The organism is Rhodococcus sp. H-CA8f, from assembly GCF_002501585.1.
In the GTDB taxonomy this organism is placed as follows: Bacteria; Actinomycetota; Actinomycetes; order Mycobacteriales; family Mycobacteriaceae; genus Rhodococcus_F; species Rhodococcus_F erythropolis.
Genome location: NZ_CP023720.1, coordinates 6,124,996 through 6,182,666 on the forward strand (window position 1 = coordinate 6,124,996; position 57,671 = coordinate 6,182,666).

General features: G+C 61.4%; 44 protein-coding genes (1 of these 44 running past the window's edge). 20 read left to right on the plus strand and 24 right to left on the minus strand.

What is annotated here, in order from left to right:
• Window positions 1–522 carry the 3' portion of an oxygenase MpaB family protein gene (locus CPI83_RS28485; protein WP_029537326.1) on the plus strand. Its footprint begins 375 nt before the window's first position, so only the last 522 of its 897 coding nucleotides appear in the window; its start codon lies off the left edge, out of view; it ends in the stop codon at window positions 520–522.
• A gap of 182 nt (window positions 523–704) precedes the next feature.
• Here the strand turns inward: CPI83_RS28485 and CPI83_RS28490 are convergent, their stop codons facing one another.
• Window positions 705–1,169, minus strand: a complete 465-nt coding sequence (locus tag CPI83_RS28490; protein ID WP_097388083.1) for a GNAT family N-acetyltransferase — start codon at window positions 1,167–1,169, stop codon at window positions 705–707.
• Between the two features lie 150 nt (window positions 1,170–1,319).
• Between CPI83_RS28490 and CPI83_RS28495 the strand changes: the two genes are divergently transcribed.
• Window positions 1,320–1,895 carry a hypothetical protein gene (locus CPI83_RS28495; RefSeq protein ID WP_232816822.1) on the plus strand — a complete coding sequence of 192 codons (576 nt, stop codon included), beginning with the start codon at window positions 1,320–1,322 and terminating at the stop codon, window positions 1,893–1,895.
• 10 nt (window positions 1,896–1,905) lie between these two features.
• Here CPI83_RS28495 and CPI83_RS28500 read toward each other — a convergent pair whose 3' ends face one another.
• The 3 genes from CPI83_RS28500 to CPI83_RS28510 are packed head-to-tail and all read right to left on the minus strand — an operon-like array spanning window position 1,906 to window position 5,276.
• Window positions 1,906–2,841 (minus strand): tyrosine-protein phosphatase, encoded by a 936-nt coding sequence (locus tag CPI83_RS28500; protein ID WP_097388084.1) that lies wholly within the window; start codon window positions 2,839–2,841, stop codon window positions 1,906–1,908.
• Window positions 2,842–2,892: 51 nt separating this feature from the next.
• Window positions 2,893–4,056: a hypothetical protein gene (locus CPI83_RS28505; RefSeq protein ID WP_020968030.1), complete on the minus strand. Its 1,164-nt coding sequence runs from the start codon at window positions 4,054–4,056 to the stop codon at window positions 2,893–2,895.
• Window positions 4,053–5,276: a phosphotransferase family protein gene (locus tag CPI83_RS28510; protein WP_097388270.1), complete on the minus strand. Its 1,224-nt coding sequence runs from the start codon at window positions 5,274–5,276 to the stop codon at window positions 4,053–4,055. Before CPI83_RS28510 ends, CPI83_RS28505 begins: the two co-directional genes overlap by 4 nt.
• A gap of 124 nt (window positions 5,277–5,400) precedes the next feature.
• Between CPI83_RS28510 and CPI83_RS28515 the strand changes: the two genes are divergently transcribed.
• Complete coding sequence (locus CPI83_RS28515) at window positions 5,401–6,021, plus strand: TetR/AcrR family transcriptional regulator (RefSeq protein WP_041814434.1); 621 nt, start codon at window positions 5,401–5,403, stop codon at window positions 6,019–6,021.
• On the opposite strand, the gene CPI83_RS28520 is transcribed toward CPI83_RS28515, so the two are convergent.
• Entirely contained in the window at window positions 6,018–7,004 is a 987-nt protein-coding gene (locus CPI83_RS28520) for a DUF2332 domain-containing protein (protein WP_097388085.1), read from the minus strand. The two genes, CPI83_RS28515 and CPI83_RS28520, sit on opposite strands and share 4 nt — an antisense overlap.
• A gap of 72 nt (window positions 7,005–7,076) precedes the next feature.
• On the opposite strand from CPI83_RS28520, the gene rraA reads away from it, so the two are divergent.
• Window positions 7,077–7,553, plus strand: a complete 477-nt coding sequence (rraA, locus tag CPI83_RS28525; protein WP_003943552.1) for a ribonuclease E activity regulator RraA — start codon at window positions 7,077–7,079, stop codon at window positions 7,551–7,553.
• Between the two features lie 15 nt (window positions 7,554–7,568).
• On the opposite strand, the gene CPI83_RS28530 is transcribed toward rraA, so the two are convergent.
• Entirely contained in the window at window positions 7,569–7,796 is a 228-nt protein-coding gene (locus CPI83_RS28530) for an RNA-binding S4 domain-containing protein (protein WP_003943569.1), read from the minus strand.
• A gap of 88 nt (window positions 7,797–7,884) precedes the next feature.
• Between CPI83_RS28530 and lysX the strand changes: the two genes are divergently transcribed.
• The 4 genes from lysX (at window position 7,885) to CPI83_RS28550 (ending at window position 14,238) form a co-directional block, all read left to right on the plus strand.
• The gene (lysX, locus tag CPI83_RS28535) at window positions 7,885–11,241 is read left to right on the plus strand and encodes a bifunctional lysylphosphatidylglycerol synthetase/lysine--tRNA ligase LysX (RefSeq protein WP_019746266.1); all 3,357 of its coding nucleotides are present in this window, start codon (window positions 7,885–7,887) and stop codon (window positions 11,239–11,241) included.
• Window positions 11,242–11,254: 13 nt separating this feature from the next.
• The gene (locus tag CPI83_RS28540) at window positions 11,255–12,145 is read left to right on the plus strand and encodes an alpha/beta hydrolase (protein WP_019746265.1); all 891 of its coding nucleotides are present in this window, start codon (window positions 11,255–11,257) and stop codon (window positions 12,143–12,145) included.
• 78 nt (window positions 12,146–12,223) lie between these two features.
• Complete coding sequence (locus CPI83_RS28545) at window positions 12,224–13,633, plus strand: GGDEF domain-containing protein (protein ID WP_019746264.1); 1,410 nt, start codon at window positions 12,224–12,226, stop codon at window positions 13,631–13,633.
• 5 nt (window positions 13,634–13,638) lie between these two features.
• Window positions 13,639–14,238 (plus strand): histidine phosphatase family protein, encoded by a 600-nt coding sequence (locus tag CPI83_RS28550; RefSeq protein ID WP_031330982.1) that lies wholly within the window; start codon window positions 13,639–13,641, stop codon window positions 14,236–14,238.
• Here the strand turns inward: CPI83_RS28550 and CPI83_RS28555 are convergent, their stop codons facing one another.
• The 6 genes from CPI83_RS28555 to CPI83_RS28580 all read right to left on the minus strand — a co-directional run bounded on the left by CPI83_RS28555 (window position 14,239) and on the right by CPI83_RS28580 (window position 21,855).
• Complete coding sequence (locus CPI83_RS28555; RefSeq protein ID WP_020905656.1) at window positions 14,239–15,228, minus strand: oligopeptide/dipeptide ABC transporter ATP-binding protein; 990 nt, start codon at window positions 15,226–15,228, stop codon at window positions 14,239–14,241. It lies immediately after the preceding gene.
• The gene (locus CPI83_RS28560; protein WP_020905655.1) at window positions 15,228–16,325 is read right to left on the minus strand and encodes an ABC transporter ATP-binding protein; all 1,098 of its coding nucleotides are present in this window, start codon (window positions 16,323–16,325) and stop codon (window positions 15,228–15,230) included. Before CPI83_RS28560 ends, CPI83_RS28555 begins: the two co-directional genes overlap by 1 nt.
• On the minus strand, window positions 16,322–17,416 hold the full coding sequence (locus CPI83_RS28565; RefSeq protein WP_020968023.1) for an ABC transporter permease: 1,095 nt from the start codon (window positions 17,414–17,416) through the stop codon (window positions 16,322–16,324). Before CPI83_RS28565 ends, CPI83_RS28560 begins: the two co-directional genes overlap by 4 nt.
• Window positions 17,409–18,365 (minus strand): ABC transporter permease, encoded by a 957-nt coding sequence (locus CPI83_RS28570; RefSeq protein WP_019746259.1) that lies wholly within the window; start codon window positions 18,363–18,365, stop codon window positions 17,409–17,411. The genes CPI83_RS28565 and CPI83_RS28570 overlap by 8 nt, the downstream gene beginning before the upstream one ends.
• 92 nt (window positions 18,366–18,457) lie before the next feature.
• Window positions 18,458–20,077 (minus strand): ABC transporter substrate-binding protein, encoded by a 1,620-nt coding sequence (locus CPI83_RS28575; RefSeq protein WP_020968021.1) that lies wholly within the window; start codon window positions 20,075–20,077, stop codon window positions 18,458–18,460.
• Window positions 20,078–20,259: 182 nt separating this feature from the next.
• Entirely contained in the window at window positions 20,260–21,855 is a 1,596-nt protein-coding gene (locus CPI83_RS28580; protein WP_020905652.1) for a Na+/H+ antiporter, read from the minus strand.
• A gap of 26 nt (window positions 21,856–21,881) precedes the next feature.
• Here CPI83_RS28580 and CPI83_RS28585 point away from each other — a divergent pair, with 26 nt between their 5' ends.
• Both CPI83_RS28585 and CPI83_RS28590 read left to right on the plus strand, forming a co-directional pair.
• A complete protein-coding gene (locus tag CPI83_RS28585; protein ID WP_019746256.1) occupies window positions 21,882–22,202 on the plus strand; it encodes a UBP-type zinc finger domain-containing protein in 321 nt (106 codons plus the stop codon).
• 292 nt (window positions 22,203–22,494) lie between these two features.
• Complete coding sequence (locus tag CPI83_RS28590) at window positions 22,495–24,807, plus strand: pyruvate dehydrogenase (protein WP_097388086.1); 2,313 nt, start codon at window positions 22,495–22,497, stop codon at window positions 24,805–24,807.
• Window positions 24,808–24,890: 83 nt separating this feature from the next.
• Here the strand turns inward: CPI83_RS28590 and CPI83_RS28595 are convergent, their stop codons facing one another.
• Window positions 24,891–26,510: an ABC transporter substrate-binding protein gene (locus CPI83_RS28595; protein WP_092765199.1), complete on the minus strand. Its 1,620-nt coding sequence runs from the start codon at window positions 26,508–26,510 to the stop codon at window positions 24,891–24,893.
• A gap of 361 nt (window positions 26,511–26,871) precedes the next feature.
• On the opposite strand from CPI83_RS28595, the gene CPI83_RS28600 reads away from it, so the two are divergent.
• On the plus strand, window positions 26,872–27,774 hold the full coding sequence (locus tag CPI83_RS28600) for an SDR family NAD(P)-dependent oxidoreductase (protein ID WP_020968018.1): 903 nt from the start codon (window positions 26,872–26,874) through the stop codon (window positions 27,772–27,774).
• 1 nt (window position 27,775) lies between these two features.
• Here CPI83_RS28600 and CPI83_RS28605 read toward each other — a convergent pair whose 3' ends face one another.
• Window positions 27,776–28,501 (minus strand): hypothetical protein, encoded by a 726-nt coding sequence (locus CPI83_RS28605; RefSeq protein WP_029256845.1) that lies wholly within the window; start codon window positions 28,499–28,501, stop codon window positions 27,776–27,778.
• Between the two features lie 150 nt (window positions 28,502–28,651).
• The gene (locus CPI83_RS28610; protein WP_020968016.1) at window positions 28,652–29,524 is read right to left on the minus strand and encodes a hypothetical protein; all 873 of its coding nucleotides are present in this window, start codon (window positions 29,522–29,524) and stop codon (window positions 28,652–28,654) included.
• 211 nt (window positions 29,525–29,735) lie between these two features.
• Between CPI83_RS28610 and CPI83_RS28615 the strand changes: the two genes are divergently transcribed.
• Window positions 29,736–30,296 (plus strand): DUF732 domain-containing protein, encoded by a 561-nt coding sequence (locus CPI83_RS28615; RefSeq protein ID WP_029256844.1) that lies wholly within the window; start codon window positions 29,736–29,738, stop codon window positions 30,294–30,296.
• On the opposite strand, the gene CPI83_RS28620 is transcribed toward CPI83_RS28615, so the two are convergent.
• From CPI83_RS28620 to gltB, 3 genes are all read right to left on the minus strand, one after another.
• A complete protein-coding gene (locus CPI83_RS28620; protein ID WP_020905644.1) occupies window positions 30,297–31,193 on the minus strand; it encodes a cutinase family protein in 897 nt (298 codons plus the stop codon).
• 184 nt (window positions 31,194–31,377) lie between these two features.
• Window positions 31,378–32,829: a glutamate synthase subunit beta gene (locus CPI83_RS28625; RefSeq protein ID WP_020968013.1), complete on the minus strand. Its 1,452-nt coding sequence runs from the start codon at window positions 32,827–32,829 to the stop codon at window positions 31,378–31,380.
• The gene (gene gltB, locus CPI83_RS28630) at window positions 32,822–37,420 is read right to left on the minus strand and encodes a glutamate synthase large subunit (protein WP_097388087.1); all 4,599 of its coding nucleotides are present in this window, start codon (window positions 37,418–37,420) and stop codon (window positions 32,822–32,824) included. Before gltB ends, CPI83_RS28625 begins: the two co-directional genes overlap by 8 nt.
• Before the next feature lie 555 nt (window positions 37,421–37,975).
• On the opposite strand from gltB, the gene CPI83_RS28635 reads away from it, so the two are divergent.
• Entirely contained in the window at window positions 37,976–39,415 is a 1,440-nt protein-coding gene (locus CPI83_RS28635; protein ID WP_097388088.1) for an NAD(P)/FAD-dependent oxidoreductase, read from the plus strand.
• Between the two features lie 278 nt (window positions 39,416–39,693).
• Here CPI83_RS28635 and CPI83_RS31105 read toward each other — a convergent pair whose 3' ends face one another.
• Window positions 39,694–39,873, minus strand: coding sequence for a DUF4192 family protein (locus CPI83_RS31105; RefSeq protein WP_058227391.1), 180 nt, complete (start codon window positions 39,871–39,873; stop codon window positions 39,694–39,696).
• Between the two features lie 427 nt (window positions 39,874–40,300).
• Here CPI83_RS31105 and CPI83_RS28645 point away from each other — a divergent pair, with 427 nt between their 5' ends.
• Window positions 40,301–41,275 carry an SMI1/KNR4 family protein gene (locus CPI83_RS28645; RefSeq protein ID WP_141695778.1) on the plus strand — a complete coding sequence of 325 codons (975 nt, stop codon included), beginning with the start codon at window positions 40,301–40,303 and terminating at the stop codon, window positions 41,273–41,275.
• A gap of 55 nt (window positions 41,276–41,330) precedes the next feature.
• Here the strand turns inward: CPI83_RS28645 and CPI83_RS31440 are convergent, their stop codons facing one another.
• Window positions 41,331–41,540, minus strand: a complete 210-nt coding sequence (locus CPI83_RS31440) for a recombinase family protein (protein ID WP_058227393.1) — start codon at window positions 41,538–41,540, stop codon at window positions 41,331–41,333.
• Between the two features lie 84 nt (window positions 41,541–41,624).
• Window positions 41,625–41,972 (minus strand): hypothetical protein, encoded by a 348-nt coding sequence (locus CPI83_RS30805; protein WP_058227394.1) that lies wholly within the window; start codon window positions 41,970–41,972, stop codon window positions 41,625–41,627.
• Between the two features lie 64 nt (window positions 41,973–42,036).
• Between CPI83_RS30805 and CPI83_RS30810 the strand changes: the two genes are divergently transcribed.
• Both CPI83_RS30810 and CPI83_RS28660 read left to right on the plus strand, forming a co-directional pair.
• Window positions 42,037–42,468, plus strand: a complete 432-nt coding sequence (locus tag CPI83_RS30810) for a hypothetical protein (RefSeq protein ID WP_058227395.1) — start codon at window positions 42,037–42,039, stop codon at window positions 42,466–42,468.
• A gap of 141 nt (window positions 42,469–42,609) precedes the next feature.
• A complete protein-coding gene (locus CPI83_RS28660) occupies window positions 42,610–42,879 on the plus strand; it encodes a hypothetical protein (RefSeq protein ID WP_097388090.1) in 270 nt (89 codons plus the stop codon).
• A gap of 528 nt (window positions 42,880–43,407) precedes the next feature.
• On the opposite strand, the gene CPI83_RS28665 is transcribed toward CPI83_RS28660, so the two are convergent.
• A complete protein-coding gene (locus CPI83_RS28665) occupies window positions 43,408–48,276 on the minus strand; it encodes a DEAD/DEAH box helicase (RefSeq protein WP_097388091.1) in 4,869 nt (1,622 codons plus the stop codon).
• A gap of 466 nt (window positions 48,277–48,742) precedes the next feature.
• Between CPI83_RS28665 and CPI83_RS28670 the strand changes: the two genes are divergently transcribed.
• The 3 genes from CPI83_RS28670 to CPI83_RS28685 all read left to right on the plus strand — a co-directional run bounded on the left by CPI83_RS28670 (window position 48,743) and on the right by CPI83_RS28685 (window position 53,962).
• The gene (locus CPI83_RS28670) at window positions 48,743–49,420 is read left to right on the plus strand and encodes an ABC-three component system protein (RefSeq protein ID WP_157920632.1); all 678 of its coding nucleotides are present in this window, start codon (window positions 48,743–48,745) and stop codon (window positions 49,418–49,420) included.
• A 209-nt stretch (window positions 49,421–49,629) separates the two neighbouring features.
• Complete coding sequence (locus CPI83_RS28675) at window positions 49,630–51,354, plus strand: DUF2326 domain-containing protein (protein WP_097388093.1); 1,725 nt, start codon at window positions 49,630–49,632, stop codon at window positions 51,352–51,354.
• Window positions 51,355–53,413: 2,059 nt separating this feature from the next.
• Window positions 53,414–53,962, plus strand: a complete 549-nt coding sequence (locus CPI83_RS28685; RefSeq protein WP_058227404.1) for a recombinase family protein — start codon at window positions 53,414–53,416, stop codon at window positions 53,960–53,962.
• Between the two features lie 764 nt (window positions 53,963–54,726).
• Here the strand turns inward: CPI83_RS28685 and CPI83_RS28695 are convergent.
• Window positions 54,727–56,073, minus strand: coding sequence for a hypothetical protein (locus tag CPI83_RS28695; RefSeq protein WP_141695780.1), 1,347 nt, complete (start codon window positions 56,071–56,073; stop codon window positions 54,727–54,729).
• Window positions 56,074–56,412: 339 nt separating this feature from the next.
• On the opposite strand from CPI83_RS28695, the gene CPI83_RS28700 reads away from it, so the two are divergent.
• Window positions 56,413–56,826 (plus strand): hypothetical protein, encoded by a 414-nt coding sequence (locus CPI83_RS28700; RefSeq protein ID WP_141695781.1) that lies wholly within the window; start codon window positions 56,413–56,415, stop codon window positions 56,824–56,826.
• Between the two features lie 119 nt (window positions 56,827–56,945).
• Here CPI83_RS28700 and CPI83_RS28705 read toward each other — a convergent pair whose 3' ends face one another.
• Entirely contained in the window at window positions 56,946–57,434 is a 489-nt protein-coding gene (locus tag CPI83_RS28705; RefSeq protein WP_058227408.1) for a hypothetical protein, read from the minus strand.
• Window positions 57,435–57,671 lie beyond the last annotated feature (237 nt).

Here is a 57,671-nt window from a genome sequence, read left to right on the forward strand (position 1 = left end):
CTCGACGAGTACGGCTGGCGGAAGATGACCGACAACGAGATCGTCGGGTCGACGAACTATTACCGCCACCTGGGTCGGTACATGAACATCAAGGACACTCCTGACACCTACGAGGGGTTCGTCAAACTTCTCGACGACTATGAGCGCGAACACTTTTCATTCGACTCCGGAGCGCGGGCCGTCGCTGATTCCACCCTCGACCTGATGTGCACCTTCCCGCCCAACAACCTGGCGCCGAAGGCTCTGGTCAAGGGATTCGCGTTCGCCCTCATGGACGATCACCTACTCGACGCCTTCCACTACAAGCACCCGAGCACCGCGATGCGCGTCGTCTCACGCGGCGCGCTGAAGGTCCGCGCGCGTCTGCTGCGGTTCTTCCCGGTGCGTACGAAGCGGAAATTCGCCCGCGAGCTGCCCAACATCCGCAGCTACCCGAGCGGTTACAAGGTCGAAGACCTCGGCACCTTCCCCACGGGATGCCCGGTCAAGCACCTGCAGGCAGACCAGCAGGCCCAAGCGTAGACGCGTTGGGATACATCAGATTCACGGACGAGTTTGTCTGCGGGACGTTCAGGAGGCGATGGTCATGATTCCGATACCGCCGTACGGACTCGGTGACAGTTGGAAGATCTGGACTCCCTGGCTGGTTCCCATCGTGGAGTGGTGGAACTCCTGGCACCCTGCGCTGGGCTGAATCGCCTTTCTCAGGCCTGAATGAGGGAGGAGTCGCGACCAGTACGACGCAGAGTGATCAATTCGTGGTTCGTCTCGGCGTCGTGTCGGCGCCCCTCTTCTTCGAACTCCATCAGCGCATAGAACCTGCGGGCGCGATCGTTGAGGGTGTAAACCTCGAGTGTCACCTCGTCGTGCATGGTGGTGGCGTGTTCGACCAACGCCCTCCCGACTCCCAACCCCTGTGATGCCGGCGCGACGAACAGTCCCCCGATTTCGGAGCCGATCATTCCCAACAGGCCAACAACTTCGGAGTTGTGCTCAGCCACCCAATTGTCGGCCTGAATCAGATAGACCTCTCGCATCTTCTGCTCCCGCTCACCGGTCCCCTCGCTTGCAAGGAATGGATGGGCTTCACGGGCAGCGCGCGACCACAGGTCGACGACCACATCCTCATCCGAGGGTAGGTAGCGGCGAATGATCAGATCCTGGTTCACAATCCGACCATACCCTCCGGCATCAGAGAGATAGCCGGCGCTGAAAGTGACCAATTCTCGGTTCAACGCACGACGGCCTCGACGTAACCCAGTGGCAACAATTCCATTCGTTGCCACCCCACAATTACTGCCTTGTGCAAGGGTTGTCCGATGACTGACGGTGATCCGACAACTGCGCGCGGAGGTCCGGCATCCTGGTGGAAGGTGATGGCAGTTGTCATCGCAGTGCTTGTCGCTCTCACATGCGGCGTCATCGTGTGGTCCTTTATGCCGCCGGTTGTGTACTTTCCATTCTTTGCGCTCGCCGCCTCAGTGTTACTCGGTTTGGGTGGAGTGTGGTTGATACTCAGCCTGATTGGCTGGATGAAGTACAAAACCCTGCGTTTGAGCACGATCGCGCCGGTGATAGTCCTCGTCACCGGCGCGCTCGTGACCTTGTCCGTCCCCTCGCGTGTTGCGTTTGCATTGTCGAAAGATTCGCTCGAAGCAGTGGCCGCGGATTGCCAGAAGTCGTTGGACAACCGAACAATTGGCGTCTACCGGGTCCTGCAGGTCTGGCCCGTCGGCAACGGGTGCCGCTTCCACATCGAGGGCGGTCTGATCGATTCGATCGGACTGGCGTACTTACCCGACGGCGCACCATATCTCGGCAAGCCCCGCCGCGACGGCGAGATCGGATACCAGGAGTTCGACGGCGACTGGTACTCGTTCGTTCAAGCGTTTTAGCGGCGCGCAACTAGTCGACGAGCTTGGCCTTCAGAAGTGCGATCGTGTCCGCAGTGAGTCCGAGACCTTCGGTGAGATAACCGTCGACGGTTCCGTAATCGCTGGCTATCTGCGCGAGTCCAGCTTCCAGGTACGACGCATCGACACCGAGGGCCGGCTCGAGATTGGTCGCTACCTGCGGGCTCAGAGCCTGAGAGATCTGCGCAAGGATCTTCTCGTTGGTCGCCTGAAGGTAGGTGTTGCTCAACAGATAGTCGTCCATGATCGTCTGGGCGGGGACACCCGCGATGGTCTGCAGCAACATCGCGGTCCAACCCGTGCGGTCCTTACCTGAAGTGCAATGGAACAACTGCACCCCGTCACCAGCAGCGATGTCCGAGAGAACCTGCTTGAAGCCGGCACGGCGCACAGGGTCGGTGACAAAACTGCGGTTGGTGTCGACCAAGAACTGCTTGGCCTCTTCCGGCGACTTGATCGTTGTGGCGAGCTGAGTGAGATCCTTGAACTCGATGGGGATGTTCGTGTACGTCACACCGTCCGGGAGCCTGTCCGCGCCACCGATGAACGGGTTGGAGATCTCGGTTGAACCGCGGAGGTCATAGGCGTCGGCAAGTCCGAGGCCGGTGAGCGTCGCCTTGTCTGCGTCGCTGGTCGCGGTCAGCGCATTGGACCGGTAGATGACGCCGCGCTTGAGGTGCGAGCCGTCGACGGTGGCGTATCCCCTACCGTCATTGCCGGCGACGTCGCGAAAGTTGGCCACGGAGGCCAAGTTCGGTGTCGGCGCGAGCACAGGATCGAGCGAGCCGAGATCGACCGATCCCGTGTTGAGAGAGCCCAAGTCGAGCGGGATGGCCGTGGCGGGAGCGGCAAACAACAGGCCTCCGGTGACAACAAGTGCGGCGGCCTTCGCAGTGCGAGCGAACAATATTCGTGAGCGTGTGGACATGTGGCAGTACCTCTCTCTGTAGTTTGGGATTTGTGGTTTGGTGAGCTGGAGTTACGGTGCGACGTCACCGATTCCGGTGAACCCGTATCGCTGGTGGGGTCCAATGACTGCTACCTCGAACAGTCCTGTCCCGGTGCGAGTTACGCCGTCTTCTACAAGGGTGAACCGGGCCAAGTTGTCGACCGGGCACAGCATCTTCTTCCACGGTTCGATGTCCGAAACCTTCTCTCGCAGGCCCTGAACCACCAGTTCTCCCTGCCACATCCCGTGGCGCCAATCCTGCTCGAGTCCGTAGCCCGTACCGACACCGATGTAGTTGGGCAGAATCGGTTCGCAGGTTATCTCCAGGATGTGGTCGGATTCTCCTGGTGCACCGGGACGCCGGAAGTACAGAGTTCCGCTCTTCACCTCGCGGGTGCCGGAAATGAAGGTGAGCTGGTGGTCCGGTCGACCCAACCACTCCGGCTCGCGCGAACGATCCGCCCAGACGCGTGTCGCATCCTCCAGAATTCGGCGTCCCTGCTGATCCTCTTGAACGACCGTGACGACGGTGAAGTCCCCGAATTGCATGATCGAGTAGATCCAGAAGAAGTTCTGACTACCGGCGATCGACGGATCCGCCTTGCGTCCAGGAGGTTCCGCCTCGCCGACCGGTCGAACACCCCAGGATCGATCGCGATTACCCCGCCACGTCTCCGGGGTGACCGGGATGACGTCGCCGTCGACGGTCAGGGATCCGGACCATGTTCCGGTCTGCACGAATCGTTGCGTGTCGAAGGTGACTCGTTCGAGCTGGCGATGGAAATGTCTGGCCTCGAGATTGGCGGGGCCGTCGGACTCGAAGGTGAGGTCGAAGCTCAGGTCCGGCGCTTCGGGACTCGGGTCCAACACCACCCGCAGACGGTGCAGACCCTCGATGATCTCGATCCTCAACGGGCCTACTGAAAGGTCCATACGATCGTCACCCAAGGCGCGGGATGCCCGGAAGACGATATGGTCGTCGCCGCGCCGAAGAACCGCAAAGCCGTCGCACACACCAAGATTGGGGTACTGACCGAGACCGATGATGAGAAACAGCGGCTCGCTGTCGCCGTCGACGCCAGCATGGCAGTTGAAGTAGTAACGGTCGTAGAAGTTTCGATCCGAGGTGCCCACGTGGCGGATGGTCTCGGCGATCTGATGTACCGGGTAGTCGTCGAGCGGGGACAGTGTCATCGTGCATCTCCTGTTGCGGCCGACGCTGTTGTGAGCGTGGCTGTAGCGAGCGATTCCCAATAGGTGCCGTCGAGCATGGCTTCGAGTGTCTTGTGGTGCAGGATCATCTCGTCCGGGTTGGCGGGGAATTCCGCCTGACCGAAAGCCACTGCGCGACTTTGGACTCGGAACATGATCACCGCATGCCGCAACGCGGCGTACACGATGTAGAAATCTAGATCCGCAACCTGGTGGCCGGAAAGCGAGCCGTAGGCCTCTGCCACGTCCTCGCGACGAAGGAAATCCGGCATTCCGGGGAGTCCGGCCATGGCAGCGAGATCCTCGAAGAACCTGTGCTGGAAGATCATCCAGCCGAGGTCCAGCTCACGCGGCCCCATTGTGGCCATCTCCCAGTCGAGGACCGCCGCCGGTTCGAAGTCGCGGTAGATGACGTTTCCGATCCGCGAGTCACCCCAGCAGAGCACTGCGGAACCGGCATCGGCGGGAAAATTCGCTTCGATCCAGTCGAAGCCGCGCTCGATCAACGGAGATCCCGGTCCGTCGGCTGTTGCCCACTCGTAGTAGCGTCGCTGGTCCTCGATGTGCGAGCGAAGTGCTTCTGCCCCAGTCGGTTCGGCACCATCGCGGCACAACTCGGGGAGAGCGAGGTGTGGATCGGCCATAGCGTGCAACTCCGCCAGCACTCGGACCGAGGACTGCTGGAGCCGAGAACAGTCGGCCGCTGAAGCCTCCGAGAGCCAGGATCCGAACGTGTACGGCATGACGTCTGGCGGGATTTCGCCGTCGCGCCGTTCCATCACGAAGAACTCGCCGCCGAGCGCGTCCGGGTTGCTCTCGGACCAGTACACGCGCGGGATCGGCACCGACGTATGAGCTGCGACGGCGCTCATGACCCGAAACTGCTGGTCCAGGTTGTACGACGGGAAGATCGGCACCGCACTGTCTCGCGGGGCGATGCGGGCGACCAGGCGATGCTCGGCTCGAACCCCGTCCTCGATCCACGTCGCATCGAACAGCACGGTCTCGTTGGACATGCCGTTCGCAGCTGGCACCTCGACCGAGGTCACGGAAGGTTTCGAGCCTCGCCACAGCACGCTCGCGAGCCAGCCTTCGAGGCTGCGTCGCATCTCTGCCGGGTCATTGCGGGATTCGCCGGGCCTGGCGAATTCGGCGTAGTCGGGATCTCCGCCTGAGGTTTCTGTTTCGGTTCGAAGGTTCATCACCACTCCTCGTGGTTCGGTGGCGCCGATGCGCACGTGCCGATAGTCGATACAATATGTATCGACTAAAGCCGTGACAGAATGTAACGGCCATCACAGCGATACCGCAAGGGATTTGCCCAAAATGTCCAAAGATTCCGAAACTCAGCACCGCCTGGGCCCGCAGCGAAACCCTGCAATCGACGACGCAGTACTGGACGCGACCAGGCAACTGTTGGAAGAAAAGGGGTACGCCGGCACATCCATCGACGCCATCGCCACGCGTGCCGGAGTGGGGCGTCCAGCCATCTACCGTCGGTGGCCGTCGAAGGCACACATCGTCAACGACGCGATCTATCCGGTACTCGACGTCGAACAGGGCGCGGACATCGACACCGAACTCGGCGCCGAGGGCACGATCGCGGATCAGATTCGCGCGCTTGTGCAGGGCGCGGTGGCACTGTTCGCCGCTCCCGCCACCCGAGCCGCGGCGCCCGGACTGATGAGCGAAGTGCGCACAAACGCGGAATTACGCGACGTTCTCGTGGTGCGGCAACTGGCCGGAGTCCGCGTCGAGCTGAACCGTCGACTGGAAGCGGCGAGGGAGCGCGGCGACATCCGAAGTGGCGTCGACGCCGACGCTCTCCTCGACATCATGGCGGGCGCGGCCATCTTCGCACTGTCGGTTCGTGACGTCTCGGACCCGGGACCGTTTGCCGATTCTCTCGCCGACATAGTGCTGAACGGCATACTTCCCAGCACCTAACCTGCTGGCGCCGTGCGGGTTTGGTCTAACCAGTCGAGGGACTGCCCATGGCCACCAGCTAGCCCGCGGGGTGTGCCGTCAAGAGAGACAACAAATTTGCCACGGCGCGACTCTGGTGATGCCGTCAACTTGGCATCGACTTCGGGCAGAACCCCAAGACCTTCGTTGGCTATCCAGTGGCATGGCAAAGCACGAACAGTTTCTGCGAATTCCTCTCTGGCAGTGAGGGTCAGATAGTTGAGGACTGCACTGTGATAGACCACGACCGTTGTGTTCTGTGGCGCACGCCGGACCAGATCGGCAACAGCCGACGTGAGATCTCCGCGAACCAGATGAGGCGGATCCACACGAGCGAGTGCCGCTGCGTCGCGCAATCGCCGCCGGCGGTGGTCCTGTTCCGGCCACACAAGACTCTCCAACCATCTCATGTCGTCGGTGTCGCCTACATCGAGTGGGTTCAGGTCGATGCCCGCCCGGTACACCACGTCTGGGACTCTCTCCGGAATTGGTGGACTGCCGGTCGTCGCACACTCCAGCAGAACGGTGGACGGACCATCGACTGGATGCAGATACTTTGTGCCGTCGTAGAGAAAGCTGTAGCGGTCAGGGTAAAGGCACAGGCCCGCCGAAGCACCGACTTCGATGAGGGAGAGCGGGCCCTTCAACAACCCGAGAACGGGAAGCAACACAGCAGCGCGGCCTGCTTCATTGGTCTGGGTAGTCCGGATCCGCGCAAGTTGTTCAACCGCAGACCAGTTCTCCCTCAGCCACCGGCGAAACGACGCATACGGCGCGACCGGTGCACCGAGGTGACGGCTCGCCCCGAATATCAGGTTGGGTTGCCTGCGGGGTTCTGGAAGTCGATCGATCAGAGCGAGGACTGCTGGATCCTCCGATACGCCGTTGCCCCATTCCTCGTAGACCTCGGAGTTCCCTCGGGCTTCCACTTCCGCGAACGATCGGTACCAGCGCGATGTGTCCACCGTCGATGTCTACCGGATGCGGCATAGGTCTGGGAACCCGTGGTCAACTCTCTGCCGACTATCCTGTGGGGCATGACCGAGCCTGTAGCGACCGCTGACCTTGCCGACGAGATCGGACCCGACATCCGTAGCTGCGACACGCAGTTCACCCAGTTCGGTGGACGTGAAGTGTTTGCCGGCCCCATCACGACCATCAAGTGCTTCCAGGACAACCTGCTCGTGAAGCAGACCCTCAGCGAACCGGGCAACGGTGGAGTCCTCGTCGTCGACGGTGACGCGAGCATCCACACCGCCCTGGTCGGCGACATCATCGCCGGCCGCGGCGTCGACAACGGCTGGGCCGGCGTCATCGTCAACGGAGCTGTCCGCGACTCGGCGATCCTGCGCACCCTCGACATCGGCGTCAAGGCGCTGGGCACCAACCCGCGCAAGAGCACTCAGACTGGTTCGGGCGAGAAGAACGTGCCGATCGAAATCGGCGGAGTCACCTTCAACCCCGGCGAGATCGTCTACAGCGACCAGGACGGCGTCGTCGTTCGCGAAAGCTAGTCAGAAGTCGCGGGATCAGGCGGGGGCTTCCACTTTGGCGGCCATCCCGCCGATCTCGACGACATCGCCGTCACGAAGCTGGCGGCCCCGACGATCTTCGACCTCACCGTTGACTGAAACCATGCCGTCGGCGATCACTTCCTTGGCCTCCGCGCCCGATTCGATGAGGTTCGCGAGCTTGAGAAACTGACCGAGCCGAATCATTTCGTCGCGGATGGGTACTGCTGGAATGTTGTCGGTCATGTCAATCATCTTCCTCCTCCCACAAAACTGGACACGACAGACCACACTTAGCGTGAGGATCTGATCGACCGGTAGGAGAGGAAGCTCGATGGCACCATTGACCGAGGTATCGGACACCACTGCAGAGTTGGTGGAATCGCCACCCGAAAATCCGCGCCAGGCGCGGCGATTCCGCAAAGGGCGGTTCAGCCAGGTTCCCCATATCTCGGGATTGATCCTCGGAGTCTTCTCCGTACTGGTGTTCCTGTGGAGCATCTCGCCGGTTCTGCGGCACATCCTCCGCGTCCCACGCGAATACATCGACAGCTACTACTTCGACGCACCGGATACGAGCCTGTCGTGGGCGCTCGTCGTCGCCCTGCTCGCCGCGGCCCTCGCGAGTCGCAAGCGCATCGCCTGGTGGCTGCTGACGATCTACCTCGCGCTGATCACCCTCACCAACATCGCCTCCACGATCGTCGACAAGAACCCGAACAACGCCGTCGCCGCTGTCGTTTTGCTTGTCGTGATCGGAATCCTCATCGCCGCGAGGCCCGAGTTCTACACACGCGTACGACGCGGCGCCGGTTGGAAAGCGCTCGGCGTACTGATCGGCGGCATGGCTGTCGCGACCGTGATCGGTTGGGGCCTTGTCGAACTCTTCCCGGGCGACCTGCCGCAGAACCAACGATTCCTCTGGGCCCTGAACCGCGTCACTGCGGCGGCTTCGGTCGACAACGAGGTGTTCGACGGCCATCCACGCGTCTTCGTCAACACGGTCCTCGGTCTCCTCGGCGCCATCGCACTACTCGCCGCAGTTATGACGCTCTTCCGCGCGCAACGCTCCAACAACGCCCTCACCGGCAACGACGAGTCCGCGATCCGCGGGTTGATCCAGAACTTCGGCGCCGACGACTCCCTCGCTTACTTCGCCACCCGCCGCGACAAGGCCGTCATCTTCGCGCCGAGCGGCAAGGCCGCGATCACCTACCGCGTCGAAATCGGCGTCTGCCTCGCCAGTGGTGATCCCATCGGCGATCCCGAAGCGTGGCCGCACGCCATCGAAGCGTGGCAGGACCTGGCCTCGCAGTACGGCTGGGCGACAGCCGTTATGGGCGCCAGCGAAACCGGGGCGACGGCGTACAAGAAGGCAGGCTTGAGCGTCCTGCAACTCGGCGACGAAGCGATCCTGCGCACCCGCGAGTTCAACCTCAACGGACGCGACATGCGCCCGGTGCGCCAGGCCGTCACCCGCGTCAGGCGCCACGGCGTCACCGTGCGGATGCGACGCCATCGCGACATCCCGCCGGAGGACATGGCGGCCGTCATCATCCGCGCGGACGACTGGCGTGACACCGACACCGAGCGCGGCTTCTCCATGGCGCTCGGCCGACTGGGCGATCACCTCGACGGCGACTGCCTCCTCGTCGAAGCCGTCATGGGCGAAGGCACGGAGGACGAAAGCGTCGTCGGCATGCTTTCACTCGTGCCGTGGGGACCGAACGGCGTTTCGCTCGATCTGATGCGCCGTAAGCCGACGGCGCCCAACGGTGTCGTCGAATTGATGGTCTCGGAGTTGGCCACACGTTCGGACGAGATCGGCGTCGTGCGGGTCTCGCTCAACTTCGCCGTCTTCCGCTCGGTGTTCGAGGAAGGTTCGCGCATCGGCGCCGGCCCTATCCTCCGCATCTGGCGCTCGGTGCTCGTCTTCTTCTCCCGCTGGTGGCAGCTCGAGGCTCTGTACCGCTCCAACGTGAAGTACCAGCCGGATTGGGAGCCGCGTTTTCTCTGCTTCGAGGACAACCGCGAGCTTCCACGCGTCGGATTCGCGTCGGCCATCGCCGAAGGCTTTGTGGTTCTGCCCAGTTTCGGGCGCAAGTCGAGTCAGGTCGTCAAGCACACCGGAACACATGCGGCGGTGCCGGCAGCTCTGGTGACTTCCGAAGGACTGCACGCCGACGGCAGCCCGCCGGACTCGGCGCCGTCGTTCACGACCAACGGTCCGCGTCGACCCGAGCAGGTTCGGGTGCGCATGAACAAGCTCGCGCAACTCGCCGACGAAGGGATCGCCGCCTACCCCGTCGCCTATCCGCCGACCCACACGATTGCCGCCGCAGCGAAGTCGCCGGAGGGCACCCGCGTACGCATCGCGGGACGCCTGCTGAGGGTTCGCGACTACGGCGGAGTCGTGTTCACGGACGTGCGCGACTGGTCCGGCGACATCCAGGTCCTGGTCGACCAGGACAACGTCGGCCGGGAGAAGCTGGCGGAGTTCGCCGCCGAGTTCGATCTCGGCGACCTGATCGAAGTGAGCGGAACCATCGGGCGTAGCCGCAAGGGCGAGCTGTCGCTCATCGCCGTCGAGTGGCGCATGAACGGCAAGTGCCTGCACCCGCTGCCGGACAAGTGGAAGGGCCTCTCGGATCCCGAGACCCGAGTCCGCCAGCGGTACCTCGACATCGCCCTCAACCCGAAGGCCCGCGAACTGCTCGAAGCTCGAAGCGCCGTCGTGAAGTCGCTGCGCGATTCACTCGGTGGTCGCGGATACCTCGAAGTCGAGACCCCGATCCTGCAGCAGGTGCACGGCGGCGCGAACGCCGCTCCGTTCCTGACGCACATCAACGCGTACAACCTCGACCTCTATCTCCGGATCGCACCCGAGCTGTACCTCAAGCGCTTGTGCGTCGCAGGAATGGAGAAGGTGTTCGAGATCGGCCGCGTGTTCCGTAACGAGGGCGTCGACTTCAAACACAATCCCGAATTCACGATCCTCGAGGCCTACGAGGCGCACAGCGACTACGAGGGCATGATGCGGATGTGCCGCGAGCTCATCCAGGCGGCGGCCGTCGCAGCGTTCGGGCGCGAAATCATCATGCGACCCGGCCCGGACGGCGAATTGGTCGAGGTCGACATCTCCGGCGAGTGGCCGGTGAAGACGATGCACGGCGCCGTCGCCGAAAAGCTTGGTGTCGACGTCTCCCCCGAGACGAGTCTCGAAGACCTGCAGAAGCTGTGCGACGCCAACGAGATCCCGTACCAGTCCAGCTGGGATACCGGCGCCATCGCGCAGGAGATGTACGAGCACCTGGTCGAGGACTACACGGAGTTCCCGACGTTCTACACCAACTTCCCCACCTCGATGTCTCCGCTCACCCGGCCGCATCGCAGCATCCCCGGCGTCGCCGAGAAGTGGGACCTCGTCGCATGGGGTGTCGAACTCGGAACCGCGTACAGCGAGTTGACCGACCCCGTGGATCAGCGCAACCGGCTCACCGAGCAGTCGATGCTCGCGGCCGGCGGCGATCCAGAAGCGATGGAATTGGACGAGGACTTCCTTCAAGCCCTCGAACACGCGATGCCGCCGACGGGTGGTCTCGGGATGGGCGTCGACCGAATCGTCATGCTGATCACGGGCGGCAGCATCCGCGAGACGCTGGCCTTCCCCCTCGCGAAACCGCGTCAGTAGTCCGGATTCTCACGTGCCGGAATTGTTCCACGTGAAACCACCGGGCGAGATCTTGCAGGTCGGCGAGAGCCGACTGCATGTTCTTGCCGAGGGCGACGGCCCCGTCGTCGTCCTGTGCGGCGGACTGGCGGGCAACTGGTTCGACTGGGACGACTGCGCGCGTCATCTCCAGTCGGACCACACCGTCGTCCGCTTCGATCGCCCGGGCTTCGGACTCAGCGAGCCGTCTTCCGAAGTGCCGACCGTCCGCGGCGAAGCTCAGCGGATCCGCGACGTGCTCGACACTCTGGAACTGACTGGTCCGGCCGTCGTCGTCGGCCACTCCATCGCCGGCTTCTATGCCGAAGGCTTCGCGCGACTGTTCCCCGATCGGGCGGCGGGGATGCTGCTCCTCGATTCCAGCGCCGAGAAAGAACCGAAACGTCTTTTCCCCCGCGACCTGCTGCTGATCGCCTCCCGGGCCGCCGCGGCTTCGTTCAGCACCACCGGGCTCCAACGACTCCTCGGCACCACGACGCGCAAGATCCTCAACCAGTCCGTGCCGCCGAGCGGGTCGTCCGAAGCCACCCTCGAATGGGTCAGGAAGATCTACCGCGAACCTCATTATCTGGAGGCGGCGATGATCGAATACGTCGCATACACCGATATGGCGCTGGAGCTCACCGCTTTACGACGCTCGAGCAAGCACCCACTGCCCGACATCGACCTCAGCGTCGTCGCTGCACACACTGGCCACACCACTCCCTGGTCCATCGCCTGGATGGCAAAGCAGCAGAAACTCGCCACCTACCTCGGCGGGAGTTTTCACGTCCTGCGCCCGGCGCATCACCACGCGATGATCGATCAGCCCGAGGAGTTGGCGAACTTGATTCGGCGCCTCACGCAGCCGAACCTTCGGGAATGACACTTCAACGTACAACTCGGACAGTAGCCGGATCATTGCTAGGCTCGGACAGCTTCTGCTTTCTACGACAGGCTGGCCATGGATCGTTCGACAACCCGGGTGCGCTCGTCGCTGATCTTCGTCGCCATACTCGTTGTCGCACTCGCCGGCATCGCCGCCCGTCCGCCCGGGTTTCTGTCGACCTTCTGGCCCGCCAACGCGATCCTTCTGGGCATTCTCCTTCGTAACCCACGCTCGTTTGCGCCGATCGGACTCGCTGTCGGCGGCGCCGCGCTGCTGACGGCGGATCTTGCGACCGGAAGCCCCGTGCAGAGGGCCTTCGAACTGAATGCGATCAATCTGGTCGGCGTCACGACAGGATTGATCGCCGCGAACTTGCTCGGCTGTTTTCCGCGGCGGATCTCCGAGACCAAGTACACGACCAGAATCTTCGTCGTCTCGGTTCTGGCGTCGTTCACGGCTGGGTCCGCCAGCGCACTGCGCACTCAACTCCACGAAGGAAGCGGTGCGGGAACGGAATTGGTGGGTTGGTTCTTCGCCGACCTGTGCACCTATCTGATCGTGCTGCCGATCCTTCTTTCCGCACCTCCGCTCGACCACGTCCGTCGTACGTTCGGGCCGTCCGTGCGGCAGAATCTGCGACTTCGACGGGTCGCCCAGATCCTTCTGCCGCTGGCAGCCCTCCTCGCCTGCCTGCCGCTGGCCCTCGAAGTGCAGGGAGCCCTCGCGTTGCTGCTTCCGATGCCGGCGCTCTTGTGGTGCGCGATGCGCGTCTCACTGTTCAGCACTTCGCTCCTCGCGGCTGGGTGGAGCGCGTGGGCGCTGATCATGGCCGGCCAGGGGCGGTTGGCCCTGGCAGATCCGGTTCATCTGCTCAGCGAAGGTGTGACCACCAGAATCTCCGTCATCTTGATGGCGCTCTCCCCCATCGCCGTAGCCGTCGCCACGGGCGCACAGCGACGCGCTGAACGTGAACTCCAACGCATCGCCGAATGCGACGCCCTGACCGGAACGCTGAGCCGACATGCGTTCTGGACCCAGTCGCAGGAACTCCTCGACACCCAACACACAGCGCGAAAATCGATCGCCGTCATGATGCTCGATCTCGACCACTTCAAATCGATCAACGACAACCTCGGCCACCTCACCGGAGATTCGGTCCTCGAACAGTTCGGAAACACCCTCCTCGCCACTACCGAAGGACTGGGACTGTCCGGTCGCCTTGGCGGTGAGGAATTTGCCGTCGCCGCCGCCGACTGCACATTCGAGGAAGCAATTGCCCTGGCAGAACGCATCAGACAGAGACAGGAGGCGCACTCCCGATCCATCCGCGGCTTCGCCGGAACGGTCAGTATCGGAGTCGCCTGGGTAGATCAGGCCATGGCCGAGATGGACGCTCTGCTCGACATCGCCGACACCGCCATGTACCAGGCGAAACGCGAAGGCCGAAACCTCGTGGTGGCCGTCGATCTGTACATGGCAAGGTGACGTGGGTGCAACTACTCCTGATCCGACACGCGCTCCCCGAACTGGCCGAGGTCACCGAAGGCTTCGCCGATCCCTCACTGACCGACGCCGGTCGCGTGCAGGCACTTCGGCTGCCTGCGGCTTTGGCCCCCTACCGGATCACCGGGCTCTTCAGTAGCCCGCAGAAGCGCGCACTCGAGACCGCGGACCCGGTAGCGCAGGCATTGGATCTTCCGGTCACCGAGCTCGAGGGTCTGGCGGAGTACGACTACGAGCAGCCCCACTACATCCCGATGCACGAGGTCTTGGAACGCGCACCGGAAACGTATGCGCGCATCAAGGCTGGATGGCTACCCGAGTCGGTGGACGGCGACGCTTTTCGTGCGCGAGTCCTCGGTGCGATCGACGACGTCGTCGCCGCAACCGACAACAACGCCACCGTGGCGATCTTCTGCCACGGCGGCGTCATCAATATCGTTCTGCAGGAACTACTCGGGCTGGAGCGTCCGTTGACCTTCCCGATCGAGTACGTGTCCGTCACGCGAATTCTTGTTTCCCGGGACGGAAGCCGCAGGGTCGGGTCGATCAACGAAACCGGTCACGTACGCAACATGCTTCGCGTGTAGTCACACGTTGTGGCACGCCACCTGATGACCGCCCTGGACGAGACGAAGTTCGGGAACTTCCTCGGCGCAGAGATCCGTGGCCAGCGGGCACCGCGTGCGGAACCGGCAGCCGCTGGGCGGATTGAGCGGCGACGGCAGCTCGATGACCTTCTGCTCGACGTTCTGCGCTGCGGTGACGGTGGCATCAGGATCGGGAATCGACGACAGCAGTAGCTGCGTGTACGGGTGCAGCGCGCGGTTCTGCATGTCTTCTGCGGGAACGATTTCGCAGACGCGGCCCAAGTACATGATCATCACGCGGTCGCTGATGTTCTTCACGACGGCCATGTTGTGCGCGATGAACAGCAAAGACAGCCCGTGACGCTTCTTCGCATCCTCGAGCAGGTTCAGAATCTGCGCCTGCACGGAGACGTCGAGGCTCGAGACCGGCTCGTCACAGATCAGGACTTTGGGATCGAGCATCAATGCACGGGCGATGCACACACGCTGGCACTGTCCGCCCGAGAGTTCGCGCGGGGTCCGGTCCCACACCATGTCCGGGTCCAACCCGACCTCGGCAAGAACCTCGCGTGCTCGAGCTTCGATGGCGGCCTTGTCTTTTCCGCCCCAGATCGACGGACCCTCGGTGATGAGAGCCTTGACCTTGCGACGCGGGTTCAGGGAGGAGATCGGATCTTGGAAGATCATCTGCAACTGAGTGCGGCTGCGACGCAATTCTTCTGCGCCCAGTGCCGTCATTTCGGTCTCTCCGAGGCGAATGGAGCCCGACGTCGGTGAGGGCAACTGCATGATCGCCCGGCCCGCCGTGGACTTGCCACAGCCGGATTCACCGACAACGCCCAAGGTTTCACCCGGAGCGACGGTGAAGCTGATCCCGGACACGGCGTGAACGGTCTGCCCCTTGCCGACGTTGAATTCGACGACCAGATCCTCGACCGTCAGGGCCGCGTCCACCGTCTCGGGCTTCCTGGTATCGGTTGCTGCAGTCATCAGACCATCTCCTTCACCGCGAGCGAGAGGCCCGCTGCGGTAGTGCCGGCCTTCTCGTTGGCGACCAATGCCGTTGTGCCTTCAGGGGTGTCGACCGGGTAGTGGCACGCGAACGTGTGGCTTTCGGTTGTGTTGTCTCCCAGGCCGCCGGGAGCCAGAGCCGGTTCGCCGGTCAGGCAGTCGTCCTGGGCGTACCGGCAACGAGCGGCGAAGCGGCAACCGGTGATCGGCTTCGTCATGTCCGGCAGTCCACCCGGAATTGTCTGCAGCACTGTGTGCGTCGGCGATTCGAGTCGCGGAATCGCGGCCATCAGCGCTTCGGTGTACGGGTGGCGCGGACGAGTGAACAACTCTTCGGTGGCCGACGTTTCCACGACGGACCCGGCGTACATGACGGCGACGCGATCCGATCGTCCCGAGACCACACCGAGGTCGTGGCTGATCAGGATGACGGCCATGTTGAGCTTGTCGTTGAGCGAGGCGAGCAGGTCGAGGATCTGCTTCTGCACGGTCACGTCGAGCGCTGTGGTCGGCTCGTCCGCGATCAGCAGTTTCGGCTCGCAGGCCAGGGCCATCGCGATGACCACACGCTGACGCATACCGCCCGAAAGTTCGTGGGGGTACTGATCGAGCCGACGCTTGGGCTCGGGGATACCCACCATCGACAGGAGTTCCGCAGCGCGATCGCGGGCCGCGTCCTTCTTCAGACCCAGGTGGAACTTCAAGGATTCGGTGATGTGGGTACCGATGCGCTTGAACGGATTGAGCGAGGTCATCGGATCCTGGAAGACCATGGCGATCTCGGGTCCCCAGAAGTGCTTCATCTCCGACTTCTTCATGGTCGACATGTCGCGGCCGGCAAACGTCACCGTCCCGCTGATGTCCAGAGCCGGACCCTTCTGCAGCAGACCCATGATGGTGCGCCCGAGAACCGACTTGCCGGAACCGGATTCACCCACGATACCGAGAGTTTCACCGGCGGAAACGTGGATCGAGACACCGTCGACTGCTCGCAACTGGCCACGCGGAGTGGCGAATACGGTCCTGATGTTGTCCGCCTGCAGTAGCGGAACGCCGTTCTGAACTGAAGTGGTCACAGCTTACTCCGATACTTCTCGCCGATGAGGTTGAAGGAGAACACCGTCAGGAAGAGGAAGACGCCGGGAACCAGAACGATGAACGGATGCTTCTCCACGATCCCGCCCTGGCCTTCCGCAATCATGTTGCCCCAGGTCGGATCAGGTTGTGCGATACCGAGTCCGAGGAAGCTGAGTGATGCTTCCGCGACAATCAGGCCGGAGACGGCCACCAGGCCGAGCGCGGCGACCGGAACGAGGACGTTGGGAACCAACTCGCGCCAGATGACGCGCCATTTGGTGGCGCCCATGGCCCGCGCGGCAAGCACGAACTCCCGTTGGGCGACGACGATGGTGTTGGCCCTGGCGATTCGAACCATGCTGGGAATGCAGAGAATCGAGAGTGCGAGGGTGATGTTGCGCAGGTTCGACGTGAGCACCGCGGCCAGTGCGATCAACAGCACCAGAGAAGGAATGGCCAGCAGCGAGTTGGTCAGGATTCCGACGACTGCGTCGACCTTGCCGCGGAAGTAACCGGCCATGACGCCGATGGTGCCGCCGATGATCATGCCGATCAGTACGGCGCAGATGGCCACGGTCAAGGATGCCCTGGCACCGAACAAAGCGCGGGCAAGCAGGTCGAGACCGAAGTTGTTGGTACCCAACGGGTGATCGGAGAGCAGGCTCGGCGAGGCGAAGCCCGGCTCGGCCAAGGTCTTGACCGTGTCCTTGTACTCACCGAGCGGCAGCAGCGGTGCGAAGATCGCGGCCAGGATCAGCGCGGCCAGCCAGATGCATGCCAACCAGTACGAGAGATCGAACTGACTGCCCCACTTGGACGTACCGAGCTTGCCGAGACCCTTGAAGAGGAAAACCAGGGCAACGAGCGCGAGCACGATGCGGACGGTCATCATGATGGCCGAACCGAAGAGTGCGGTGCCGAGCAGCGCAACGCCGATCACCGTGAGAATCGATCCGATCAGGACCAGATTCTTGGGCTGTTCCAACGTCTCGACGGGACCGGGAGCCAGCAGGACTGTCTGCTGCCGGTATGTCATCACCTCGGACGGGGCCGGCGACGGGGCCGCTCCGTCTGGCGTCACTTCAGACATGGACACGACGACTCCTCGGGTCAAGATAGGTGTACAGAACATCGATCGCACTGTTGACGAGGACGTAGATGACCGCGATCACGACCACCGCGCCAAGCAGCATCGGCGAATCACCTTGCTGCGCTGCGCGGACGATGAGCGTGCCCATTCCTGGCAACGAGAAGAGCGTCTCGACGATCACGGTGCTGCCGATCATGCCGCCGAGAGCCAGACCCATCATCGTGATGAGCGAGAACGACGACGGGCGAAGCGCGTCACTGAAAAGCACTCGCAGCGTGGGCATTCCCTTGGCCTTCGACGCGAGGATGTAATCCTCACGGAGCGTCGTCACCAGATCGGATCGAAGAACGCGAGTGAACATCGCCATCTCGAGGAGACTGATGGTGATCGCGGGAAGTATTGCGTGTGAGAGGTTTCCGGAGAGGCTGTCCCCGATGCGCACCCACTGTGATCGCGGGAACCAGCCGAGCCAGTTGACGGTGACCATGATCAGCAACAGACCGGCGAGGAAGCTCGGGACGGAAAGAACACCGAACGTCGCGGCGCTGATTACGCGGTCGATGACGCCGCCTTCGTGGTGCGCCGACCAGAGTGCGAGCGGCACGGCGACGACGAGTGCGATGACCAGACCCATCACGGCCAACTGAACGCTGACGGGCAGCGCCGAGCCGATCGCAGTCAGAACGTCCTGCTGCGGGGGAACAAGCGAATTACCGAGGTCGCCCTGGAGAGCGCTGGTCAGCCAGTCCCAATAGCGAACCAGGAGTGGATCGTTGAGCCCGAGCTGCTGCCGAACTTCCTCGTACTCGGCGGGCGTTCGGCCTTCACCGAGAACGGAGACAGCAGGATCGCCGGGGATCAGTGATGCCAGCACGAAGGTTCCGAAGCTGACGATCAGGATCACAATGACGAGCTGGCCCAATTTCTTACCTATTGCGCCGATGTTCATCGATTTCGTCTCCTTCGGACAGCGAGCTCGCAATACACAGCAGTTCCTCTGATTTCAGGTCTTGGTTCAAGCTCTCCAGGACTTCAGGCTCTCTAGGACTTCCAAGCTCCGTCGAAGAGCACGATTCCGTCGAGGCTCTGCTCGAGACCGTGAACGTTCTGGTTCCAGACGTCGAGTGCGGCGACGTTGCCCCACACCTGCCACGGGACGGTCTCGTTGGCGCGTTCCTGAATCTGTGCCAGGACTGCCTTCTTGTCGTCGTCGGTGGTTGCGACGCCCAACTTGTCCAGGAGAGCGTCCATTTCGGCGTCGGAGTAGCCGGTGGCGTTGTTGCGGCCGCCGGACTTGATGCCCGTGTACAGACGCTCGTAGGGATCGGCCTCGGCGAGGCTCAGTGCGGCGGTGCTCATGTCGTAGTCGTGATCGGCATACATCCGCTTGACCAGATCACCTGCACCGGTGACGTATTCAATCTGAGCGTCGAAGCCGACTGCGTTGAGCATCGCCTGGATGGCCAGTGCCGTTGCCTGGGCGGACGGTTCCTGGATGGAGAGGAAGGTGATCTTTCCGTCGTAGCCGTCGGCCTTGGCCTGATCGAGCAGTTCCTTCGCCTTGGCGGGATCGACGCCGATCGGTGCGACGTCGTTGTGCCAGCGCGAGGTGTCCTGGAAGATCTCCTGGCCGGGCAGTCCCTTGCCGTTGTTGACGCGGGTGTTGAGCGTCTCCGGATCGACGGCAAGCGCCATCGCCTGGCGGACACGAACATCCGAGCCCGGGCGACCCGGGGCCATGTTCACGTTCGCGATGTAGCCGAGCGACGGGATGTCGACGAAGCCGGGGTAACCCGACTCGATCAGATCCAGGATCGGGGTGAGCGTACGCATGTACGCGGCGTCGATGCCGCCGGTCTTGAGGGCTTCAGCGGTGGGCTGAGCGCCGACGATGCTGATCAGCTTGAGCTTGTCGATGTTCGGCGCGCCGTCGTAGTAGTCGGGGCGAGCAGCCAACAGCAGTTCCTCGTTGGGAGCGAACTTCTCGAGAGTGAACGCGCCCGCACCGATCGGGGTGAACTGGTCACCCTGCTGCGCGCTCGGGGCGACGATCATGCCGGGTCCGGTAGCGAGCATCGACTGGATGCCCGTCCACGGATCAACGAGGTTGAAGACGACAGTCGTCGCGTCGGGGGTGTCGATCGAGGCAACCTTGGAAGCCCACAGGCTCGACTGCGGTCCCTTGTTGGTGACGTAGCGGTTGATACTGTCCGCCACTGCCTTGGAATCGAAAGCTGTTCCGTCGCTGAATTTCACACCGTCGCGGAGCTTCAGCGTCCAGGTCTTGCTGTCCGAACTCGCTTCGAGCGACTGGGCGAGCTTGGGCTCGAACTTCTGCCCGATGGGGTCGTAGCGCATGAGCACGTCGTAGATGGCGCTGAGCTCGCTGCCGCCGGTGGCGCCGGCAACCTGAGCCTTCGCGGGATCGAGAGTCGTGACCGCCGAGTAGCCGCTGAACGTCAGCGTGCCGCCCTTGGTGGGAGTGCCGGGGTCGGCCTGCTCGTTGACCATGCCGATCTTCAGCGAGGAACCGGAATCAGCGGATTCGCCGCCGCCATTGCTCGAGCCGTTGTCGGCGCACGACGCCAGGAACATACTTGCGGTGATCGCCAGCGCAGCCGCAGCCAATCTGCGACTTCCGCGGCGGGAACTACGACTCATTCGAATGCCTCCAAGGCGGGGTAAGACCGTGACGTGATGTTGAACACGAAACAGTCTGTGACGGGAGGCACAGAAAATTGGATCGAGTCTCGCTCAGTGGAATCGGTTAAGTTGCAGGCCTCAACGGCCAGGTAAACCGACCCTGGCCAGCGATTACCCTCACCGACATCAGACCAGCCGGTCTAGTCCCGGTCGAGCGTGGCTTCCTCGAGATCGAGCTCTCGAAGTACCTTGCGGAGAACCTCGTCGTCGATCCGGCCGGCATCGCGCTCGGCGATGAACACACCTCGCTCGGCATCGATCATCTCGAGGCGCAGCGAGCGGAAGGCGTTCGACGGGCTCTCCCCCAGATCCTCGTCGCTGCGTCCCAGTCGCTCCCACGCCGAGTTCGCGCGGTGGGTGTTCCAGCTTCGCAAAATGTCTGCGGCACGATTCCGGACCTGAGGGACGTCGTCGGCGTCTGCTCCGACCAATTCGTCCAGGCGCGCCGCAGCAGCGCGTGCAGCCTTGTCCTGAGCCGCCGCCTCGGCGCGTGCGTCGGACTGCTCCTCGTCTCCTTGCACACCGAGGACACGGATGACCCACGGCAATGTCAGGCCGTGCAGCAGCAGCGTGCCGACCACGACGACAAACGTCAGGAACAGGATCAGCGAACGGCCCGGGAAGTCTTCACCACTGTTGACCGTCAACGGAATCGCGAAGGCAGCAGCCAGCGACACGACCCCTCGCATACCGGCCCACGACACGACGAACACTGCCCGCGCCGAAATCTCCGGCTCCCTCGCTCGGATACGGGGCGACAGCCAACGCGGTACGTACGTGAACGGGAACACCCAGGCGATCCGCACCACCACGACGGTCACGAGCACGGCAATCGACGCCCAGACGACGATCGAGGTGCTGTACCCCTGCAATCCGTTGACAACACTGGGCAATTGGAGCCCGATCAACAGGAAGACGAAGGACTCCAGGATCAGGTCGACGGCCTTCCATACCGCCGTGTCCTGCAAGCGCGTCGCATAACTCGCGCGCGTGGAGCGCTGGCCGAGGAACAATCCGGCTACGACGACCGCGATGACGCCCGACGCGTGGACCTCTTCAGCAGCCAGGTAGGTGAAGAACGGCACCACCAACCCGATTCCACTCTCCATCACCGGATCCTGGAGTTTGCCGCGAACCTTCGAGATGACAAAGCCCACCGCGAGGCCGATCACCGTTCCACCGACCGCTGCGACGAGGAAGGTCTCGAAGCCGCCGATCAGTGTCGCACCGGTACCCACCGCCGCGGCGAGAGCAACCTTGTAGGCCGTCAGGGCGGTGGCGTCGTTGAGCAGGCTCTCCCCGCCCAGCAGGGTCATGATTCGGCGCGGCAGACCGAGCTTGCGTCCGATTGCGCTCGCGGACACCGCGTCCGGCGGCGCCACGATGGCGCCGAGAACCAGTGCGGCCGCAATCGAGAACTCCGGCACGATCAGGTAGGCGACAAAGCCCACCGCTGCCGTCGTCGCCAGGGGCAGCCCCACTGCGAGAAATCCGATCGGACGCAGATTGGACCGCAGTGCCAGGTATGAACTGTCCAGCGCCGCCGAGTACAGAAGTGGAGGCAACACGACGAACAGGACGAGGTCCGGATCGAGCTCCAACTCCGGAACACCGGGTATCTGGCAGGCGATCAAACCGACCAGGACAAGGATCAGCGGCGAAGACAATCCGAACCTTCGCGCGACCGCCGCCACCAGCAACGCCGCTACTACAACCCCCAGTAATATGCCGTTCACTCTGGCAGCATGCAGTATGGAAGGCGATGAAGAAAATCCTGAAGCGAGCAGCAGCTCGCACACAGCAGCCCGCACCCGCTCCGACCGGTTGCGAGGAACTAACCAATGCGCCCGAAACGGACCCGGCGGCGCTGACGCCCGGCGTCTGCCAGGAGTGCGCCGAGTTGGGCGAGGATAACTGGTCTCACCTGCGCATGTGCCTGTCCTGCGGCCACGTCGGGTGCTGCGATTCCAGCCCCCATCAGCACGCGACCAACCACTACCGCGACACCGCGCACCCGGTCATGCGCTCGCACGAGCCCGGCGAATCCTGGCGCTGGTGCTACGTCCACGATCTGATGGATTGAGCGCGCACGACTCGCATTGTGCTGCGCATAGTGCCCACCTCGCACGGCGCACAGGCCTCGGTGTTGCGCACATTGCTCAATCCACTGGGTAGCTATTGCCCAATCTGTATGCCGATGATGGACTTTGACGCAGAATCTGCACAACAGATCGACAGGTGCGGCTGGACTTTGCCGCGCCGAACGGTTCGGCCTCAGGAAGTCCTGCCAAACATCACAACCACATCGTCGGCCCCATGATCTGGGGTACAGGCGGTGCGGCGATCGATGTCAACTATCGAAGGCAGGACCGGCCGTGAACAGCCCCAGCATCAACCAGAACGCTCCCGAGCCACTGGCGGAGATCGAGAAGCGCGTTCTGTGGTTGTCGACCGCGATGATCCATCACGCCAACCGTGTCCGTCCGAATCCCAGTGGGCTCAAAGTCGGCGGCCACCAGGCCTCGTGCGCGTCGATGGTCTCGATCATGACGTCGCTGTGGTTCGGCCAACTTCGTTCCGGCGACCGGGTTTCCGTCAAGCCGCACGCGGCTCCGGTGCTCCACGGCATCAACTATCTGCTCGGTGAACTCGACGAGTCGTACCTGACAACGCTGCGCGAGTTCGGGGGCCTGCAGAGCTACCCGAGTCGATCAAAAGATCCTGATCCGGTGGACTATTCGACCGGATCTGTGGGAATCGGTGCGACGGCTCCCATCTGGGGCGCCATCGCACGCCGATACGTCGACGCCTCCCTCGGCGGCGCCGGAACCGGGCGTCAGTACTCCCTTGTCGGTGACGCCGAACTCGACGAGGGCGCTGTGTGGGAAGCAGTTCTCGATCATTCGGTTGCCGAACTGGGTGAGATCGTGTGGATAGTCGACCTCAACCGCCAATCACTCGACCGGGTGGTGCCGAACATCGCGGCCACCCGCCTGGAGCGCATGTTCTCGGGCGCCGGCTGGCAGGTCATCACCGTGAAATTCGGCGCGCTCCTGGAATCACTGTTCACCCGGCCGGGCGGCACCGCGTTGCGCGAACGAATCCTGGACATGCCGAATCCGGAGTACCAGCGTCTGCTGCGATGCACGGCCGACGAGGTCCGTCTGAGGCTGCCTGGCGACGCGGCGGACGCCGACGCGATCACGTCGCTGATCAACGACCTCGACGACGCCACGGTGCTCGAGGCCATCCGCAATCTCGGTGGACACGACCTCGACGCTCTGCGAGAGGCGTACGCGCAGATCGACGACACCCGTCCCACCGTGATCATCGCGTACACGATCAAGGGCCGGGGCCTGCCGACGCAGGGCCATCCGCAGAACCACTCGTCGCTGCTCACCACCGAGCAGTACGAGATTCTGGCGGCGGAACTCGGCATGGATCCGTCGAAGCCCTGGGAACGGTTCGAGGCGGACGGCCCGTCCGGCCGCATCTGCGCCGAAACCGCTGAGCGCCTGGCTCGCCCGAAGGTGGAGCATCTGATGCCCCCGGCAGTTCCGAAAGACATCGGCCGTACCCCCTCCGGCACATCCACCACTCAGGCAGCTCTCGGTCGGGTGCTACTCGACCTGAGCCGAGAGGCGCCGGACGCCGCGAAACGTGTTGTCACACTGAGCCCGGACGTCAGTTCCACCACCAACCTGGCAGGGTGGCTGAACAAGGTCGGGGTCTGGTCCCCCAACGAGCGGCACAACTGGTTTGCCGACGACGCCGAAACGATCATGCACTGGCGTGAGAAGCCCACCGGTCAGCACATGGAACTCGGTATCGCCGAGACCAACCTGGTCGGACTGATGGGAGAACTCGGTGCAACCTGGAGTCGCTGGGGCCAGCCGCTCTTCCCCATCGGCGTGATGTACGACCCCTTCATCGAGCGGGCTCTCGAACCGTGGTCGTACGGCATCTACGCCGGTGGACAGTCGATCATGGTCGGCACTCCGTCGGGCGTCACCTTGGCAGCCGAAGGTGGTGCGCACCAGTCGATCAAGACTCCGTCCATCGGACTCGAACAGCCGGGGTGCGTCAGTTTCGAACCGGCATTCGCCGTCGACGTGGAGTGGACGCTCCTCGACAGCATCGGACGCCTGGGTCGCCCCGACGGCAGCTCGTCGTATCTGCGTCTGTCGACCCGTCCGGTCGATCAGGCCTTGGCCGCGGTGCCGACCGATCCGGCTGCGCGAGAACGCCGTCGACGTCAGGTGGTGGCCGGCGCGTACGCGCTGCGGCACAACCCTGATCCGGCCATCACCCTGGTCGGTATGGGTGCCACCGTCACCGAAACGCTTGTCGCAGCCGAAAGACTGGGCGAGCAAGGCATTTCCGCCGACGTCGTGTGCGTGACCAGCCCCGGATTGCTCTTCGAAGCGCTCCAGTCTCGGCGCGGTCTCGCGGACGGTCCGTCGTGGATCCTGGATCAGGTCTTTCCGAGTAGCCGGTCCGCGCCGATGGTGACCGTTCTCGACGGGCACCCGCACACCCTCGCGTTCCTGACGGGAATCAACAACGTTCCGGGGGCTGCGCTCGGAGTGAGCCGGTTCGGTCAGGTCGGTTCACTCGAAGACGTCTACCGGTACCACGGCCTCGACTCCGACAGCATCGTTCGCGCCGCCCTCGATCTCACTTCTTGATCGGTCACACTCTCTGATGCCGAGAAGCGTCCCCGCGGGGACGCTTCTCGGGTCTGGTCAGTTCTTCAGTTCTTCAGAGGCCTTCAGTTCTTCCAGGCCTTGTCGAAGAACATGATTCCGTCCAGGCTCTGCTGAATGCCGTGGACGTTCTGCCCCCACACACCGAGCCACGGAGTGTTGCCGTAAACCTGCCACGGCACAACCTCATTGGCGCGCTCCTGGATCTTGGCGAGCACCTCGATCTTCGCGTCGTTCGACGTCGCTACACCCAGCTGGTCGAGCAGCGTGTCCATCTCGGGGTCGGAGAAACTCGCGGCGTTGTTTCGCCCACCGGTCTTGAGGTTCGAGTACAGACGCTCGAACGGATCGGCTTCCGCGAGGTTGGCGGAACCTGTTGCCATGTCGAAGTCGCGGTCGGCGTACAAACGCTTGACGACGTCGGCAACCGAGTTGACGTACTCGATCTGGAAATCGAAACCGACGGCGTTGGCCATCGACTGCAACGCCAGAGCCATCGCCTGCGCCGAGTTCTCCTGCAGCGTCAGGTATGTGATCTTGCCGTCGAAACCGTCGGCCTTGGCCTCGTCGAGAAGCTGCTTCGCCTTGGCGGTGTCTACGCCGATCGGAGCGACGTCGTTGTGCCAGCGAGAGGTGTCCTGGAAGATGACCTGCCCGGGCAGACCCTTACCTTCGTTGAGTCGGTTGTCGAGAGCGACGGGATCGGTCGCGAGCGCCAATGCCTGACGCACCCGCACGTCGGCACCGGGACGACCGGGAGCCGTGTTGACGAGCGAGAGGTACGACAGCGACGGGATGTCGACGAAGCCCGGGTAGCCGGAGTCGATCAGATCCAGGACGTTCGGAAGTGAACGCATGTACGCGACGTCGGTGCCGCCGCTCTTGAGCGATTCGGTGGTGGACTGCGAACCGACGATGCTGATCAACCGCAGCTTGTCCACGTTCGGGGCACCGTCGAAGTAGTCTTCCCGAGCGTCGAGGATCAATTCCTCGTTGGGAGCGAACTTCTCGAGGGTGAACGCGCCCGCGCCGATCGGGGTGAACTGATCGCCCTGCTGGGCGCTCGGCGCGACGATCATGCCGGGTCCGGTGGAGAGCAGTGACTCGATACCGGTCCACGGGTCGACAAGATTGAAGACGACCGTCGACGCGTCCGGGGTGTCGACCGACGCAACCTTCGACGCGTACAGGCTCGACTGCGGCCCCTTGTTGGTGACGTAGCGATTGAGGCTCGCCGAAACGGCCGCCGAATCCACCGGCGTCCCGTCGCTGAACTTCACACCGTCGCGCAGTTCGAGAGTCCACGTCTTGAAATCGGAACTCGGTTCCATCGACTCCGCGAGTTTCGGAACAAATTCCTTCGACGCCGGGTCGTAGCGCAGCAAGGTGTCGTAGATGGCGCCCAGCTCCGAACCAGCGACCGAACCGGCGATCTGCGTCTTCGCGGGGTCGAGATTCGTGACAGCGGAATACCCGCTGAACGTGAGCGTGCCACCCTTGACCGCGTCACCCTCGTCGGACTGCTCGTTGACCGGGCCGATGGACAACCCTGAACCGGAATCCGGTGCGTCGCCGCTCCCACCTCCGTTCCCGCTGTCAGCGCACGACGAGACGAACAGGCCGGCGGAGACAGCCAGCGCGACGGCGGCAACCTTGCGGTGACCGCGCCGAGAACTGCGACTCATTCAAAACCTCCAGGTCAGAAACTGTGATGTGAAGCATTGTCGAGACAGTTTGTGATGTAAGGCACAGGTATTAGTCGCAGGTCCCGCTCAGTGGAATGTGGCGAGAAGATTGTTCAGTTTTCGAGCGACATTTGCAGGTCAGGCCGTTAGCGAAGGTCAGGAATTCATTCCGATTCGAGTGACCTCAACGGGTGAATCGCCGGAGCACCGTCGAGGAGTGGGCAGCCGCGGCCAGTGCAGCCTGCAGATGTGCGGACTCTAACGACTCGTACGACACGAGGCTCCCTCATCGGATACCTTTCGCAGAGGGGAAGTCAGCTAGAGACACACGCCGCAAACGTACACACGAAAAGGGCAACCAATGGGGCTACTGAAGGACGTCACCGGCTGGCGACGCGGGACGAAGTTGCAGCGTCGACTACGCGACCTCACCGGCACGCTCGTAGTTGTCACCGGTGCAGGCAGCGGCATCGGGCGTGAAACGGCCCTCGCCTTCGCGGCCCAGGGAGCTATCGTCGTCGTCTCCGACATCAACCTCGAAAGCGCGCAGGACACTGCGGCGCTCATCAACACACCCACTCAGGCCAGCGGAGCCGAAGCGGTGTTCGGTGGCGGTTCGCACGCCTACCAGGTCGACGTGTCCGACGAACAGGCCGTGATCCGATTCGCGGAGACAGTCGCGGCGCATCACGGCGTGCCGGACATCGTCGTCAACAACGCTGGAATCGGGTTCTCCGGGACATTCGCCGACACCGAGCAGCGCCAGTTCGAGCGCGTCATGGACATCAACTTCTGGGGAGTTGTCTACGGCTGCCGAGCATTCACCCCGATGATGATCGACCGGGGAACCGGCGGACACGTCGTCAACCTGTCCTCGGCCGCCGCCTACACACCCCAGAAGGCCCTCACCGCGTATTCGACAAGCAAGGCAGCGGTATTCATGCTCTCGGATTGCCTACGGGCAGAGCTGCTTCCACACGGCATCGGCGTCAGCACCATCTGCCCCGGCCTCGTGCACACGAACATCCTCAAGACCACCGAGTTCGCCGGGACCACCGCCGAAGAACAACTCGAAAATCAAACCAAGGTCGACAACTTCTACCGCAAACGAAACTTCACCCCCGACCGGGTGGCCAGTGCCATCGTGAAAGCAGTTCGCACGAACAAGGCCGTGGTGCCCGTGACCGTCGAAGCCAAGCTCGGACGCACGATCAGCCGGTTGTCTCCCGGGTCGATGCGCGTCGGAGCTCGGTTCGAGATCTAGGTCAGCTTCCGAAACTCAGGCTGCCCGTGAAACCCTGCTGCACATCGGCTTCCGAACGGGGAAGAACCTCGTAGGTGCTGGCGTACTGGCCGCTGAAGCCGGTGACGGTGATCGGGCGTCCGACTGCAATGGCGTCGACGTCGATTCCGGTCTGGGTGTTGACGAAGATGACGGTGTTTCCGTCGACGCCGGACACCAGGATCTTGTGGCCGTACGGCAGATCGTCGACGACGGGTCCGCTCACGATCCCGGACACCGTCACGAGACGGCCTTCGCTGCCCTCACCGATTGCATTGAGGGGCAATCGCGCCGGGCTGATCTGGGTGGTCGTGCCGATTACCTCGACGGCAGTCGGGCGGACGACGAGCAGGCCTTCCTGATCCGCGAGGACTCCGGTGACCTGAACCTGATCGCCGAGAGCAATCCCGGAGTTGTTCGGATCGCTGATGTAAATGCCCGAATTGCCGCTCTGGAGACCAAAGCCCTTGTCGTAGAAGCTGGATTCGAACACTCCGGACGGCGTAGTCGCGGTTCCGACGACGGTGACCGTCGTTCCGATGGCCTGCGCACGGGCTGCCGCGATGGAGTCCGCGGACACCTCACCGACAACTGCTGCCGGCTCCGCCGTTGCTGCGGTGCCGACAAACATGGTGGCTGCGGCAGCAACTGCCAGTGCCGTCACACCTCGACGCAGGACCGGACCGGCAAGAACGCTGTCTCGAAACATGTTTGAGGACTCCCCTGTGATTTCGTGGCCGCGCAGGTCCTCCTGATGGAGTGCCGCCTTCGCCCACCCTGAGGCACAGGTTATTACAGGTCGGACGCCGCAGCGGTGGTGACATTCCGTCACCACCGCTGCGTCTAGGCATCCGAGTTTCTAGGAACCGGAGCTTCCGGACGAACCGCTCGAGCCACTGGAACCACTGGATCCTGTTCCGCCACCGAGATCGTCGAGAGGATCGCTACCGGTGAGCCCGCCCGGGTACAGGTAGGCGTCGGAGATCGTGCTGAGCGAGGTGCCGGAAGTGGCCGGCACCTTTGCTCGCCAGTTGACGATCGGATTCAGTACTCCGAACGGTCCGCAACCACTGGCAGCGGGCAGCGCGAAGCCGGTGGCCTCGTTCCCGACCGGGCTCACCTTCAGTGCAGTCGACGGAAGCACCGTGTAGGTCGGTACCACTGACGGGTCAGGCGCGAGACGGAGATTCACCGGTGCCGCCGCGGAACCCAGGTAGCAGTTGTCGCCGAGGAACGCGTTGTTGATCTTCATCCGCACCGGGATGCTCAGATCCATGTCGGTGATGATTCCGTTGAGAGTCGGCGCAGCCGTTGCCTCCACCTCGGCCGTTACTGCGGCCAGGCCGAAGAGATTGCCGAACGGAAGATCGATTCCCAGAACGCCGCCGGGAACGGTCAACGGCTTGGAGTAGACACCGTTGTGTCCGTCGTCGCGCGGGAGAAGAACGGTGGACTCACCTTCACCGGAGCCGGCCTCGGCGGCAATGATCATGTCGCCTTTTCCGATCGGGAGGTTGAAGCCGTTGTTGTCGAAGGTTCCGCTCTGAACCACTACCGACACACAGGATTCGGCAGTAGCCGGACACACTGCGGCGCCCGGTACCGAATTGTCGACCGGATCCTGAGCCGAGGCCATCGGCGCTGCAAAAGCCAGCACTGCACCTGCGGTACCTGCAATAACGGCCACGCGCGTGCCGAGACGTCTGTTGCCGTTCTTGTGAGATTTCTGCACTGATTTCTCCCTGCCGTTTATGTGATGGGGGACGAAACTCGCAGTCATTGCTTGTGTTTCGACCGCCGCCGACAAGGTCTTGCGGTGTGCTCCTACTCACAAGTAACAACTGAACAGATGTATATCACAGGACTTCGACTTAAAAACAGGGCAAAGGGAGTTTCCTTAAAACGGACAAACTAAGCGGTACGGTGTGTAACACTCACGGGCGATGAACACGAACAGACTGGTCCTCTGCGTCGCGGCAGCGGGCCTACTCCTCAGCGGCTGCAGCAGCCAATCCGACAGCAACGCAGCGGAATCCACATCTGCTGCCACCAGCACCACGGTGGCGGCAACGTCGAGTTCGACTGCTCCCAGTTCGCTCCCCGAATTGCCGACCAGCCCACTCGCCGAACCTGCGGAAGCAGCGCCGAGCGTCGTCGAATCGACGCCCCCGCAGGTGTCGCTTCCGGTAGCGCCACCGGTAGCGCCACCGGCGAACGCACCGATCGACGCACGCTCACCGGACGAGATCGTCGCGAACGCAGGCGAGAAGGGACAGCGGTACATCGCCGCTCTACGTCTGGCCGGGATCCCGCCCGCCGGAATGGATTCCGCCGAGATCCTCTACGCCGACGGCACCTGCAAGGCTCTGGCCGACGGCATGCCGCGGTCCGAGGTGCTGGCGGAGTTCAACTCCGTCGGCGAGGTGTACTCACAGATCACGCCGATGTCTTCGCAGCGGATCGCCGAGATCTACGTCGACACCGCGGAGCAGACGTACTGCTGATCAGGCTTTGCCTGCCAACCAGTTGTGCAGCCAGGATGTGGCCGAATTGCCTGCGCCGTCAACAACGTAACGCGTGTAGTCGGTGTGAACCTGCGAGCCGTAGAAGGCGACCAGTTGATCGACGCGCCGGGAGTTCGCGCCTGGATCGAGCTGAGCCATCAGTGCGGGGAGTCCGCCTGCAGTGACCAGATCGTTGACGATCACGGCGGCCTCGTCTCGCAGCGAGAGAGCGTTTGCGGGAGTGGGGTCGGAAACCTGAGCCATGAACCCGGCCAGACGCATCACGAAATCGTCCTTGGGCGTCGAGCAGTACAGATCACCGACGGCGCACAGCGTCACCGTTTTGCCTGACAGCCAACCGAATCCACCGATGCGAGCGCCGCTGGCTCCGTTGCCTCCGACAGCGGGTCCGATCAGGACGTCTGACTCGGAGCGGCGGGGATCTGACAGGAGGCCGACGCCCTCGACGCGAGTCGGGGGAACAACGCCGATGCCGGTTCCGATCTCGGCTGCGAGATCGCCTGCCGCGTCGGCGCCCTGGCTGTATCCGACGATCGCGAAGCGGGTGTCACCGCACGAGGCGGCCATCGCGGCGATCATGCCGCGGGCGTTGTCGACAGCCTGCTGCTTCGACTTGGCGTAGACGTTGGACTCCCACGGGAAGGCCGTTGCCGAGTACGTGACGTAATCCGTGCGCACGGAACCGGGAAGGCCGTTGGTGACCGGGGCAAGCATGCCGGCACCGGGAGAAGTACCCGAAGGCTCCCAGGTTCCAGGAATGGCCACGACGTACAGACCGGGGCAGGGATCAGCCGACGCCACGGGAGAACTGACAACCGGTACCACTACTGCCGCAGCTAGTGCCGACAACACCGCAACGAGACGCCTCGCACGCATGAAACTCCCCTGATTTAACTTAAGCAACCCATACACCACTATCGATGCTCCGGAATCATACTGTCTGGGCGTTGTGTCTGTCCGATGCACGATTGATGAAGGTTTGTTACAGATCGTGCGAACTACTTGCGGAAACAAAGCCGCACCCCACCGAATGCGATGGGGTGCGGCTTTGTAAGAGCCTCTAGCGCTGCGGAGCCGCTGTCGGGTGGATCGGTGACGGAAGGGCGGTGACACCCTCGAGGTAGGTGTCCACAGCGGCTGCTGCGGAACGTCCCTCGGCGATGGCCCAGACGATCAGGGACTGACCGCGGCCCATGTCACCGGCCACGAACACGCCGTCGACGTTGGTGTTCCACTTCGACGTGCGGGCGACGTTGCCGCGCTCGTTCAAGTCGACACCGAGATCGGTGAGCAGACCCGGCTTCTCGGGACCGACGAAGCCCATTGCCAGGAGCACGAGATCGGCTTCGAGCTCGAAGTCAGAGCCCTCGACCTTCTCGAAACGACCCGACTTCATCTCGACCTCGTGAGCCTTGAGTCCGGTGACCTTGCCGTTTTCACCGACGAAGTTCTCGGTGTTGACGGAGAACAGACGCTCGCCGCCTTCCTCGTGAGCCGAAGCCACGCGGAACATGAGCGGGTACGTCGGCCACGGAGTCTGCTCGGCGCGAGTCTCCGGGGGACGCGGCATGATCTCGAACTGGTGCACGCTGGCTGCGCCCTGACGGTGCGAGGTGCCGAGGCAGTCCGCGCCGGTATCGCCGCCGCCGATGATGACAACCTTCTTGCCCTCAGCGGTGATGGTGGGAGCGTCGAGGTCACCCAACTGCACGCGGTTGGCGATCGGCAGGAACTCCATCGCCTGGTGGATGCCGTCCAGTTCGCGGCCCGGGATCGGCAGATCGCGAGCTGCGGTGGCGCCGCCGGCCAGAACCACTGCGTCGAACTGCTCGCGCAGCTCGTCCGCGGTGATGTCCACGCCGACATTGACGTTGGTCTTGAAGACGGTGCCTTCGGCTTCCATCTGCTCGAGACGGCGGTCGATGTGCCGCTTCTCCATCTTGAACTCGGGGATGCCGTAGCGCAGCAGGCCGCCGATGCGGTCTGCCCGCTCGAAGACCGTCACTGCGTGACCGGCGCGGGTCAGCTGCTGCGCTGCGGCCAGACCGGCCGGACCACTGCCGACAACTGCGACCCTCTTGTTGGTGGCGTGCGCGGCGCGAACCGGCTTGACCCACCCTTCGTCGAAGGCTTTGTCGATGATCTCGACCTCGACCTGCTTGATGGTGACCGGATCCTGGTTGATGCCCAGGACACAGGACGCCTCACAGGGTGCGGGGCACAGACGACCGGTGAACTCCGGGAAGTTGTTGGTCGCGTGCAGACGCTCGATGGCGTCGTGCCAGTGGTCCTTGAAGACCAGGTCGTTCCACTCGGGAATCAAGTTTCCGAGAGGGCAACCGTTGTGGCAGAAAGGAATTCCGCAGTCCATGCAACGGCTGGCCTGGGTCTGGAGGGTTTCCTTCGGGAACTCCTCGTAGACCTCTTTCCAGTCGAGCAGGCGCAACGGCACCGGCCGGCGAACCGGAAGTTCGCGCGACGTGTGCTTCAGGAAGCCGCTTGGATCACCCACGAGCTGCCTCCATAACTGCCTCGTCCACGTTCTTGCCATCCTTCTCTGCGGCCGCGATGGCCAAAAGAACCTTCTTGTAGTCGCGGGGCATCACCTTTGCGAAGTGACCCACCTGCTGCGACCAGTCGCCGAGGATGCGCGTGGCAACCTCGGAGCCGGTTTCGTCGCGATGACGTTCGATGACGCTCTTCAACCAGGTGAAGTCGTCGCCCGAAAGATCCTCGAGGTCCACCAGTTCGGTGTTGAGGTTCTTCTCGAATGCCTTGTCGGGGTTGTAGATGTACGCGACGCCACCGGACATGCCGGCGCCGAAGTTACGTCCGGTGGCTCCGAGGATGACCACCTTTCCACCCGTCATGTACTCGCAACCATGATCGCCCACACCCTCGACGACGGCAGTGGCGCCGGAGTTACGGACTGCGAAGCGTTCGCCGACGACACCGCGAAGCAGAGCCTCGCCGCTGGTGGCGCCGAACAGGATGACGTTGCCACCGATGATGTTGTCCTCGGCGACAAAGCCTTCCGCTGCATCGAGCGGCGGGCGTACGACGATGCGTCCACCCGAGAGGCCCTTGCCGACGAAGTCGTTGGCGTCGCCGTGCAGGCGCAGGGTCATACCGCTGGGCACGAAAGCACCGAAGCTGTTACCGGCGGAACCGGTGAACGTGATGTCGATGGTGCCCTCGGGCAAGCCCTCTCCACCGAACGCCTTGGTGACCTCGTGGCCGAGCATGGTGCCGACCGTGCGGTTGACGTTGGTGATCGCGGACTCGAACGAAACCGCCTCACCCTTGTCGAGTGCATTGCGGGCCGAGACGATCAACTGCTGATCGAGTGCCTTGTCGAGACCGTGATCCTGTGTGCCGGTGCAGTGGACGTCCTGGTCCATGAACGCGGACTCGACCTGGGTCAGGATCGGCGACAGATCGAGATTGCCTGCCTTGCTTCCCTTCCAGTGATCGAGAGCGCGCGTGGTGTCCAGCATGTCGACCTGGCCGACTGCTTCGAGCAGCGTGCGGAAACCGAGTTCCGCGAGAAGCTCGCGAACCTCTTCGGCGATGAACATGAAGAAGTTCTCGACGAATTCCGGCTTGCCACTGAAACGCTGACGCAGCAACGGGTTCTGCGTCGCGACACCGACGGGGCAGGTGTCGAGGTGGCAGACGCGCATCATGATGCAGCCCGAGACCACCAGCGGTGCGGTGGCGAAACCGAACTCCTCGCCGCCGAGCAGGGCAGCAACGACGACGTCGCGACCCGTCTTGAGCTGGCCGTCGACCTGCACGACGATGCGGTCACGAAGACCGTTGAGCAGCAACGTCTGCTGGGTCTCGGCGAGGCCGAGCTCCCACGGTGCGCCCGCGTGCTTGACGGAGGTCAGCGGGGTGGCACCGGTGCCACCGTCGTGACCGGAGATCAGAACGACGTCGGCATGTGCCTTGGAGACACCGGCCGCGACGGTTCCGACGCCGACCTCGGAGACCAGCTTCACGTGGATGCGGGCCTGCGGGTTGGCGTTCTTCAGGTCGTGGATCAGCTGAGCGAGATCCTCGATCGAGTAGATGTCGTGGTGCGGCGGCGGCGAAATCAGGCCGACGCCAGGCGTGGAGTGCCGAACCTCGGCCACCCACGGGTACACCTTGTGAGCCGGAAGCTGGCCGCCCTCACCGGGCTTGGCTCCCTGCGCCATCTTGATCTGGATGTCGGTGCAGTTGCTCAGGTAGTGCGAGGTGACACCGAAGCGTCCCGACGCGACCTGCTTGATGGCACTGCGTCGCAGATCGCCGTTCTCGTCCGGCGTGAAGCGCGACGGATGTTCGCCGCCCTCACCGGAATTGGAGCGGGCGCCCAGACGGTTCATCGCGATGGCGAGAGTCTCGTGAGCCTCGGCGGAGATGGAGCCGTAGCTCATCGCACCCGTCGAGAAACGCTTGACGATCTCGCTGGCCGGCTCGACCTCGTCGATCGAGATCGACGGCCGCTTGCCGATGTTGAAGTCGAACAGACCACGCAGAGCGGCAAGGCGCTCCGACTGGTCGTTGACCATTGTCGTGTACTCCTTGAACACCTCGTACTGACCTGTGCGAGTTGCGTGCTGGAGCTTGAAGACCGTGTCCGGGTTGAACAGGTGGTACTCGCCTTCACGACGCCACTGGTACTCGCCGCCGACCTCGAGCTCGCGGTGAGCGCGCTCTTCGGGGCGATCGAGGTACGCGATGCGGTGACGCGCTTCGACGTCGGCTGCGATCTGGTCGAGGCCGATGCCACCGAGCTGCGACTGCAGACCGGTGAAGTACTCGTCCGTCAGCTCCTGCGAGAGGCCGATGACCTGGAACAGCTGAGCACCGGTGTACGACGCGAGCGTCGAGATGCCCATCTTGGACATCACCTTCAGGACACCCTTGCCGGCTGCCTTGATGTAGTTCGCGATGCCCTTCTCGAGGGTCAGGCCTTCGAGTTCCTTGTTCTGCAGGAACTCGTCGATGGTCTCGAAAGCCATGTACGGGTTGACCGCTGCGGCACCGAAGCCGATGAGGAGCGCCATGTGGTGCACCTCGCGGGCGTCGCCGGCCTCGACGATGAGGCCGACCTTGGTGCGCGACTTCTCACGAACCAGGTGGTGGTGCACTGCTGAGGTGAGGAGCAGCGACGGGATCGGCGCGTAATCCTCGGTGGACTCGCGGTCCGAGAGCACGACGATGCGTGCGCCACCCTCGATTGCCTGCGAGACCTGGTACTTGATGCCCTCGAGCGCACGACGGATACCGTCGCCGCCTTCCTTGACGGGGTACAGGCCGCGGATCACGACACTGCGGAAGCCCGGGAATTCGCCGTCGTCGTTGACGTGAACGAGCTTCGACAGGTCGTCGTTGTGCAGGATCGGCTGCGGGAGCGCAATCTGCTTGCAGGAGTCCGCATTCGGGTGCAGCAGGTCGCCCTCGGGGCCGATGGTCGCGCCGAGGCTGGTGACAACCTCTTCACGAATCGCGTCGAGAGGTGGGTTGGTGACCTGAGCGAAGAGCTGCGAGAAGTAGTCGAACAGCATCCGGGGACGTGACGAGAGCACGGCGATCGGAGTGTCGGTACCCATCGAGCCCAGCGCCTCGGCACCGGAGAGTGCCATCGGCTTGACCAGCAGGTTGACCTCTTCGCTGGTGAAACCGAAGAGCTGCTGACGCAGCACGACGCGCTCGTGCGACATGTACGTGTACGGGCGGTCCGGCAGGTCGTCCATGTGGATCAGACCTTCGTCGATCCACTGCTGGTACGGGTGCTCGGCAGCGAGTTCGGACTTGAGTTCGTCGTCGCTGATGACCCGGCCCTGCGCGGTGTCCACGAGGAACATGCGGCCGGGCTGGAGGCGGACCTTGCGGACCACGGTGGACGGATCGATCGGCAGAACGCCGACCTCCGACGCCATGACGACGAGGCCGTCTTCGGTGATCCACAGACGCGACGGACGCAGACCGTTGCGGTCCAGCACGGCGCCGATGACGGTGCCGTCGGTGAAGCACACCGACGCCGGTCCGTCCCAGGGCTCCATGAGAGCCGAGTGGTACTCGTAGAACGCCCGACGAGCGGGGTCCATGCTCTCGTGCTTCTCCCAGGCTTCCGGGATCATCATGAGAACTGCGTGCGGCAGGCTGCGGCCGGCGAGGTGCAGCATCTCGAGCACCTCGTCGAAACGAGCGGTGTCACTGGCGCCCTGGGTGCAGATCGGGAAGATCTTGTCCAGGTTCTCGCGGCCACCGAAGACGTCACTGTCAATCAGGGACTCGCGAGCGCGCATCCAGTTCTCGTTGCCGGTGACGGTGTTGATCTCACCGTTGTGAGCGACCCGGCGGAACGGGTGCGCCAGCGGCCACGACGGGAACGTGTTGGTGGAGAAGCGCGAGTGGACCAGGCCCAGTGCGCTCTCGACACGATCGTCCTGCAGATCGAGGTAGAAACCCTTGAGCTGCGGGGTGGTGAGCATGCCCTTGTAGACGAACGTCTGGCCGGACAGGCTGGGGAAGTACACGGTCTCGCTACCCGGGCCACCCTTGCCGGCGCCTTCTGAGCCGAGTTCGTGCTCGGTGCGCTTGCGCACCACGTATGCACGACGCTCGAGATCCATGCCGGTGTACTTGTCACCCTCGGAGCCGATGAAGATCTGACGGAACGTCGGCATCGCGTCGCGCGCCAGTGCGCCAAGCGAGGAGTCGTCGGTTCCGACCTCGCGCCAGCCGAGAACCTTCAGGCCCTCTTCGACGACGATCTTCTCGACTGCAGCAGCAGCCTCGTGTGCATCGGCATCGCCCTGCGGGAGGAATGCGATACCGGTTGCGTACGCGCCTTCGGCGGGCAGCGCGAAGTCCACGACAGCTCGGAAGAACTTGTCGGGAACCTGCAGCAGAATGCCCGCACCGTCACCCGTGTTGGGTTCTGATCCGGCAGCGCCGCGATGCTCGAGGTTGACCAGAGCGGTGATCGCCTTTTCGACGATGTCCCTGCTGCGGCGACCATGCATGTCGACAACAAATGCGACTCCACAGGAGTCGTGCTCATTGGACGGGTGATAGAGGCCCCGGGGGCCTGGAAGTTGCTTCATACCCAGCCTTCGTATGCCATAAAGATGCACCGACGACCAGCAGCGCTGATGGCCATCAACTTGCAATGCAAGTCCTTCAAAGCACCGACACGACGATGTGTTCGGTACCACCGAAGTAGCCGCCCTGCGCAGACGCGATGGTGTGCGTTCTGGCACCCGGCGACGTGAGTCTTCGGTCGGTTGAAACTTTTGTGAGTCAACCGTGTAACGAAAACGATAATTCAGAACCCCGGCACGGGCGCAACTAAGGTAGCCCTATAATTGCTCTGAACTGCGGCGATGCAGGGAGCCAGAAGGCCCCTCGACAGATTTCGGAGCTGCGTCTGTGCAGAGAGTTCCGATTCACAGGATACCGAATCCGCAGGAAACAGGCGCGATGGGCGATGTATGCAACAACTGGCCGCAGCGATAAGAATCAGCTGCGGCCAGTGCGCCTCGAACTGTAACAAAAGTTGATCGATCAACCAAGGTCTAGGCCTGAATTGTTTGCTCGCAGAATGCCATCGCTGTAATTTCCGTAGGCTCACACCTGAGAAGACGGGTGGCGAAGAGCAAATGACAACAGCAGTAGTGGTGGGCAGTGGTCCCAACGGCCTCGCGGCGGCGATCGAACTCGCCCGCGCCGGAATCGACGTCCATGTCATCGAGGGTGCGGACAAGATCGGCGGCGGCACCCGCAGCAGCGAATACATAGTCGACGGACTCGTCCACGACGATTGCTCCGCCTTCCATCCCACCGCTTTGGCTTCTCCATACTTCAAGGCCCTCGACCGCGAATTCGGGCTCGCCAAGCACGGCCTGACGTGGCTGTGGCCCGAGATCGATCTGGTCCATCCACTCGACGACGGCACCGCCGGGGTTCTCTGGCGCGACATCAACCGGACCGCTGACGGATTGGGTGCCGACGGTAAGAGGTGGCTCGACGTCTTCGGATACCTCGCCGAGAACTTCGACGAGTTGGTGCAGGACGTCTTCCAGCCCATCGTGCATCTCCCGAAGCACCCGCTGATGCTCGCCCGTTTCGGGACGGGCGCTCTGCTTCCCGCGACGGGTTTCGCTCGGATGCTCAAGACCCCACAAGCGCGGGCGCTGTTCGGTGGTGTCGCGGCGCACATGTTCGGGACGCTGACCCTTCCACTCTCCAGTGCTGTCGGCTCGATGCTCACTGCTGGAGCCCATGCTCACGGTTGGCCTGTGGCACAAGGTGGTTCAGGATCAATTGCGGAGGCGCTCGCCTCGATCCTGCGCAGCCTCGGTGGCACCATCGAAACCGGGAACTGGGTCACCAACTACTCCCAGATCGCCAACTACGACATCGTCATGCTCGACATCGCCCCCGATGCGGCCGGTCGTCTGCTCGACGGCCGGCAGCCCGACCGCATTGCACGGGCCTACCGCAAATTCCGCTACGGCACCGCCGCGTACAAGGTCGACTACGCCGTGCGTGGTGACTCCGACGGAAGCGTCGTGCCGTGGACGAATCCGCATGCCCGCAAGGCCGGCACCCTGCATCTGTCCGGGACGATTTCGGAAACTGCTGCCGTGGAACGCCAGACCGTTCGGGGTCAGATGCCGGACAAGCCCTTCATTCTGTTGGGCCAGCAGTTCTTGGCCGACCCCTCCCGTTCCGTCGGAGACATCCACCCAGTGTGGGCGTATGCGCATGTGCCGCACGGCTATCCGGGTGACGCCACCGATGCGATCACGCGTCAGATCGAGCGGTTTGCGCCGGGGTTCCGGGACCGGATCGTGGGCGTCCACGTGCGCAATGTGCCCCAGATGCAGGCGTACAACCCCAACTACGTGGGTGGCGACATCTCCGCGGGGGCGAACACTGCGCGGCAGATCATCGCGCGCCCCCGGTTCGGGCTGGACCCCTATGCCACCGGCGCCCCGGGCGTCTACCTCTGCTCGTCCGCAACTCCCCCGGGCGGCGGGGTCCACGGGATGGGTGGGTTCAATGCTGCGCGGGCAGCGCTGCAGTCTAGGGGTTGAGGCGTCCCCGATGGGGACGACATTTCGGACACGCGCCTTCGGAGGAGTCCCTAACCCAGCCGGCCAACACGGACGAAACGAAGATGCCCGGCCCAGTGGCCGAAGCGAACCCATGACAGAGCAACTAATGGCATGAGACGCAGGACATGCATTGCTGGTCAGGCACCTCACCGTTGGTGTCGAACCACCCCGCTCCGACCTCGAGGGATTCCGCGACAAGAGTGCGGATACTGCGGATTCCCATGCTGTCGAGCTCGCGCTGAGCTGCCTCGATCTGGTCAAGTCCGGCGGCCGCCAACCGGACCGGTGCCGATGACATCGGTGCGCGCGACAAACGCGAAGGTGGCGGGTGATCCGGTGAGAGCGATCATCACGACGGAATTGGCGGGGACGAATCCGAGCAATGCCGGGATTGCGGCCAAGACGTCGGTGGCGGTCCTCAAACGGATGTTCTGCATGTCGTTCCCTTTGCGGTGAAAGTGACCGGGCGTCGTGCCCCGCCAACTTTTTTTGCGCCTTCTGGCAAAGGAGAATCGCGACGGCAGGGGGCCGGAGTGCCACCCCTGGGCCGAGAAAATTTCGGTGGGAGCGTGCGAGTGGCGAAAATTTCTCGGAGCCATCGGCCGGCGCTTGCGCCGCCAGGGGTTGCGCGCAGGTCACCGCCGACGAGAATCGGAAGGCCAGAAGTGAATCTCAATAGGCTTTGTCAAGCACGGCCGCAGGCCGTTCCTCTTTCCAGCGCGGCACGCGCGGCGCGGAGCAGCATCCCAGAATGCGTTCGATCTGAGTGACAAAACAGTGTCGGGCTGTGTCGTCCCGTTCGGCTGAGACAATCTCGTGGTACTGAATAGTCGGTTTCCAGTGTCGGATGAAAGTGAGTGCTCGGTGACCTATTGGGCTGTTGCTCGGCCAGGCTCGAGTCCGGAAGGCGTTCTCGTGCGCGATGGCTACGTCGTCGGTGACGATGCCGCCATCGCGCAGATAGCCGAAGTGGGAATGCAGTTGGCCGCTTCCGAAAACGGGTCGCGGCCGCAGATCTGGGTGGCGTTGGGGAGCACGGAGGCTCTGGTGTCGGGATTCGGTGATCAGAGTCTTGACCGTGCAGAACTCGAAGTCGAGGTCCGCCGGTGCGTCACCGCAGAGGAGAACAAGCAACGCCGCGCTGCTGTCGAGTCGATGACCGCGAGTTCTACGCACGCGAGAAGCCCGGTGCATTCAACGCCAGTGGGTTCGGTTCACGATCAGTGGAACCGGATCACCGAGTGGTTGCGAGTCCACTTCCCCGGTACGACGATTGAGGGTGCCGACCGCGGCAGTGTCGACGCCGCCATGGCGAAGACCGGACAGAATTGGCCGGTCGAGCTGATCGAGCTCTTCACCCTGGTCAACGGAGTTCGCGCCGACCGGTTGCTGGGGTTGTTCCCCCGTTTCGCGTTTCTCACGTTGGACGATGCGATCTGGCATCGGGAGTCATCTATCCAGATTTGGGACGAAAGTGCCCGCCTCTACGGTGGTGGGCCTGTTGACGCGCCCATCGAGGCGGGAGTTCAAGCCGACACCTTCATTTCCGCTTTCGTACCCTTCGCGGGACTCGACGGCAACTTTTTGTGCGTCGACACCCGACCTGGCCGCATGCATGGTTGTGTGATCGAATTCGACAAGGTCGGCGCGGATGAGCCTGGACCTCAGTGGGTTTCGATCAGCGCCATGCTGACCGATCTGGCCGAGAGCCTGACAACCTCGACAGCGTTCGACGACGGCTGGTACTGGACTACTGACAACGGAGCCCTCGAATGGGAGCCTGACCGCACCTGGCGGCTCAGACAGCTTGTGTTGCACGCCAGCTCGCACACCCAATGACCAGGTAGCTCCGCTAGCGCGCAACGTGGACCGGCTTGTCAGAACAGAAGTCGGCTCATGCGAGGGGCATTCGTAGAACCGTCTGATCTACAATCCTCACTACGGATGAGAGAGCCGCGCCAATGTTGCTGAAGCTAAACTCCGTGGCACCGCCGGCATGATCGAGATGAATATTCTCGGCCTCGACGCCCGCCCGCGCCAGCGCATCGACTTGGTGAGCGGGATTCTGTTCTGCACTGGAGACTCGCGCATAACCGAACAACATCTGTCGAAAATATCTCACTCAACCGTTTTTCGACCGACTTTCCCTCATGGTGATTCAGCACAATCGGTCAGCTGGACCGCTCGTCTACACTCCGTCTGTGCTCAGACGCCACGCATGGCCAACGCGTTCCGCCTTCCGCGATCGCAGCGGACGCTCCATCGGTGCCGCTGCGACTGCGCTCGTGGTGATGTCGCTGCTCGCGGCCTGCTCCTCGGAGAGCGGCAATGCCGAGAGCCCTACGGTAGAGCCCTCGCCCACGACGGTCTCGTCGACGATTCCCGCGCCAACGACAACCTCTGCGTCGGCCTCTCCAACGACCTCGTTGTCCGTCGCCGTCGTGGCGCCACCCTCTGCGCAGAAGCTGCTCCTTTCCGCAGCGCAATTACCTGGTGCGGGCTGGACACCACAATCGGACACCGACCCGGAAGCCACGGAGCTCCAGGAAACGACACAGCCAGAGTGCAGTAATCAATCGTGGATCCTGCGCAGTGCGGACATGACCGACATGGCCGGCGCGTCATGGACGTTCGATGCTGCCGCCGAAGTGGAGACGATCAGCAGTCAAGCCTTCGTCTATCCCGATGCGGCGGCAGCGACCGCAGCAATGGCGTCGTATCGCGATCTCGTGGGCCGCTGCACGAGTTGGCAGAGCGTCCTCACCTCAAAGGGTTACACCTACGCCGAAACACAGGAGATGTTCAACGCGCCGGTGGGCGAGGAATCGGTTGCCCGGCAGACCGGCACCTCGCACGTGCGCTTGACCGATCTCCCTACTTTCCGGATGTATTGGGTGACATCGCGTGTGGGGCAGACGATCGTGCAAGCCACCTATCGGCCAGGTTCCCTGCTCGGCACTAATCAGGGAAGAAACCAAGCCCTCGAACTCGCGTCGACCGCAGTGTCCACTGCCGAAAACCGTACGAAATAGAACCAGGCCGATAGTCGGTCACCTCGGTGGAGGCTGGGCGAAGAAAGATCAGCGCGGTAACCAATCTGCCACTGAGGCCGATCCACAGTTCGGCGGACATCGGCCATACAAGCAAGCGCCTCCCGCAATCCGTTTCGGGCGATGAAGGGCACAGTGGTGAAGAAACTGGACTACGACCTGGTCGGTGAACAACTGTTCTCGAACCCCAAGGTCAGAGCACGTATCGAACGGCATTACCGCCTCCCCACCGATGCAGCCACCTCCTCGCAGTTCCTCGACTACGCGGTACGCCACCTCGATCAGGAAGCGATGGACAACCCTCTCACTCAGACCTACAACCTCATCTGGATGCTCGGCGCCTATCTGGAAAAGAAGAACAAGGAATCGAACGTGCAGTACATCCACGACTAGAAGCCTGTCGCGGAGGAGCAGAGTTCGGACACCTCTTACCTTCCCGGCCGCTGCTCCCTGGACCCGAGCGGTAAGAGGACAACACTCAGCACACCCCCGGGGGTGACCCACCCGACTGGTCGTCAGTACCAGCCAGGTGGGTCGAGTGCGCCCCAACTCTGGAGGGCCGGAGCACGAATTTTGGAAGCGGCTCGATGGACGGTCTGTGACGGCATCTCGACGAACCCCGTGCATCACCATCTCGAACAGAGGGCGCGGAAGGGGAATGTAGCGCACACGGTTCCACAGATCTGCAACCGCCCGGCGGGTTTAGCGGCCATCCTGTTTGTCGAAAAGATGGAGACAGCAGATTATTCGACATAGATTATCGACACGAGTTCTCGACATCTTCAACTTGGCACGATCTGGGGATACGCGTTCTTCACAGAAGCGTCGAATACCGATCTATTTTCGACGCACGGTATTGGAATCTATATTCCAGCACGATCAAACACCTTCGATACATGTGCAAGCAGCAGAACAGATCCGCTACACAAGAATCTCCAAGTCAGGTAGTTGATCGACGATCTTCACCGTTTCGACGCTGACGGTGACGATCTGCTTGAGCAGGTCAAGGATGTACCGGGGCTGGTCGTGTTCGATGGCCCAGTCGTTGGGGTCATTACAGATCTGGCTGTCCTTGTGGACGGTGACCTGGTAGCGCTCCATGATCCATTCAATCGCTGACTTCGAGCCGAGCATGTACAGGTACGCCTCGTCGGGGATCCCAGAGACTGTGATTTGGTTGTTGTAGATGATGGTCGAGCGGTCCTTACCCTTCCCGAACGCCATCTTTCGGACCCGATAGAGGTCCGTGCCGGTGCCGGTGCCGGTCACTGTCTCGGTCAGCTCATATGGCTCGACATCCTCATATCCGATATGTAGCTCGGACAACGCGCGGCCAGATTTCGAGAACCCTTGGAAATCTTTGACTTTCGGGATCCGCGGTAGCATCTTCTTCAGATCCGAAGCGAACTCCGCGCGGTACGACGGAGAGTGTAGGAGTCCGTAGACATAGTAGAAGATGTCATCCTTGGATACGCCTGATCCATAAAATTTTCGGAAATCCGAGAGGATCTCGTCGGTAATATTGTCGGCTCGGGTGTAAGTATCTTCGTCAGCGTTCGAGAACAAGTCAGACTCACTGGCCGACGGCAGGTAGGTATACCGGGGAAAGAACTGACTGTTTGTCTGACCGCCAAACATGGAGAAGTCTGGCGGTCCAGTGATCGCCAAGACGCTGAACGGCATAGCGGCAGCCGCGCCCGTAAGTACAAAACCAAGATTCTGGTGGCGCGGATTCGGAAACATCGAAATGAGCTGCCCTGCACGCTCAATAAGCTGGTGGTCGAAGTAGATATGATGCTTCGCGAACGGACGATATGAAGAATAACGAATAGAGTCGCCAGAATATTGAATCGAGGAACTCCTGGCAACACCAGTCTTCAGATCTGCGCCCCAGCTGATCTTGGTCGAGTCCAGGTTGATGAACTCATCGACGCCACGTTTTCTATCGGTTATGCCATTCGTACGGCAATAAACTTCGAAGGCGTCAATTTGTTCGTTGTAGAAGCCGATCGTCCGATGGACGTTATCCCCAACACATAGCTTTGAATAGTTGCATACCCAAGCATCTCGCGCCGTGGCAAGTCCACGTGAGTACGTTTCGAACACGGTCAGTGACTTCTTCTGTCCCTTGCTGACCTTCTCGCCGAGAGGCGTATATACATCAAACGCATTATTACGTTGGTTGATCCAGTCACCCTCTACGGTAGGGGTGATGGTCAGCCAATCAATAGTGTCAAGCTCAGCATCTGCAACAGTGGCAAGTTTCTGTTCACGGGTGAGGTAGTCGCCGATGTCGCGGTACCGGATCGTGCAGGACCCGGTCTTAGCCGGGTTCTTGATGGCCAGCAGGATCGCGACTGTGCTTCGGCTACCCGAGCCGAAGACCTTCCCGCCCTCCTTTCGGGACCGCTCACCCGAGGTGCGCTGATTGCCGCGCAGGTTGTAGACGTAGATGCTACTGAACTCATCTGCGAGGCTCAGGCGTAAACCATCGGCGGTGTTGCCGTCGATGTATCCGCCGTTGGAAACGTAGGCGACCATCCCGGTGTCGGTGATGCGGTCAGATGCCCAGCGGATGGCACGAATGTAAGAGTCGTAGAGCGAGTTTTTGTTCGTGGCTGTAGATTTCGCGGCATAAGTCTTGGCGATCGATGCATCCAACGTCGGATACTTGACGTTCTGGTTTCCGTCGTTGGCACTGGTTTGCCCGGCCGAGTACGGCGGATTACCCATGATGACCCGAATATCTAGGCCCTTCTGGTGGGCGACACGGGCATTGTTCTGCGGGAACATGATCTCGTCCATCGTGTCACCGGCTTCAGCGATCTGGAATGTGTCCGTCAGCACGATGCCCTCGAACGGGACATAGTCGCCGCCGGCAAGGCCGTGGAAGGTGGCTTCGATGTTGATCGCCGCAATGTAATACGCCAACAACAGAATCTCGTTGGCATGCAGCTCGTTCGTGTACTTGTAGAGCAGATCCTCCGGCTTGATCAACCCGGACTGCAGGAGCCGGACGATGAAGGTTCCTGTACCGGTGAACGGATCCAGGACGTGAACGCCCTTGTCCGACAGGGACGCCCCGAACTCTGCTTTCAGAGCATCGTCGACGCTGCGGATGATGAAGTCGACGATCTCGACCGGGGTGTAGACGATACCGAGGGACTCGGAGGTCTTCTTGAACGCCAGCTTGAAGAACCGCTCGTAGAGTTCGGTGATGATCTTCTGCTTACCCTCGGCATTGTCGATGCCCTCCGCCCGCAAACGCACGTTGGCGTAGAAGGATTCAAGCTCGGCGTTCTCCTTCTCCAGTGCCTGATCATCGAGGGCATCGAGCATGGTCTGCATGACGCGCGAGACCGGGTTGTGGGCGGCGAAGTCATAGTCCTCGAACAAGGCGTCGAATACTGGGCGGGTGATCAGGTGCTGGGCGAGCATGTCGATCGCATCCGAGCGGGTGATGCCGTCGTTGAGGTTGTTGCGTAACCCCAATAGGAATTCTTCGAAAGTGCCCGCAACCTTGGAGTCCGGAGCCTCGAGGAGGGCGGCGATACGAGTGGTGTGACGTTCCGCGATCTTCGCGACATTCGTGGCCCATTCCTCCCAGTAGGCGCGTTCGCCGACCTTTGTGACGATCTTCGCGTAGACCGCGTCCCGCCATTCGGCGACGGAAAACAACGTCATCTGCTGTGCTGCAGCCTGCTCGGCCGCAGCCACGCTGCCCTCGCCATTCCCGGCGCCGGCGCTATCGGCGTTCGTGCCCTGGGCGCCGTCACCGCCAGTGGTGTTCTCGCTGCTGTCGCCGTAGGTCTCGTCGCCGAAGCCGACGGCTGCGACCATGATGTTGTTCGGTTTCTTCTTGTTCAGGTCGATCTTGTTGACCGTGGCATTGAACCGGTCATCATGGGCCCGCAATGCCTGCAGAACCTGCCAGACAACCCGGTAACGCTTGTTGTCGGCCAGTGCCTTCTCCGGGGCCATCCCGGACGGAATCCCCACGGGGAGAATGATGTAGCCGTATTCTTTGCCCTCGGCCTTGCGCATCACCCGGCCCACGGACTGCACCACGTCCACGACGGAGTTGCGGGGGTTGAGGAAGAGCACCGAATCGAGGTTCGGGACGTCCACGCCTTCGGAGAGGCAGCGGGCGTTGGAGAGGATCCGGCATACCCCGTCATCGGTGGGTGCCTTGAGCCATTCGAGTTCGTGGTTACGTTCGAGGGCGTTGTAGTGACCGTCGACGTGGTGGACCTCGCAGCGCAGTACCTCGTCGTCGGCTTTGTCGTAGCCGTCGATGACCTCGTTGAACTTGTCGCGCAGTTTCTTCGATGCCTTAATCGACTGGGAGAACGCCACCGCTCGGCGCATCGGCACCGAACCGGGTGGGAAGCCTTCACCGTCCGGGGTTTGGCCGGAGCGTTTCGCCAACCCGTTCCAGCAGCCGACGATCTTCACAGCGTCGTCGAGGTTGATCTCGTTGTTCTCGTCTGCCACCTGTTCTTGCAGTGACTTGGCGATGTACTTCTCGTCGACCGTGAGGATTAGGACTTTGTAGTCGGCGAGGAGATCTCGTTCGACGGCTTCGCCGAATCCGAGGCGATGGAACTCCGGTCCGTAGAGGGTTTCGTCGTCCATCGACGCTATCGGAGCATTCTTTTGTTGGGCCTGAGTTTTGGTGGCATCGTCGAACAACCGTGGTGTCGCGGTCATGTACAGGCGTTTGACGGCTTTGAGGTATGTGTTGTCGTGTACCCGGACGAACTGAGACTCGTCCTGACCAGCCAGAGTGACGCCGGTGGTGCGGTGCGCCTCGTCGCAGATCACCAGGTCGAACTCCGGCAGCCCCTGTTTCTGAGCTGCGGAAACCACACCGATGGACTGGTAGGTGGAGAAGACCACCGTCAACGCGGTGTCGCCGGCAGTGGTGTTGATCGCGGCAATCAGCTTGTCGGTGTTCGTCGTTGCCGGGATCGCCAGATCGTAGACGGAAATGTCCTCGGTGTCGGATCGTTTCCCGACCTTGGAGTCGGAGCAGACGGCGAAGCTGCGCAGGTCGATCTCGCAGTTGGCAGTCCATTCGCTCAGTGTTTGTGAGAGCAGAGAGATAGACGGGACCAGGAACAAAACCGTTGCCGGCGCGTTCTTCTCCAGTGCGGTGTATTCGGCGATCTTGAGTGATGTGAAGGTCTTGCCGGTACCGCAGGCCATGATCAGTTTGCCGCGGTCGGCGGTGGTGAAACCGTCGAAGACCTTCTTGACGGCCTCTTCTTGGTGCGGTCGCAGGCTCTTGGGTTCGGTGCGGCTCAGCTGAATCTCCACACCAGGTTTGGGCCAGGCCAGATCCCAGTCGATCGGTGCCTGCGCGAGGTCGGCGAGGCTGATACGGGCGACGGGGATCTGCTGCTTTTCGAGGGCGTCCTCGGCGTTCTTGCCCCATTTGTCGGTGGTGGAGATGATGATCCGCGAGGTGAACGGGGACTTCCCGGAGGCGGTGAAGAAGGCGTCGATGTCCGCTCTCTGCAGTGAGTGTTCGGGTTCGTAGAACTTGCACTGGATTGCGCAGTATTCACCGGTGGCGCGTTCCTGGGCGACGAGGTCGATACCGGTGTCGGGCTTGCCGTCACGGCCGGGCCACTGCGACCACATCCACACGTCCGAGTACTTCTCCGCGTAGAGCGGGTTGTGCTTGAAGTACTGCACCATCAGTTTTTCGAACTTGTCGCCGCGTTCACGATTGCTGGTCGGCACGCTTCGAAATGCCTCGATGATGTCGTGAACCGTGGTCGGCATGCAGCTCTTTCCTCGCGTCGTCCTGCTCCACCTCGAGAGTTGAGGCGCATCTGGGCTTTGACCCAGCTCAGAGCATGTTACCGACCTCGACTCTCCGACATACGCTGACCACATCTAGGTACCGGCGCTTCGCCGCCGCCAAGGGCCACGGCCGCATCGGTGGCTGCACCACGCTGTAACGCCATCTCAGACAAGGCTTATTCGGCCATCATCCGGGTATAGACCAGCGTGGCACTTCGGGAAAGCCGGCCCTGACCCCTGTATGTTAAGTCAACCAATAATGCTGCGCCGGTTGGTTCGGGTACCAACTCCCACTCGCGCCCAGACGAGAGGGCGTTCTATGAGTAACCGCGAGAAGGATCCACTAGAGAGTCAAGTGCGGATTCTCTACGGCCAAAGCCATGGGCGTTGCGCCTATCCTCAGTGCGGAAAGATCCTGGTCATGCCCAGTAGGGACCGTAGGGATATGCCGAAAAACGTGGCCAAGGTAGCCCACATCACCGCAGCGAGCCCGGGCGGGCCCCGCTATGACGCGGAGATGAGCTCAGATGAACGACGATCTGAGACAAATTTGATGTTGATGTGCGGTGACCACCATGATGCGATCGACACGCAGTTAGCATTCCACACCACAAAATGGTTGCGAGCGGCAAAGAAAGAACATGAGAAAACCTTGCATCGTTCAGATGAATATGCAATGGGCCTAGTGGGTTACAAGGAATTGCAGATGGTCTGTGACGGTTTAGTCATGGGGGTCACAGTGTTCGATGACGAAATCTTTCCGATCGATCTGTCTATTAATATTGATACAAAATTGGATATCAACGAACTTGGTTCCGTAGCCAGAAGTGTCATCGAACTAGGTATGGCACAAAGCCAGGAGGTGCGGATGTATTTGATGACGATGGACCGGGCTATGCTGGGTTTTTCGACGCGTCTCACTAATCGCTTCAAGGGCCTTTACTATCAGTCGCTCTCCGATGGACTGTCCGGCGATGACATCTTTTCAAACATCATGGGATCTACTTACGAAAATTGCGGACCGAGCCTCACCTCAGATACCGTTGCCGCATCTCAGGCGGTTGTGGCGTATCTTTTTTCTATCTGCGAAATTTTTGAGCATGAGCCTGCTGCTGCCCGATAAACATACTCCCGTAGCGGAGTCACTGCTCCGTCAGACTGAGCTCCTTTTTGAATCAATCGACGCCGCTGGATCAGTGGCGCAAGCATGGATCCAGTGCAGAGAACTCGTTCCCAATATTTCCTTCGCTCGATTCGTATTGATGCTCGATGTGCTTTTCGCTCTGAGAATTATAGAATTCAAGGATAGTAAGATAATAAAGAGGGAACGAGATGCTACATCGAATTAGCTCGAACAAAAAAGAATTCCAACCGATCAAGTTCGTCAGCGGACTCAACCTAATCGTGGCAGATAGGGCGCCGGGAGCATCCGAGCAGCACAGTCGCAACGCGCGAGGGAAAACGAGCGTTATCCGTGCTATCAATTACTGTCTGGGTTCTTCTAAGCCAATCGAATTTAAGCCTCTTGCGGATTCAGGGTGGGCGTTCACGCTGGAGCTAGACCTATTCGAGTCTCGCGTGTGGGCAACTCGGGGGGTCAAGGGCGAGACTCGAGTCAGTATTACGACGTCTGGAGGTCGAGCTGATGTCGTACTAGAGGATTATCTGCGCGAAGACGGAACTATCTCTCTCAGCGATTGGAAATTCTTACTGGGTTTGGGTCTTTTCGGCCTTGATCAGGAGGTCGAAACCAACGCTCAAAGCATTTCCCCCCGGACTCTTCTGTCATATGTGATCCGACTCGACGCACCGAAGGACCCAACGAAGACATTCGCTGCGCAGCCTGCCTGGAGCAGTAGAGAACATGTCGCCTTCCTCCTAGGGCTCGACTGGCAATACACTCAGAAATTGTCGCGAATGGAGCAGGATGAAAACGCTTTCAAAGCTCTAACCTACGCACAAAACGTACAGCTGGTTCCCGGCCTCATGGAGGACGAATCAGAGTTAATTCTCAGGCGAACGGAAACTGAGCGGGAACTTGCTGCAGTAACTCGGCAAGCAGAAGAATTTAATGTTCTTGAGGACCCGCAAGGTGTGCTGGAACAAGCAAATCAGGTTGCAGCTGAAATCACTTCAAAGATGGATGATCAGATTTCTGCTGAGCGGCTTCTGATGCTCTACAACGAGTCGATGCATGAGCCTGAGGAGAGTGCTGACGATCTCGTTGGTGATGTCTATCGAGAGCTCGGATTGATATTCTCTCCCGATGCATTGCGTCGTTTTGAGCAGGTAGAGCTATTCCATAGTGGCCTTTTGCGCAACCGAAGTCGCTTCATCCAGGCTGAGATTGAACGACTCGAACGGCAAATCAATGATCGCCGACCCGAGATAGATGCATTGCAGGATGAACGACAAAATCTCTTACGGCAACTGTCGAGCGGCGGTGGACTGGACGATCTCCTTGAACTACAGCGGCGAGTCATGGAGACCACAAGCCAGTTACAAAACCTCGATGGCGCCCTCAAGCTCATCCGAAGAGTCTTCGCAGCTGAAGACGCACTCAAGGTAAGCCAAGCCACTTGCCGAAGAGACGCTCGTGAAGATCTCAACCGAGATAGAGATTTTCTCGATATGGTCAATACCCGATTCAGTGAAATGATTAGCTACCTTTACGGCAAGTCGGGTTCGATTACGGTTGAGGTTGATAAGCTTGGGTATAAATTTACAATCAAGGTCGCAAGCTCATCAAGCACTGGAATCACGAAAATGAAGCTTTTTGTTTTTGATCTGACACTTATGGAACAAAGCCGTAAAAACCGGCACCCCCACTTCCTGATCCACGACTCCGTCGTCTTCGATGGAGTAGACCCACGTCAGATTGCAGGGGCAATAAATCTTGCGCGTACTTCGAGCGAGGCCGCAGGAACGCAGTATATTGCCACCCTAAATTCGAACGATGTGCCGGACTCGATTTCGAACGCCGAGTGGTATCACGACTGTGTTCGTCGTGTCATCCTCGACACTGAGGTCGGTGGAGCATTCGGCATTGAGTTCTAATTAACTTCTGATCGCGCCAAACGAATTATACCCACTGTCCTGAGTTAGCGATCTACCCAACCAAAAATCGAGTGGTATGACGATCGCCATACCGGACCGTTGGACGACGACGAATCGAACAGGCTCGGAATTAAATCGGCTCTTCCTGTTTTTAAAGTGCATTGATTCATTTCCGGAGTTGACCGGTTCACCGTGCGATCTATGTCGCGGGAAGATTCAGAATACCGCGATAAGTACGAATTTCCGTAAATAGTCCGCTAACAGGAGCAACAGCCAGAACCAGATTCATGTCCGATTCTGGCACTGCACCTACCGATGCCATTGTTGTCGTGACGCGACCATGTCAGGCGACTCACCATTCTCAGAATCGCCCGACCGCTCGCGTCAATCAAAATCGCGTCCATGTGAGTCTCTGCAGCCGTACGCCCGACATTTTCGAACTCTTCACCGCGTGTTTCATAAACGACCGTATATGGAACCTCCGAATTACTGGGGCGACGATCAGACCTATGACCGGTTCTGACGTTCAAATCGCTCATTTGATTTTGACCCGGTTCCCGGGTCAATTTGATCTCGACTGTCGGATGAAAGACCGGCGATACCAGGGGCGCAGGTCGTGTGCTGGTAGAGGACTTCGACGACACAGCTATCGACAATAGATGTCTGGCGCGAGATTGGGCACACGCACGAGATTGGGCACCCGCGCAACGGTGGACGATCGACATCGGCAATGATCACTTCACCGCCGAAGATGGACTCGATCTCGCCCAAATTTTTCTCCTCTTTCGCCGGCGATAATCGCGGTATGCCCCACTCGTTGTGCCTCAGCGAGAGAAGATGCTAATCAGGAGCCTTATTCGCGGTTCGGAAGTATCGATGACGGCAACTTTGATGGTTCACCGGAATTAGAGTGGATTGACACGATCTATGTACTTCTACATATTTTGCCTCCTCGATCAACGACGGATCGACTCACGCACTCTAGATCAGGAGAGCTAATTAATCGCTCCGCCACTCTATTCCGTTACAGAGATTCATCTTTTTTGATAGTAGTTGAATAACTTCGAGTACGTGTGCGAGAATGCCTCCAACGACAATCTTGGAGCACTACTTGACGATTCCACCAGCCGGCCAAACCGATCCTAGCCCTACAGAAGGCAATCGGGAATCTTCTGCACCGCCGTTTCCCTGGAAGTGGATTGCAATCACAATCGGAGTTTTTCTCGTAGCTACTCTCCTACTTGTCATTGGGTTCACAATTGGCTCCCAGGATGGGGATGCAAAGGAGACGCGGGTCGCACCGTCCACCCCTGAAACAGAAGCAGACTCCTCGATGGACGATTGGCTTGAGGCCGTGTGTGCTCCAGGCACATATGGGGCAAGTAGCAATGTTCTAAAAAATTCGATTACTCGCCCTATGAGTTGTCGCGCACCCACTCGAAACGGTCGTGCACCCATTATTTCAATAGGAACATATGATTCTAACTTCCTCTTGAAAGAAGACTTACAGGCCACCAATTATGGCCATGTGGCTACAGCGACTCTCACAGATGGCAGGATGGTTATCTTTGCTCTCACTAGAGGCGTCGTATCTCCGGAATATTTCCTGAACCCACTAAAAGAATTCGGTTTCGACGTTAAAATCGGAATCTGATATCAACTTGGCAAGCATTGAAAAAATTGAGCAGGACTGCACCTACTGCGGTTGACACATTAACCTAAACGGGGGCGGCCCTCTGCCAGACGTACGGTGACCTGACCGCAATGTCTCGAAAATTTCGGTGTGATTCCACGGGGAAGAACCCTGCCTAAATCTAGGACTCCCTACTTCCGTCTGGCGCGCCACGGGACGTGCCAGCGACCAGAGCGCGCCCATGGCGGTCTGGCAGTCGATCCGTCCCGATTTTCGCCATCCCCGAACGACGTTTCATAAACGCTCGTTTTTGAAACACACAGGACGATTTTGGATGACCAAGAAAAGGATATGTTCCGAAACTCGTGTCCGAAACTAATGGTTCATTATTTGGCTTGTCGGTGAGTTCTGGAACACTGCTGCCTCATGGGTGCACTTCTGGGCTACGCGAGGGTCTCGACTACCGATCAGAGCGTTGATCCGCAGAGCGACGCTCTCAGCGCTGCCGGCTGTTTCAAGGTCTGGACCGAAACCGCGGCCGGTGCGACAACCATCCGACCGCAACTGACGGATCTCCTGTCACATCTTCGCGACGGAGACACCCTGGCCATCTGGCGCCTCGACCGACTCGGCCGCTCACTCCCCCACCTCCTGCAAACCGTGGAAGATCTCGCTAACCGCGGCTTCGGCTTCAAATCGTTGACCGAAGCGATCGACACCACCACCTCCGGCGGCAAACTGATCTTCTCCATCTTCGGCGCCCTCGCAGAATTCGAACGCAACCTCATCCGGGAACGAACTCAAGTCGGTCTCGCCGCTGCTAGAGTCCGTGGCCGTACCGGCGGCCGGCCACCGAAGATGACATCGACGAAACTCGCACAGGCACAACGGATGCGGGAGAACGGCATGCAGCTGACCGACATCGCCGAAATCATCGGCGTCGGCCGAACCACTCTGTACAGGCACCTGAAGTGAACACCTGCAGCGACCGTTCGGACGGCTGACCTCACCCCACAAACGCGACATGGGTCTACCAGGGCACAGAGGTGTCCAGGGTCGTGAGCCCGATTCCATCCGTCGAATCCACGCCTGACCGCTAGCGCGTGGTACGCGGGGAAGAACTCGATCTCGAAGTCTTCCCGAAAGAACGGAATAGGCCTTCCCTGAACAAAACATGTCGGCGGTTACTCCGTGAGATCACCGCGCCGACGATGCTCCCGCTTGAACTGGTCGGTCGTGAGCTTGATTCGGTCGGGTCGCGTCACTCGTATCGGCTCGCCAGTCTCAGGATCAACCGGAATGTACCAGTCTCAGGATCAACCGGAATGTAGTCGCCGTAAACCCCTGAGTCGTACCCGGACGAAAACGCGCGATTTCCCGTTCCGCTTTCTGGTGGGCAAGCAGTCTTTCGTTCCTGGCACGGCGCTCACGAATCATCTTGGACGTCGCCCACTTCTCGTAGCCGAAGGCGAAAATCAAGAAACCAACAACGAGACCGCCGAATACGAGGGCAACTATCCAGAAAAGGTGCACGGCAGAAATTTCACAGGTAGCGGTAGAGCATTGTCAAGCTGCTTGGACTGCAGTAGTTTTCGGAGGTGAGATGGGCGCGCCCCGCCGTCACATTTGGCGGCCTCGGCATTGTTCAGTGAGACAGGTCCCCGAATCGACGTTGTCCTCCACCCCCACGAAATGGGTTGGAGGACAACGTCGTCAGAATGTGTTCACGGGCCGGAAAATCAGCTGCCGAAGATCGGTCCGAGGGATCCGGTCGCAGGTCCTTCGACGGTGACCTTCACTGTGAGGCTGACGGGGGCACCGACACCGTTGTTGGCGGTGAGTATAAACGTGTAACGTCCTGCGGCGGTGGGTGTTCCGGAGAGAGTCGGAACACCGGTGATGAGATCGTTCGCGAACGTCGTTCCAGGCGGAAGCTTCGCCGGGTCGACGACGGTGACGTCAGGGGCGGGCGTTCCGGTGGCGGCGAAGGGGCGGGTCAGCGCGGTTCCGGTGACACAGTTGAGGGTGACGGGTCCGACGTCGGCGAATGTGGGGGCAGTCGCTTTTTTCAGCGCCACCGAATGGCCGTAGCCGGCTGCGATGGCGGTGTAGCCGCCCCCGGTGGGAGTGTTCGTGACCTGCTTGCCTTCGTTGTTTCCCCAGGAGGTGAGGGTGCCGTCGGCTTTGAGCGCCACCGAATGAAAGTTGCCCGCGGCGATGGCGGTGTAGCCGCCCCCGGCGGGGGTGTTCGTGACCTCCTTGTATTCGTCGACTCCCCAGGAGGTGAGGGTGCCGTCGGCTTTCAGCGCCAACGAATGGCCGTAGCCAGCTGCGATGGCGGTGTAGCCGGCCCCGGTGGGGGTGTCTGTGACCTGCTTGAAGTTGTCGACTCCCCAGGAGGTAAGAGTGCCGTCTGCTTTCAGCGCCACCGAATGGCCATAGCCGACGGCGATGGCGGTGTAGCCGCCCCCGGCGGGAGTATTCGTGACCTGCTTGTAGTCGTCGTTCCCCCAGGCGGTAAGGGAGCCGTCGGCTTTCAGCGCCACCGAATTTCTGCTGCCGGCGGCGATGGCGGTGTAGCCACCCCCTGTGGGCGTGCTCGTCACCTGCTTGTATTCGTCGTTTCCCCAAGAGGTGAGGGTACTGTCCGCTTTCAGCGCCACCGAATGGCCGGTGCCGGCGGCGATTGCGGTGTAGCCACCCCCTGTGGGGGTGTTCCAGACCGCCCCGGAGTCGTTGTGTCCCCAGGAGGTGAGGGTGCCGTCGGCTTTCAGCGCCACCGAATGGGAATTGCCGACGGCGACGGCGGTGATGTCGGAATCACGCGGCGTGTACGAAACTTGACCGTTGCTGTCGCTTCCCCAAGCTGCGAGGGTGCCGGGAGCTCCGACCGGCACACCGACCGGAGCGGCGGCAGCAGTGGTCGCGACCGCGAGAGCTAGCGCTCCGGCGGTCAAGAGAGCGCCCCATCCTCGGAGTTGTCTGCCTCGGTGTGGTCGGCGGTGGTAATCGAGTAGTGCCATGGTGGTGGTGTGGCCTTTCGAGCAGAATCCGCAGGGTGCGTAGCGGCTGCGGGAAGCAACCACGAGAATGAAACATAACGGACACCCGCCTTTATGTATGAACTTCGATGGCGATTGCTCGCGATGGAGACTGTCTCAGATTCGTCAGCCGGTTGGTCAGACGAACGTTTCCGGCAATCCCGCAGACAGTCCTCGATCGCTCCGGGCTCTCCACGGACGAGAAGCTGGCGATACTCCAGCTGAATGTGACCGGGCCGCCGGAGCGTTGGGGTTCAGACTTCTCTCTGCGGCATAGTCGCACGGTGTGGCGGCGGGCCCGCCTAACGTACTAACTGAATGAGCCAACTCCGGTGGGAACCTAAAGTAGCCGCCAGAACACGACACCCAATGCTAAGGAGAAACATGGCTAGTCAATCTTGCCCCGTTTGTGGCGAAGAGTCTGACGCCGATGTGCTGGACCCACATGGACACTTCACATCGGATGATGGCGATAACGACGTGTTCGCGGGCGAGCCAGACGAGGATGACGACGACCCCCAGTCGCGGAAGCAGGACGACAGCTACACCTTTACGTATTCCTTCGAGTACATCGCCAAGAATTACGGGAACGACAAGTACGACATCGAAACAGCGGACATGATCGTCCATCTCCAGCGGAGCGATGCGCTTGAACGCTACGAGATCTCCTACGACGTCCCCGACATGGACAAGATCGACCCAGGGCAAGGAAACAGCGATGCAAAGGGCTTCTACGACTCCGACGTCTACTGGAAGCTGACCAGCGACCTCGACGCCCTCGATATCATCGACTACTAGCTAGGCTGGTCGGCGAAGCCGATCGGTTGCCGATCATCAAACAAGACTGCCAGTTTCAATAGTTGACTGCACTCGCCGGCGACTCCGCAGATAGCGCCGGGAAGTCGCCCGTTGCGCATCTAAACCCCGTGTGCGGTGCCGCCGACGGCCTCAGCGATCCTCGGGGCGATCTTCGCTGAGTCAGCGATACCCTCGGAACTGTTCAATGTCAGCACGGCATCCGCATCGGGCAGGGCGATGTGAATCCCGCCGAAGGCATCACTGGCCTCCTGCCACGTCGCGAGCGTCTCCTTGTTCGGGAAGATGTTGATTCCGGCGTCGTAGCCGTTCACTGGCATATCGAACCGCATCTGAGCCCCTGACAGTCCAACCTCTGCACGTTCGGGCTCGGCGTACTTGATGCCGAGGTTATCGAGAGCCGTGGTGAATCTCTGCACGACAGATTCGGACTTGGAGACCGGCTGGGCCGGGGTATCTACCTGCTGCTCCTGGGAGGACGACGAGTTGGTGTGAGTTTCAGGCTTGGCGTCAACGTCGTTGCCGCACGCGGCGAGGGACAGGGCTGCCGCCAGGACAGTGGCAGCGGCGAGGGTGGTCGTACGACTCATGTGTGGTCTTTCTGATGCGGTCGAGCTGAGCGCTCTTCGAGAGCGTCTACGAGAGTGGATAGTAGCTGACCATCCGGTTTCTTTCGCCTTCTTTCGGCTGTCCGGGTGGAGCATCCAGATACGTGCCAGCGAAGCAACATCCCTGGTGGTGTCGAACTAGAAGCGGGTCGCCACAAAGCTGCCGATCCGAGGGGTTCCCTACAGATCGGGACCGTCGAGTGATCGTCGGTCTGGCAG

Excerpts from the sequence above, each read along its gene's own strand:
- CPI83_RS28495 (WP_232816822.1), top strand. The coding sequence starts at position 1,320 with ATGACTGACGGTGATCCGACAACTGCGCGCGGAGGTCCGGCATCCTGG.
- CPI83_RS28500 (WP_097388084.1), bottom strand. The coding sequence starts at position 2,841 with ATGTCCACACGCTCACGAATATTGTTCGCTCGCACTGCGAAGGCCGCC.
- CPI83_RS28505 (WP_020968030.1), bottom strand. The coding sequence starts at position 4,056 with ATGACACTGTCCCCGCTCGACGACTACCCGGTACATCAGATCGCCGAG.
- CPI83_RS28510 (WP_097388270.1), bottom strand. The coding sequence starts at position 5,276 with ATGAACCTTCGAACCGAAACAGAAACCTCAGGCGGAGATCCCGACTAC.
- CPI83_RS28515 (WP_041814434.1), top strand. The coding sequence starts at position 5,401 with ATGTCCAAAGATTCCGAAACTCAGCACCGCCTGGGCCCGCAGCGAAAC.
- rraA (WP_003943552.1), top strand. The coding sequence starts at position 7,077 with ATGACCGAGCCTGTAGCGACCGCTGACCTTGCCGACGAGATCGGACCC.
- CPI83_RS28530 (WP_003943569.1), bottom strand. The coding sequence starts at position 7,796 with ATGACCGACAACATTCCAGCAGTACCCATCCGCGACGAAATGATTCGG.
- lysX (WP_019746266.1), top strand. The coding sequence starts at position 7,885 with ATGGCACCATTGACCGAGGTATCGGACACCACTGCAGAGTTGGTGGAA.
- CPI83_RS28545 (WP_019746264.1), top strand. The coding sequence starts at position 12,224 with ATGGATCGTTCGACAACCCGGGTGCGCTCGTCGCTGATCTTCGTCGCC.
- CPI83_RS28555 (WP_020905656.1), bottom strand. The coding sequence starts at position 15,228 with ATGACTGCAGCAACCGATACCAGGAAGCCCGAGACGGTGGACGCGGCC.
- CPI83_RS28565 (WP_020968023.1), bottom strand. The coding sequence starts at position 17,416 with ATGTCTGAAGTGACGCCAGACGGAGCGGCCCCGTCGCCGGCCCCGTCC.
- CPI83_RS28570 (WP_019746259.1), bottom strand. The coding sequence starts at position 18,365 with ATGAACATCGGCGCAATAGGTAAGAAATTGGGCCAGCTCGTCATTGTG.
- CPI83_RS28575 (WP_020968021.1), bottom strand. The coding sequence starts at position 20,077 with ATGAGTCGTAGTTCCCGCCGCGGAAGTCGCAGATTGGCTGCGGCTGCG.
- CPI83_RS28585 (WP_019746256.1), top strand. The coding sequence starts at position 21,882 with ATGAAGAAAATCCTGAAGCGAGCAGCAGCTCGCACACAGCAGCCCGCA.
- CPI83_RS28595 (WP_092765199.1), bottom strand. The coding sequence starts at position 26,510 with ATGAGTCGCAGTTCTCGGCGCGGTCACCGCAAGGTTGCCGCCGTCGCG.
- CPI83_RS28600 (WP_020968018.1), top strand. The coding sequence starts at position 26,872 with ATGGGGCTACTGAAGGACGTCACCGGCTGGCGACGCGGGACGAAGTTG.
- CPI83_RS28605 (WP_029256845.1), bottom strand. The coding sequence starts at position 28,501 with ATGTTTCGAGACAGCGTTCTTGCCGGTCCGGTCCTGCGTCGAGGTGTG.
- CPI83_RS28615 (WP_029256844.1), top strand. The coding sequence starts at position 29,736 with ATGAACACGAACAGACTGGTCCTCTGCGTCGCGGCAGCGGGCCTACTC.
- CPI83_RS28620 (WP_020905644.1), bottom strand. The coding sequence starts at position 31,193 with ATGCGTGCGAGGCGTCTCGTTGCGGTGTTGTCGGCACTAGCTGCGGCA.
- gltB (WP_097388087.1), bottom strand. The coding sequence starts at position 37,420 with ATGAAGCAACTTCCAGGCCCCCGGGGCCTCTATCACCCGTCCAATGAG.
- CPI83_RS28635 (WP_097388088.1), top strand. The coding sequence starts at position 37,976 with ATGACAACAGCAGTAGTGGTGGGCAGTGGTCCCAACGGCCTCGCGGCG.
- CPI83_RS31105 (WP_058227391.1), bottom strand. The coding sequence starts at position 39,873 with ATGCAGAACATCCGTTTGAGGACCGCCACCGACGTCTTGGCCGCAATC.
- CPI83_RS31440 (WP_058227393.1), bottom strand. The coding sequence starts at position 41,540 with ATGTTGTTCGGTTATGCGCGAGTCTCCAGTGCAGAACAGAATCCCGCT.
- CPI83_RS30810 (WP_058227395.1), top strand. The coding sequence starts at position 42,037 with ATGACCGACATGGCCGGCGCGTCATGGACGTTCGATGCTGCCGCCGAA.
- CPI83_RS28660 (WP_097388090.1), top strand. The coding sequence starts at position 42,610 with ATGAAGGGCACAGTGGTGAAGAAACTGGACTACGACCTGGTCGGTGAA.
- CPI83_RS28665 (WP_097388091.1), bottom strand. The coding sequence starts at position 48,276 with ATGCCGACCACGGTTCACGACATCATCGAGGCATTTCGAAGCGTGCCG.
- CPI83_RS28670 (WP_157920632.1), top strand. The coding sequence starts at position 48,743 with ATGCCGAAAAACGTGGCCAAGGTAGCCCACATCACCGCAGCGAGCCCG.
- CPI83_RS28675 (WP_097388093.1), top strand. The coding sequence starts at position 49,630 with ATGCTACATCGAATTAGCTCGAACAAAAAAGAATTCCAACCGATCAAG.
- CPI83_RS28685 (WP_058227404.1), top strand. The coding sequence starts at position 53,414 with ATGGGTGCACTTCTGGGCTACGCGAGGGTCTCGACTACCGATCAGAGC.
- CPI83_RS28700 (WP_141695781.1), top strand. The coding sequence starts at position 56,413 with ATGGCTAGTCAATCTTGCCCCGTTTGTGGCGAAGAGTCTGACGCCGAT.
- CPI83_RS28705 (WP_058227408.1), bottom strand. The coding sequence starts at position 57,434 with ATGAGTCGTACGACCACCCTCGCCGCTGCCACTGTCCTGGCGGCAGCC.